Below are 47,077 nucleotides of genomic sequence, written 5' to 3' on the forward strand. Positions count from 1 at the left end.
GGTCGGCCCGCCCCCGGCCGGGAGACGTGGCCGGGCACGGCGCGGGTCGGTCGGGAGGCGCGGTGGCCGCGGTGAGCAGCGGTGGCCTGGCGCGGGACCGGAGCAGCGCGTGGCTTGTAGCCTGCGGCGGGGCGCTCGGTATTCGTACCCTATGGGGTTGGTTTTGGTTGGCAGCGTGGGCAGCTGAACGAGGAGCGGTTCATGAAGCTCTCCCGGCGCATCAGCGTGCCGCAACGTTTGCAGGGTTCGCCCTCGCGGCCGTAGGCGTTCAGGGAGCGGTCGAAATAGCCGCTGTCGCCGTTCACGTCGACGTAGAGCTCGTCGAAGCTGGTGCCGCCGGCGACGATCGCCTCGGAGAGCACGTCGCGGACGTGGCCGAGCAGGCGCTCGACGGCCGGGCGGGTCAGCTTGTCGGTGGGGCGGGCGCCGTGGAGTCTGGCCCGCCAGAGGGCCTCGTCGGCGTAGATGTTGCCGACGCCGGAGATCAGCGTCTGGTCGAGCAGGGCCCGCTTGATCTCGGTGTGCCGGGCGCGCAGGCGGGCCGAGAAGGCCGCGTCGTCGAAGAGCGGATCCATCGGGTCGCGGGCGATGTGCGCGATCTCGTCAGGCAGCTCGCCGCCGCCTTCGGAGACCGACAAGCCACCGAACGTACGTTGGTCGACGAACCGCAGCTGCGCCGCGCCGTCGGTGAAAGCGAACCGGACCCGCAGGTGTTTCTCGTCCGCCGCGGTCGCCGGCTGCATCAGCAGCTGACCGCTCATGCCCAGGTGCGCGATGAGCGCGTCGCCGGAGTCCAGCGGGAGCCAGAGGTACTTGCCGCGGCGCGACACGTCGAGGACGGTGCGGCCGGTCAGCATCGCGATGAAGTGGGAGTCGCCGGGCAGGTGCCGGCGGATCGCCCGCGGGTGGTGCACCTCGACGGCGGCGATCGTACGGCCGGCCACCCACTTGGCCAGGCCCATCCGGACGGTCTCGACTTCGGGAAGTTCAGGCAAGGCGGGTCCTCGGGGGTCGTGCTCGGTACGGCGGCGTCAACAGTACGGGACTGCGGGTCCACAGCCGGGATTCGTATGATCGACAACTCCCGACAGTCCGGAAGGGGTCATCGTGGATCTGGACGCCGCCACGGAGCGGGCACGGTTGATGCGCGAGGTGGTCACCAGCACCTCGGTCGAGCACACCAGCGACGATCACGCGGTCACCGTGGTGGCCGGACCAGGTGGGGTGCTGCGCGACCTGTCGCTGAGCTCCCGGGCGTTCCGGCTGACCGGCGCCGAGCTCGGCGCGCTCGTGGTGCGCACGATCCACGAGGCGAACACGCTGGTGACCGCCGAGGTGGCGGCGCGGATGCCGCGATGACCCGGCCGGATTTCACCGAACCGGGTGAGGTGCTGGAGTTCCTGGACGGGATCCGGGAGCGGAACCGGCAGGCGATGGCGCGCAACGCCGAGTACGCGGCCGAGGCCGGCGGGATCACCGGCGAGGGCTTCTCCGCGGACCGTACGGTGCGGGCCGAGGTGGACGCGAGCGGCGTCGTCTCCCGGGTCGACATCGGCGACTCCGCGCTGCGCCGGGGCGCCCACCTGGCCCAGATGATCCTGACCGCGATCCGGGAGGCGCAGGCCGCGCGGACCCGGCAGCTGGCCGAGCTGAGCGCGCGGCTCGGCAGCCCGGCGATCGCCGGCCTGGTCCGCGAGTCGATCCCGGACGATTATCGAAGGGAATCCGATGGGTGACGGCATCGTCGTGCCGACGGACAAACTGACCAGTACGGCGGAGGTGTTCCAGGCGCTGAGCACGAGCGCCGGGCAGATCGCGGCGGGAGTGGCGGCCGCGAACCCGCCGGAGGTGCTGTGGGGCGCGCTCGGCCTGCTGATGAAGTGGAAGTACGACGAGAAGTCCGCCGAGGCCGGTGACCACATCGCGCTGATCGCCAAGGCGCTCGAATCGCAGGGCAAGGCGATCCGGGCGGTGGTCAAGAACCACGAGGAGCTGGATCAGGCGCTGCAGGATGCCTTCCGTCGCTTCCAGGAGCGACTGGCGGGCGGCCAGTGAGCGGGACCGACGACAACGACGCGTATCTGAGCAATAACGCGCAGGACGCCAGCCAGTACGCCGGCGACCTGGGTTTCACCGACGCGGTCGACACCGACTGGGGCACGACGCTGCCGTTCGGGGAGATCACCCAGAACGCGTACAAGGGCATCACCGAAGGCGAGTGGAGCGATCTCTTCGCCGCGGCCGCCGACTTCACCGGCAACGCTGTCGCGTTCGCCATCGACCCGCTGAACTGGCTGATCTCGGCGGGCCTGACCTTCCTGATCGACTTCATCCAGCCGCTCGAGGACCTGCTGAGCCTGTTCACCGGCAACTCCGAGCGGATGGAGGGTTACGCGGAGGCCTGGCAGCGGCTCGGCGACGCCCTGGGCCCGCTCGGCGACGCGACCCGAGCTGCCGCCACCGACGGCCTTCTCGAGTGGGAAGGGCTGGACGCGACCGCGGCCAAGGAACGCCTGATCGAATTCGGCTCGGCGATCTCGGCCACCGGTGGCGAGGCGGCCTCGATCGCCGGCCTGCTCACCCTTTTTTCCAAGATCATGTCGGCCGCCCAGCAGTTGATCATCGGCATCATCGCCACACTCGTCGAGTGGATGATCATTGAGTGGCTCGCGGCCCTGGCGCTGGCCCCGGAGACCCTGGGCGGCTCGGTCGCCGCGGCCGGGGCGGCGACCGCGGTGCAGGCTTCGGTCGCGACGAGCCGCGCGGTGACCATCGTGGACCGCGTGGTCATGCTGCTGCAGAAGATCGGCGCGCTGCTCGAGAAGGTCCTCCCGGGCATGCTCAAGCAGAAGGTCGGCGAGAGCGTCGCCGACCTCGGCCGCGCCGCGACCTTCTCCAATGTCGCCAAGATCGGCGGATCGGTGCTCGGCGACGTCTTCGGCTACGCCGGCCCGGGGGCCAGCGTCACCACCGGCATCATCAAGGATCAGCAGGCAGGGCGCCCGGCCATGGAGGACGGGGAGATCGACAAGGCCTTGGATGTGGAGCGATGAACAGCTGGGAGAAGCAGTGGCCGCCGACCCCACTCCCGGGAGCCCGGGTGCTGCCCTGGCTGTTGGACCGGCCCGCGCCGGTACCGGACGCCGGGACGGCCGGCATCGCGGTGCGGATCCGTTCCAGAGGCGGGGATGTGGTGCAGTTCCCGAAACGGTTCACGGTCGGGATCGACGACCGCCCGCTGTGGTGGGGCCTGGGCCGGATGATCGCCGTCGTCGAGCCGGGTGAGCACCTCGTCGAGGTGCGGGGCCGGCTCGCGGTGGAGAGCACCCGCCGGGTCCGGGTGGCCGCCGGCGAGATCGTGGAGCTGGACTTCTGGACCCCGGCCGCGAGTTCCGGCAGCAACACGCGCGGCGTTCTGGTGCCCGCCCCCGGAAAACGGCGCCCCGGCACGGGCCGTTACCTGGTCTGGGGCTGGCTCGCCGCGATCGCCCTGATGCCGCTTCTCACGCTGCTCGGCGTCCCACTCAACGGGTTCACCCTCGCGCTGCTCGCGGTGCCGGTGGTGGCCGCGGTCCTGGCGATCTGGTGGAAGCGGCGAGGTGACCGGGAGTATCGCGTGGCCGCGTCCGCGGAAGCCGCCGCCGAGGCCGGCCGGAACGACGCCGCGGGCTGGTTCCTCGGCGACGCCGAACCTCCGGCGCACCTGCTCGAGGGCACGGCCGACGGGCTGCTCGTGGTGACCGGGACGCACGCGCTCGAGCGCACCCGCAACGGCCTGCGCGACCGCAACCACGTGGACGAGAACGGCTGGGTGCCGTGGCCGGAGCTCACCGTCGACGGCCAGCAGCGGCCGCTCTCCTGGCAGACCTGGTGCTACCGCCTGCCGCCCGGCGAGCACGACGTGACGTTCACCGTCCGGCCGCCGCGGCCGGCGGCCGAACGGTTCGCGGCGGAGCAGGTCACCCGCCGGGTGACCGTCACGGCCGGCCGGGTCACCCGGCTCGGCCTGCACGTGGCGGCTCGCGTGGTGACCCGGTCGGCGTACGCGAATCCGGAGGCCTACGCCGAGATCACCGGATTCACCGTGACTACATCGTGTACGGCCAGATCGTGATCAGGTAGGCGCCGTACCAGAGGCCGAAGACGGCCCAGGCGGTGATCGACAGGATCGCGACCCGGGGGCGGGCGCGGGCCGCCGCGAACGCCGCCGGGACCAGGGTGATCAGCACGGGCAGCAGCAGCCGCGGCTTGGAGTGATAGAAACCGGCCTGGCCGTAGACCAGGATCATCGCGACCACGCCGTAGACCATCAGCGGCGGCCACAGCTTCTGTGCCAGCGCCACCCCGGCCGCCGCCAGCGCGGCCAGCAGGATCAGGCCGACGCTGACCTGAACCCAGCCGTCCGCGCCGGTGAACGTGTCGTCGAGGAACTTCAGCGTGCTGCTGCCATAGTCGAACGACGTGCCCCACCCGGCCGTCTGGATCTTGAACCAGGCGGTCCAGTCACCGACCCGCCAGCCGACCCAGCCGAGGAACAGCGGCACCCCGGCCAGCGCGACCGCGGCGGCCGCCAGCGGCTTCACCCGGCCGGCCAGGTCGCTGCGGGGCACGTCGCGGAGCGCCAGCAGCGCGGCGACACCCAGGGCCATCGCCGCCGCCGCGCCGGTCGGGCGGGTCAGCGCGGCGCACAGGCCGAGGAAACCGGCCCATCCCCAGGCACGGCGGTGCGCTGCCGCCAGCATGCCCGCCACCAGACCGAGAAAAAGACTTTCCGAGTACGCCATGGACAGCACCACGGAGACCGGCGCCGAGCAGACGATCGCCACCAGCGCCCACCCGGCCCGCTTGTCCCGCAGCGTGGTGCCGAGCAGGTGCAGCCCGACCGCGGCCCCGATCGAGGCGAGCCAGGCCACACCGACCCCGGCGACTCCCGGCGGCAGGCCGAGCACCGTGCCGAGCCGCAGCAGCATCGGGTAGAGCGGGAAGAAGGCCAGCTCGTTCGCCTGCAGGACGTGGTTGTCGTCGTAGGTGAACCCGTGCGGGTATCCGTCCACCGCGACCCGGATGAACCAGCCGCCGTCCCAGACCAGCAGCCGATGCCAGACGCCGGTGGTCGACCCGGACGCGTTGCCCAGCCACCAGACCATCAGCAACTGGCCGACCCGGGTCAGGGCGAGCAGCCCGACGGCGACGGCGACACCACGGCCGCCGCCGGCCTTCTCCCAGAGCGTTTCCGGGGGCTCCGCGTCGTCCGCGGTCACCGGCACGGTCTCACTCGGGCTTGTCGTCGCCATCGGCCTCGTTCCGCTCGGTGAGCGTGCGCCACGCGGCAGCGGCGGCCCGCTGCTCGGCCTGCTTCTTGCTGCGGCCGTCGGAGCCGCCGTACCGCTCACCGGCCACCACCACCCAGGCGGTGAACGTCTTCGCGTGGTCCGGGCCGGAGTCCTCGATCACGTAGTCCGGGACGCCCAGCCCGAGTGCCGCGGTCAGCTCCTGCAGGCTGGTCTTCCAGTCCAGGGCGGCGCCCCGGCCGGCCGACTCGGCCATCAGCGGGTCGAACAGCCGGTGCACCACCTCGCCGGCGGTCTCCAGCCCGTGCTCCAGGTAGATCGCGCCGAGCAGCGCCTCCAGGGTGTCGGCCAGGATGCTGGCCTTGTCCCGGCCGCCGGTGGTCTCCTCGCCCTTGCCGAGCAGCAGGTGCGGGCCGAGACCGGCCGGGCCCAGGCCACGGGCCACGTCGGCGAGCGCGTGCATGTTGACCACGCTGGCCCGGAGCTTGGCGAGCTGCCCCTCGGGCAGGTCCGGGTGGTTGTGGAAGAGCGCAGACGTGATCACCACACCGAGCACCGAGTCGCCGAGGAACTCCAGGCGCTCGTTGGTGGGCAGGCCGCCGTTCTCGTACGCGTACGAGCGGTGGGTCAGGGCCCGTTCCAGCATCTCGGGGGTGAAGGGGACGTCGAACGCCTCTTCCAAGGGGGCGGTGGATGGACGGCGACGCTTGTCATTCATGCGATACCTCGTTGTACGTCAGCAGATCGACGATCGCCGCGAGTGCGGAACGGCGGTGCAGATGGGCGGTGAAGGCGATGCCACCGGCGAGATCCGCACCGGTGGCGGAACCGTGGCAGACCACCACGGTGCCGCCGACCCCGAGCAGGACGGCGGCGCGCGGCGTCGGTGCCGCGCCGTGGCCGGATCTCGCGTAGGTGGTTTCCAGCGCCTTCAAAAGGACATTTCCGGTGAATCCATCGGTCACCACGACATCGACGCCATGACCCAGCACGACGTCGCCGCCCTCGACCAGACCGGTGTACCGGGCTCCGGCGGGCAGCGGGCGGTCGGCGAGCAGTGCGGGAACGGCACGGCGCAGGCGGTCGCCCTTGCCGAGCTCGGTGCCGATGGTGAGCAGCCCGACCCGAGGGGTGGGGATGTCGTGGACGGCCGCGGCATAGGCGGCGCCGAGCCGGGCGTGGACGGCCAGGGTCTGTTCGTCGGGGTCGACGGTGGAGCCGACGTCGAGAAGGACCAGGCGGCCGGCGACGGTGGGCAGCACGGCGGCGAGCGGAGGGCGGCGTACGCCGGGCCAGCGGCCCAGGACGCGCGCGGCGGACACCACGGTGATCCCGGTGTCGCCGGCGGAGAGTGCGGCGTCGGCGAGGCCGTCGGCGACGGCCTGGACGGCGCTGCCGCCGAGTACGGCGGTGATGCGATGGCGCTGGGCCGGGTGCAGGGCAGCCAGCACCGCGTCGGAGGCCTCAGCCGGTCCGACGAGAGTCAGGTGCAGGGTCGGATCGTCCTGGACGGCACGCAGAGCGCCGTCAACCACGACGGCGGGAGCTTGGTCCCCGCCGAGGAGGTCGACGGCGATCCGCGCGGTGCCCGGCTCCCCGACAGACCGCTGTCCGGGAGCCGTGGCACCGGTGGAACGCCACTGCTCAGGTACGACCCGCCCGATGATCGGGCGCGTCACTCGGCGACGTCAGACCTCGAGGACCTGACGACCGTTGTAGGTACCGCAGACCGAGCAGGCGGCGTGCGGCAGCTTCGGGGACTTGCACTGGGGGCAGGCCACGGTCGAAACCGCGGTCGCCTTCCAGTTAGCCCGGCGCGAGCGGGTGTTGCTGCGCGACATTTTGCGCTTCGGGACGGCCACGGTTCCTACTCCTTAGAATCTTGCTTTTGGTGCGGCGAAGCCGCCCCTGGCGACTCGGCTGACAGATTGCGCAAAGCGGCCCAGCGGGCATCGACGTCCTCATGGCTGTGATCGGCCGGGAGGTCGTCGAAGTGCACCCCGCAGTCGGGGCACAGCCCTGGGCAGTCCGGTCGGCACAGCGGGTTGGTCGGCAGGGTCAGGACCACCGCGTCACGCACCGCCGGCTCGAGGTCGAGCAGGTCGCCCTGCATCCGGCCTACCTCGTCATCATCCTCGGTCTCCTCCGTGAAGCTGTCCGCGTAGGCGTACAACTCCCCGATGCGAACCGTGAACGGCCTGTTGATCTCGTTGAGGCACCTGCCGCACTCGCCCTGAATCGTGCCACGGACGAGACCGCTGACGAAGACCCCCTCGGACGCCGACGTCAGGCTCAGATCGAGCTCGAGGTCGGAACCGACGGGGACCGAGATCAACTCCACACCGAGGTCTGCCGGCGCCGCGTCCACCCGCTTCAGGGCACGCGTCGCACCAGGCTGCCGGGGGAGTTTCGTCGTGTCGACGACCAGCGGCTGCCTGGGGTTCAGGTGACTCTGCGGTGACTTGGGCATCATGTTCCTCAGCCGTGGGTAGGCCAGCCGAAAACATTACCTGAGCTTGTCCGACATCGTCGAATCGGCTCGGCTCAGAACGGCAGTGGCCGCTCCGCGTCCTCACCCTGGAAGGTTCCGATCTCGCGGAGCGCATGCATTTTGTCACGGCCCCGCTCGATCGACGCCAGCGCCCTGGTCAGGAACTGCTCGAAGTTGGCCAGCGCGGTGTCGACGTAGTCGTCGACCTCCTCCCGCAGGCGCTGTGCCTCGGTCCGCGCCTCGGCGATGATCCGGGCACCCTCGTGCTCGGCCGAGACGGTGATCTCGTTGACCGAGACCAGGCGGGAGTGTTCAGCCTCACCCTCGCTGATGATCCGGTCCGCCTCGCGGCGGCCGGCCTCGACGATCCGGTCCCGCTCGTCCAGCACAGCGGCGGACTTGCGCAGCTCGGAGGGGAGCTCGGCGCGCAGCTCCTCAAGACGCTCGATCATCTCGCCGCGGTCGAACATGAAGTTCGTCCGCGACATCGGCACCGAACGGGCGTCCTGGATGTGCTCGATGAGCTCGTCGATACGGTCGAGCGGATCCACCGGTGCCTCACTCCCGTCGTCGAACCGCCACCCAGCGTGGTGCGATCACGTTACTTGTGCCGCCGTCGCGCCGGATCCCGGCACGCCCGCGCTGGTGGCCGCTAATTCTGCTTCAGCCGGGTCACCAAGCGGGCCAGCACCGGGTCCGGAAGGTAGGACGACGCGTCGCCACCCCACTTGACCACGTCCTTGACCAGGCTGGAAGACAAGAACGAATAGAGCGGGTTGGTCGGCATGAACAACGTCTCCACACCGGAGAGACCGACGTTCATCTGCGCCATCTGCAACTCGTAATCGAAGTCGCTCACCGCGCGCAGGCCCTTGACCACCACCGCGGCGCCCTGATCCCGGCAGAAGTCCACCAGGAGCCCGCGAAATGCCATGACCCGGACATTTTCGTACGGGGCGGTCACCTCGCCCAGCATCTCGAGTCGTTCCTCGACGGTGAACAGCCCGGCCTTGGACTGGTTGATCAGAACTCCGACGATCACCTCGTCGAACAGCCGGCTGGCACGCCCGACGATGTCGAGGTGACCGTTCGTGACCGGGTCGAAGGAGCCGGGGCACACCGCTCGTCTCATGATCGGCGACCGTACCAAATTGTGGTCTCGCCGTAACGCCGGGTGCGGTCCTCCTCGAGGCCGTCCACCCAGGTCAGCTCGGTCCGCTTGGATCGTTCGAAGACCACGACGGCGTCCGGGGCCAGCCAGCCGTTGGCGAGCAGTCCCTGTTGCACACCGTCGATCTCGTCGTTACCCAGCGCGTACGGCGGGTCGGCGAAGACCACGTCGTACGGTCCGCCGGTCGGCGCCTCGCCGACCACCTGGAGCACCTTCGCGGTGACCAGGCGTGCCTGGTCGGTGACCCGCAGCGTCGCGATGTTCTCCCGGATCACCCGGGCCGCCTTGGGCTCGGCCTCGACCAGAAGCGTGTGGACCGCACCGCGGGACAACGCCTCCAAACCGACGGCACCGGACCCGGCATAAAGATCAACGAATCGCGCACCGGACAGATCCGTCATCGTGTGCAGGGAACTGAAGAAAGCCTCACGGACGCGGTCCGATGTAGGCCTCGTGAGCGCACCGGGGGGAGCGGACAGCCGCCGCCCGCCGTGCGCACCGGCGATAATCCTCGTCATCAGGTCCGACGCTACTTCACCACCGTGATCACGCCACGGGCGCGTTAACAATTCCCTCGTCGCAGGCACTGCGCGCGACGGTCCCGTCCCGTTGCAGTGATGGAAGATCACGGATTGATATCAAGAGCCTTAGCCGCCGCTGAGACGTTTCTTTGCGTGCCCGAAATGGCTAGGGTCAGGCCTCGTTGCGGATGTCCCCCTGGGACAGTCCGCAGACGACGTGGGGAGGCGTCGTCGCAGCTCCGCTTGAATCCACCGGCGGCGGCCGCGCGGTCTCTTCGCGCTCTTTTTTCATCTCCTTGACCCCCGTTCCTTGGAGTAGGCGTGAACCCGTTCAAAACCCCGTTCCGTCGGACCGGCACCGTTGTCGCCGGTGCGGCCCTCGGTCTCATCGGCGTGATGTCCACGGCCATGCCCGCTCTGGCCTGTCACCCGGAGTTCGACCAGAAGGCGACCACCGCCTGTGTCGACGCCGACGGCAACTGGCAGATCGACTGGAGCGTCGCGCCCAGCGACAACCAACTCGGCGACGGTGTCATCGAGTCGCTGAACTACACGATCCTGCCGGCGTCCGCGCCGCAGAACATCGAGGTCAGCGGCACCCTTCAGGAGAACGCCCCCTTCACGTTCGGCACCACCCTCACGGCCACCCAGAAGGTGGACAAGGCCGTCGAGTCCGTGAAGCTGAACGTGACCGGCCGCTGGGGCGGCTACGCCAAGGGCGGGTCGCTGAGCGTTCCGAAGCCGACCGAGAAGTGCGACACCCCTGAGCCGAGCGCCTCGGTCTCGACCCCCGCGTCGCCGGTGCCGTCCGCGAGCGAGTCGACCTCTGCCGAGCCGTCGCCGTCCGCGAGCGAATCCACCTCCGCCGCCCCGTCCCCGTCGGCCAGCGAGTCCACCTCGCCGTCCGCCCCGGTCTCGCCGTCGACCACCACGTCGCTCCCCCCGGAGGACACCACGGTCACCGAGCCGCAGTTCATCTACGACGCGACCTGCGACACCCTGACCGTCGGCATCGAGGTCCCGGTTGACTGGAAGGAATCCCTCACGGTGACCTTCAAGCCGACCGTCGGCGACTCCAAGACCGTCACCGCCGCCCCGGGCGAGACCAAGACCGTCGACTTCAAGGCCTCCAAGGGCCTGAAGGTCACCGCAACCCCGAAGGGTTACGAGGACGAGGCCGCCACGGTCACCTACAAGGCCCCGGCCGACTGTGACGACGACGAGCTGGCCCTGACCGGTGCCAACTCGAGCACCATCGCCGGTGGCGCCGCTCTGGCCCTGGTCCTCGGCGCCGGCCTCTTCTACATGGCCCGCCGCCGCAAGATCCGCTTCACCGCCTGATAGCCAGACCTAGCAACACCCGGGGCGCGCCGACCCACACGGGTCGGCGCGCTTCGTCATACCCCCTTTTTCCCTCGTTCCTGGAGCACCTCTTGAAGAAAGCGCGCTTCCTCCGCGCGGCCCTCGTGCTCGTCAGCGCCGTTCTCGGCGCCGGCACCGTGGCCACCACCTCCACCGCCGCCTTCGCCGACGAGGCGACGGTGTGCACGTCGGCCGACTTCGAGGCGACGGATTTCGTCTTCCAGAACGGCCTCGCCGAGACCACCGCGACCCTGAAGGCGGGCTCGAACTGCCAGGCCGAGGTCACCCTGGTGACCTACCTGGCCCCGAAGCCGAACTTCGACGTCCCGCAGTACCTGTTCGGCAGCCAGACCGAGCTGATCAGCCGCTCCGGCAACACCAGCAAGGGCTTCTCGGTCAAGGTGCCGGCCTGCAACACCCAGGCGGACCTCTTCGTCGGTGGCCAGAACGACGTCATCAACGAGCTGGTGAAGGACGGCAAGCGGTACGGCACCACCAAGATCGCTTTCTGGAACGGCAGCGCGGACAAGGACGGCAGCGCCAGCAGCTGCGTGCAGCCGGCTGTGCAGTACACCGCGGCCTGTGACGGCGTCACCACGCTGAACCTGAGCAACAACGGCGTGCTGAGCGGCTACGGCGTCGACTTCACCGTCAAGTACGGCTCGGAGACCAAGGTCGTCACGGTCGCCAAGGGCGCCAGCGAGGACCTGACCGTCCCGGCCGGCAGTGGCCCGATCACGGTGACCGCCGACAAGCTCCAGCCCACCACGATCAACTGGGCGCTCCCGGCGGCCTGCGAGCCGGCCGCCACCGCGGTGAACGACTGCAAGGTCACCACCGTCACGGTGACCAACCCCGAGGGCAACGGCGACGTCCCGGCCAAGGTCACCTACAACGGTGAGACCAAGACCGTGACCGTGCCGACCGGCAAGTCGGTCGACGTCACCTTCGATTCCGCCAAGGCCACCACCGCCACCGTGGAGTTCCCGGAGAGCAAGTTCGAGCAACTGACCGTCGAGGTCGTGCTGGGCGAGTGCGCCGAGCCGCAGCCGAGCACCAGCGCCAGCACCTCCCCGCCGGTGAGCCTCCCGCCGACCGCCGCCACCTCGCCGTCGGCGAGCGCGTCCACGTCGACCTCCCCGGCCGCCGCGACCCCGAGCGCCAGCAAAACCCCGGGCGGTGAGCTGGCCCTGACCGGCGCCGCCGGCGGCTCGATCGCCGGTGGCGCGGTCCTGCTGCTCATCGTCGGCGCCGGCCTGTTCTTCATGGCCCGTCGCCGCAAGGTGAACTTCAAGGCCTGATCCGCCTAGGCCCTGAACAAGGGGGCGTCGACCTAACGGTCGGCGCCCCCTTGCCATGGGGGGAACGACCCGTCAGCCGCGGGCTGGTACTCGTGCACCGCGGTCACCGCCGCGGCCGGCAGCGGGCCGTACACGTGGGGGAACTGGCGGCCCGAGGGGTCCGGCGGACTGCCGTCCTCCCAGACCACCGGGACGTCGACAGCGGCCTCGTCGATCTCCAGCAGCACCAGGTCGGTACGGCCGCGGTAGAACAGCGACGCCGGCACGTGCACCCACGCCGGGTCCGAGCAGTGGATGAAGCCCTCCACCCCCAGCGACGCCGGCTCGTAGTGATCAGAAACAGTCGCCCAGTCGTCTCGTGGGCACAGGTGCAGGATCAACCCTTCTCCAGGTACTCGGCGCGGTTCTCGTCGACCAGCGCGGCCACCGAGGCGGCCAGCGCAGGATGGCGGGACAGGTCGGGGTCGTCGCCGACGAGTTCGGCGGCTTCGACCCGGGCCTCCTTGATCAACTTCTCGTCCCGCAGCAGGGACAGCAGCCGCAGGTGCGAGTGTTTGCCGGACTGTGAGGCGCCCAGCACGTCACCCTCCCGCCGCTGCTCCAGGTCGATCTCGGAGAGTGTGAAGCCGTCGGTGGTGGAGGCCACCGCGTCGAGGCGCTCGCGGGCCGCGGAGCCCTCCACGGCCTCGGTGTGCAGCAGGCAGATCCCGGGCGCCGAGCCCCGGCCGACCCGGCCGCGCAGCTGATGCAATTGGGACACCCCGAACCGGTCGGCATCCATAATGATCATGACGGTGGAGTTCGGCACGTCCACGCCGACCTCGATCACCGTGGTCGCCACCAGCACGTCCACGTCGCCGGCGGCGAACCGGCGCATCACCGCGTCCTTCTCGTCGGCCGGCATCTTGCCGTGCAGCATCTCGATCCGCAGGCCCTTGAGATATTCCTGCTGGAGCGCCGGCAGCACCTCGGTGACCGCCAGCGGCGGCCGGCGGGCCGACTCGGTCTCCGGCGGCGGCTCGCCACCGTCCTCGAAAGAAGATTCGGGACCGTCGCCGATCCGGGGGCACACCACATACGCCTGATGGCCCGCCGCGACCTCCTCCTTGACCCGGCGCCAGGCGCGGTCGAGATAGGCCGGTTTCTCCAGGGCCGGGACCACGTGGGTGGCGATCGGCGAGCGGCCGCGCGGCAACTGGGACAGGATCGACGTCTCCAGGTCGCCGTAGACGGTCATCGCCACCGTGCGCGGGATCGGGGTCGCCGTCATCACCAGCACGTGCGGCGGACGGTTCGCCTTGGCGCGCAACGCGTCGCGCTGCTCCACCCCGAACCGGTGCTGCTCGTCGACCACGACCAGTCCGAGGTCGTGGAAGTCGACTCCCTCGTACAGAAGGGCGTGTGTGCCGACGACGATCCCGGCGGTCCCGTCGGCGACCTTGGCCAGCGCCGCACGCCGGGCCGCCGCGCCCAGAGAGCCGGTGACCAGGGTGAGCTGCGTGCCGGAGAGGTCACCGTCGAGCTCGCCGGCCCGGCCCAGGGCGCCGAGCTGCGCGCCGATCCCGCGGAAGTGCTGGGTGGCCAGGACCTCGGTGGGCGCCAGCAGCGCGGCCTGCCCGCCGGCGTCGACCACCTGGAGCATCGCGCGCACCGAGACCAGCGTCTTGCCGGAGCCGACCTCGCCCTGCAGCAGCCGGTGCATCGGGTGCGCCCGGGTCAGGTCCTCGGCGATCTCCTCGCCGACCGTGGCCTGGCCCTCGGTCAGCTCGTAGGGCAGGCCGGCGTCGAACTTGTCGAGCAGGCCGCCGGGGCGGCGCGGGCGGGCGGTGCCGGGCGACGCCGCGGCCCGGGCCCGGCGCTGCGCCAGGGTCAGCTGCACGGCGAACGCCTCGTCCCACTTCAGCCGGTGCTTCGCCGAGTAGAGCGCGGGCTCGGCGCTGGGCCGGTGGATCTCGCGCAGCGCGGTGCCGATGCCGATCAGGTTGCGGCCGGCCCGGACCTCGGGCGGCATCGGGTCGGCCGGCGGCTCGAACACGTCGAGCAGGGTCCGCACGCACTTGGCGATGGTCCAGGTGGGCACCGCCTGCGCGGCTGGATAGACCGGGATCAGCGCGCCGGCGAACTCCTCGATCTCCTCGGCCGCCTCGTCCTGCGTGGCGTCCGCCTTGAGCAGCTGATAGGCCGGGCCGTTCAGCTGGCGCTTGCCGCGGAAGTCGGTGACCTTGCCGGCCCACAGCCCCCAGCGGCCCCGGGTCAGCTCCCGCTCGCGCCACGCCTGGTTGAAGAACGTGCAGGTCAGGGTCGCTCCGGAGCCGTCGCCGATGGTCACCTCGAGCATGTTGCCCTTGCGCTGGCGCATCGGTTTGACGCCGATCCCCTGCACTTGGGCCAGCACGGTGACCTGCTCGCCGACCTCGAGCTGGCGCAGGTCGGTGTGCTCGCCGCGCTCGTCGTAGCGCCGGGGGAAGTGGTAGATCAGGTCGCCCGCGGTGATCAGGCCGAGGTGTTCCTCCAGAGCCTTGGCGGTCTTCGCGCCGAGCACCTTGGTCAGCGGGACCTCCGTGGTGACCTTGGTCAACGGGGTGTCGGTCGTGGTCATTCGACTCCTGCCAACAGGTGGTAACGCGGCTGGCCGCCGGCGTAGCACTGCAACTCGATGAACGGCCAGGTGCGGTGCACGTGACCGCGCAGGTCGTCTTCCATGCCCGGCGGGACGGCCGCGCCGAGCACCAGGGTGACCAGCTCGCCGCCGCCGCCGAGCATCCGGTCGAGCAACCGGTGGCTGACGTCGGTCAGGTCCGTGCCGATCACGTGCACCTCGCCGTCGACCAGGCCGAGCAGGTCACCGGCCCGGCACGGGCCGGCCACGGTCAGGGCGTCGCGCTGGGCGGTGCAGACCTCGCCGTACCGGCAGGCGCCGGCCGCCTCGGCCATCGCGATCACGTCGTCGGCGAACGGGCGGCCGTGATCGCGCACCGCGAGGGCGGCCAGGGCCTGCACCGGCGACCGGGTCGGCACCACGCTGACCCTGACCCCCGCCGCCTCGGCCTCACGGGCCGCGGAGACCGCCACCGCCTGGGTGTTGGTGTCGTTGGGCAGCAGCACCACCGCGGAGGCCCCACAGGCGTGCACAGCGGCCAGCATCTCGGCGGTGGACGGGTTGTGGTCGACCACCACCGCGCCCTCCGCCTCGAAGAGCGCGGTGAGCCCGTCGCCGTCGGCGACCACCACGGCGCCCCGCGAGTCGGCGCCCGGCCGTTTCTCGGTCAGCGGGGTGACCCGGATCTGGAACGGCCGGCCGGCCTCGACACCGGCCTCGACCGCCGGGCCGATGGCGGCGCTCTCCACGTGGACGTGCACGTTCCACGTCGGGGGGTCGCCGACCACCACCAGGGAGTCACCCAGGCCGGCCAGGGTGGCGCGGAGCCCGGGCAGCGCCTCCGGCGGGGCGTCCAGCAGGTACTGCACCTCGTAACCGAGGCCGGAGCAGTCCTCCGCCTCGTGCTCGTGGTCGTGCTCGGCGGCCGGGGTGACGACGGCCACCGGCCGGGGACGGGTCACGAACTCGTTCTCCTCCACGGTGTCGACCAGCGCGTCCAGCAGCAGGCAGAGGCCGCGCCCGCCGGCATCGACCACGCCGGCCCGGGCCAGCACCGGCAGCTGCTCCGGGGTGCGGGCCAGCGCCTCGGTGGCGGCGCGCGCGGCGGCCCGGGCGACGGCGACCAGGCTGTCGGACCTGATCCGCCCGGCACCCTCGGCGGCGGCCGCCACCACGGACAGCACGGTGCCCTCGACCGGGCGGGCGACCGCCGCGTAGGCCGCGTCGGTGGCCTCCCGCAGGGCGCTGGCCAGCTCGGAGCCCCGGACCGCGACCACGGTGGCGAACGAGTCGGCCATGCCGCGCAGGATCTGCGACACGATCACGCCGGAGTTGCCCCGGGCGCCGAGCAGGGCGCCCCGCGCCATCCGGCTCATCAGCCCGCCGATCGGGGTGCGTGGCTCCTCGTGCAGCGCGGACACGACGGCTTCCTGCGCGGCGGTGAGGGTCAGGACGAGGTTGGTCCCGGTGTCGCCGTCGGGCACCGGGTAGACGTTCAGGTCGTCGATTTCACGCTGGTGGGCCCGGAGCGCCTCCAGCCCACCGTCGCACCAGCGGTGCACGGCAGCGGCATCGAGGGTTTCCAGCACGCGAAAATCGTACTAACCACCCCCGACAATCGCTGGGTACGCACCCTGACCGGGGGCGATTGGTCGAGAACTCGTCGAGTCGGGTAAGCTCGCTGGGTTGCCTGGGCGAGTCTCGCTCCTGGGCGTCTTCTGTTCTTCGAATCAAACCCAGGAGTATCCCGTGGCTAGCGTGTGTGACGTCTGTGGCAAGGGACCGGGCTTCGGCCACAACGTGTCCTTCTCGCACCGGCGGACCAACCGCCGCTGGAACCCGAACATCCAGTCGGTGCGTACCCCGGCCGGTGGCGGGACCACCAAGAAGCTCAAGGTCTGCACCTCGTGCATCAAGGCCGGCAAGGTTGTCCGCGCCTGACCTGATCCAAGCGTGAAAGAGGCCGCCGAGTCACTGACCCGGCGGCCTTTTGCTGTCACAAAATCTTTTTTGCGTACGACAGCACGCCCTCGTGCCCCTGGTAATACCCGAAGTCCTCGATCCGCTCGTACCCCGCGGACAGGTAGAGGGCGATCGCCTCGGGCTGCTTGTCACCGGTCTCCAGGATCACCCGCGTGCATCCCGCATCCCGGGCGGACTCCTCGATCACGGCGAGCATCCGCCGGGCCACACCGTGCCCGCGCGCCGCGGACAGCGTGAACATCCGCTTCAGCTCGGCGTCGGTGCCGTGCCGCCGCCAGCCGGCGCTGCCCACCAGACGACCATCAGGGCCGTCGTCGCCGGTACGGACGGCCACGAAGAACGCGCCGTCCGGCGGGAGGAAGTCGGCGGCCGCGATCGGGGTGTCGTCGCCGGTGCCGCCGTAGCGCTCGGAGAGGTCGCGCATGTTCTCCGCGACCAGCTCCACCACGGCCGGCTCGTCGTACCGTGCTTGTCTGATCTTGATCTGAACCACGCCGCCAGATTAATTCACCTTGAAATGGTCCCAGCCCAGCGGCCCGCTCCACGGTTTGCGGTCGACCGTGACGCCGGAGCCGTCGTGCACCGAGCCGATCTCCCGCCAGTCGGCCGGCAGCCGGGTCCCGGCCGGGAACGTCGCGGCGAGCGGATGGTCGTCGCCGCCGGCCAGCACCCACTGGTACGGGTCGAGCCCGAGCGCGGTGGCGGTGTCGCGCATCTGGTCCGGCATGTCGAACGCCTCGGTCCGGATGTCGATCCCGACCAGGCTGGCGGTGGACAGGTGCCCGACGTCCTGCAGCAGCCCGTCCGACACGTCGATCATCGAGGTGGCGCCGAGCCGGGCCGCCTCCGGGCCGGCCGCGTACCGGATCTCCGGCCGCCGGTACGCCTCGACGAGCATCTTCGGCGTCCGGAAGCCCCGGGACAGGATGGTGTATCCGGCCGCGGCGTAGCCGATCCGGCCGGACAGCGCGAGGATGTCGCCCGGCTGGGCGCCGTTGCGGCGCACCGGCTCCCGCCCGCCCAGGTCACCCAGCGCGGTGACCGCGATGGTCAGGGTCGGGCTGGACGAGGTGTCCCCGCCGACCACGGCGGCGCCGCAGAGCGCGGCCTCGGCGGTCAGCCCGTCGGCCAGGCCCTCGGCCCACGCGCTGTCCAGGGTCGGCGGCACGCACAGGGCGACCAGCAGCGCGGTCGGGGTGGCGCCCATCGCCGCGATGTCGGCCAGGTTGGCGGCGGCGGCCCGGTGGCCGACGTCGATCGGTCCGCACCAGTCACGGCGGAAATGGCGGCCCTCGACGAGCACGTCGGTGGAGGCCACCACCCGCCCGTCGGCGGCGCGGACCACGGCGGCGTCGTCGCCCGGTCCCAGGATGGTGGCCGTGCCGGAGTCGAGTCGGGATACGATTCGTCCGATCAGCCCGAATTCACCGGACTCTGCGATGCTCACGTCCACGTCCTTCGATGGTGGCGGCCCGCTGCCGGGTCGCTTCGTACGGTAGTTTCACGATCGGGGATCACCGACGCGGTGGCGGATAGGAGTCGGATCGTGGTCCAGGCATACATCCTCATTCAAACGGAGGTCGGGAAGGCCCGTGACGTGGCCGCCGCGATCGAGAAAATACCGGGGGTGGTCCGGGTCGACGCGGTGACAGGGCCGTACGACGTGGTGGTACTGACCGAGGCACACACCGTTGACGAACTGGGCAGCCTGATTGTGAGCAAGGTCCAATACGTACCGGGCATCACCAGGACGCTCACCTGCTCCGTGGTAAATCTCTGAGCATGGTCGACGTAGACACCCCGAAGGACGCCCCCGAGAAGGGGGCCGCCGCGCCGGACAACGCCACGCGGATCGCCGCGATCTGGGCAACCGTGGTGGCCGTGCCGGTGGTGATCATCGTGGGTCTCGTCGCGTTCCTGCAGATCGACAAGGCACGGCCGGCGGCCGACCCGGCGCCGGCCGCGAGCGGCCCGATCGTCGTGCCCGGCACGGCGGTCGAGGTCGCCGCGCCCATACTCTCCGCGCGCGCCGCCCAGGTCTGCCTCGCGGTGACCGCGCAGCTGCCGGCCCAGGTCCGGAACCTGCCGCCCCGCAAGGTCAGCGCCGGCCCGGAGCAGAACGCCGCGTACGGCGAACCGCCGATCACGGTCTCCTGCGGCGTCCCGCAGCCGAAGATGTGCGAGACCGTCGACGACACGTCCGGCTCGTGCGTGCCGCTGGTCGCCGACCTGCTGCTGATGAACCGGGTCTGCTGGTACTACTCGGACGGCGCCGGCAAGAGCACGTTCACCACGATGGACCGCGAGATCCCGGTGCAGGTGATCGTGCCGGCGGCCTACGACAAGCGGGCGCAGTGGGCCAACGAGTTCTCCGACACGGTCGTCGAGACCGACAAGTCGATCACCGAGGGCGTGCCGAGCGGATGTTTCCCCTGACCGCGGGCTAGTGCAGGCCGGTGCCACGCCGCTGCGCGGTACGGATCAGCCGGTCCACGACCTTCGGGTACTCCAGCCCGGTGGCCGCCCACATCTGCGGGAACATCGAGGTCGGCGTCATGCCCGGCATCGTGTTGATCTCGTTGAGGTAGATCTGGTGGTCGGCCGTGACGAAGAAGTCGACCCGGGCCAGGCCGGCGCAGTCCAGCGCGGTGAAGGTGCGCAGCGCGAACTCCCGGACCTGCCGGGTGACCTCGTCCGGCAGGCCGGCCGGGATCGTGTACCGGCTGCCGACCAGGTACTTCGTCTCGAAGTCGTACCAGTCGGCGGCCTCGTCCACGTGGATCTCGGCGAGCAGCGACGACTCGGGCGCGCCACCGGCCTCGCCCTCCAGCACGCCGCACTCGATCTCGCGGCCCACGATCGCGGCCTCGACGAGCACCTTCGGGTCGATCTCCCGGGCCGTGGCGATCGCGGCGTCCAGGTCGGCCCAGTCGCTGACCTTGGTGATCCCGTGCGACGAGCCGGCCCGCGACGGCTTCACGAAGACCGGCAGCCCGAGCCGCTCCTTGTCCTCGTCGGCGAACGAGACGCCGGCCCGGAGCACCGCGTACGGCCCGACCGGAATGCCCTCGGCCACCGCCAGCTTCTTGGTGAACTCCTTGTCCATGGCGGCCGCCGAGGCGAAGACGTTCGCGCCCACGTACGGGATACCGGCCATCTCCAGCATCCCCTGGATCGTGCCGTCCTCGCCGTACGCGCCGTGCAGCACCGGGAAGACCACGTCGACACCGGCCAGCTCGGAGACGCCCTCGGCCGGGTCGCGCACGATCAACTCGGTCGTCGTCGGGTCGGCCGCGAGCACCACCGAGTTGCCGGACGCCGCGGTGATCTCGGGCAGCGTGGAGCCGGCGATGGCGAACGACGACGGGTCCCCGCCGGCGAGCACCCAGCGACCCTCCCGGGTGATTCCGACCGGGACCGCTTCGTACTGATCAGGGTCCAGCGCACCCAGGATGGCACCCGCGCTCACGCAGGAAATGGCGTGCTCAGTGCTGCGTCCGCCGAACACGATCGCGACACGGGTCTTCCGGGGGGTTGTCACTCTTCTCTGCGCCTCTCGCTAGCGGGTCAGCCGGGGGTGACCCTACTCTGCGTAGGCCAGATACGGGATTGCGGCGGCGCTGCCCTAGGCAGGGGGAGACGAACAGTAAATGGGACCAGCACTCCACGTGATCGCGGGCCCGGGACCGGGGCAATTGGCCACCATGGCACGGCCCCGTGACGAGCCGTGGTCACCGCAGGAACTGGGCGCGCTGGCCCGGGCCGGCGTCCACGTCCTGGTCTGCACCACCGCTCATCGGCCGCCGGACGCGGACAGCGCCGGCATCGAGCTGGTCGCCTACCCGGTTCCGGACACGTCGGCCCCGCGCAAGGAGGCCACCGAGATGGTCGCGCTGGCCACCCGGCTGGCGCGGGAGGTCCGTTCCGGTCGTTTCGTGGTCACCCAGTCCGCCGCCGATCTCGGCCGGACGACCCTGCTCGCGACGATGACCCTGGCGCTTCTCGGCATCCGTCCGGGCGAGGCCCTGCGCCGCATCGGCATCACCCCCGGCCAACCGGTCCCCCAGGACTGGCTGCACGACTTCGTCGCCGGATAGGCCCGCCGCCGAAACCGAAGATCAACTTCAAGTACTTCAGATACGCGCGTCCGCCGTGGTCCCGACCGTTTGCTCCCGCGCGGGCCGGGGCCGGCGATCAGGCCGCTGGCGCGTCCCGAACGATCGCCGGCCCCTTCACTGCCCGTGCGTGGTAGCGGTTCACCCAAAGATCAAAACCCGGTCTCTGGCCGGGCCTCAGGGGTGTCTCCGCAGCGCGGAGACACCCCTGAGAGCCAGCCGGGCGACGGTGACTAAGCGGCGAACCTCTGGGGCAGCACGCCGGCGTCCCAGAGCTCGTCCAGGTGGGCCAGGAAGCCCGTGAGGCTGCGTTCCAGCTCGCGGCGCTCGTCGGTGGAGAGGGTGGCCAGCGGGTCGGAGATGACCAGGCCCTCCGGGTGCTTGGCCCGGGTGCCGACGAACTTGTCGCAGCCGGCGCACCACACGTAGCTGACCAGCGTCGGCCGGCGGGCGTTCGCCGGCGCCGTGAAGTAGGCCCGCAGGCGCCGCTCCCCGCAGGACGGGCAGTCCCGCTCCCCCGGCGCCGCGAAGAAGCTCTCGCCCTGGGTCAGCGCCGCCACCTGGTCACCGTCGAAACTGCTCCAGGCGGTCACCGCGACTTGTCCAGGGCCTGACTGACGTCGGCCACCAGGTCAGCGGTGTCCTCGATGCCGCAGGAGAACCGGACGAAGCCCGGCGCGGTGTCGTCACCGAACTGGGCCCGCCGGTCGGCGCTGGTGTGCACCCCGCCGAACGAGGTGGCCGCGAAGACCAGCGACGCGGCCTCCAGGAACCGGGCCACCCGCTCCGCGCTGCCCAGGTCGAACGCCACGATCCCGGGGATCCGGCGCATCTGCCTGCTGGCCACCGGATAGGACGGATCGGACGGCAGCCCCGGCCAGCGCACCCCGGTCACATCGGAGCGTCCGGCCAGCAACTCGGCGATCGCGGCGGCGTTGGCGCTCTGCCGGGCCAGCCGCAGGTCCATGGTGGCGATCGACCGGTGCGCCAGCCAGCAGTCGAACGCGCCGGGCACCCCGCCGGTCAGCTTCCGCCAGTTCTCCACCTTGTCCAGCAGGGCGGTGTCGCGCGCCGCGACGTAGCCGAGCAGCAGGTCGGAGTGCCCGGTCAGGGCCTTGGTGCCGGACGCCACGACCAGGTCCGCGCCGAGCGCGAGCGGGGTCTGCCCGAGCGGGGTGGCCGCGGTGTTGTCCACGGCGAGCAACGCCCCGGCGGCGTGCGCGGCGTCGGCCAGCGCCCGGATGTCGGCCACGTCCAGGCCCGGGTTGGCCGGGGTCTCCAGCAGCACCAGCCGCAGCCCGGTCAGATCCGGGTACGGGCCGGCCGTCGGCACCAGCACACTCCCGACACCGAGATCGGCGAGCGCGCCACCGGCGAACGCTCGTACCGGAAAATAGCCGTCGCCCGGGAGCGCGACCCGATCGCCCGTCTTGACCAGCGACAACAGCATGGCGGTGATCGCCGCCTGACCGCTGGCGAAAGCCAGCGCCGGACCACCCTCCAGCTCGCCGATCGCGGCCTCGAGGGCTTCCCGGGTGGGGTGCTCGGTCCGGGCGTAACCGTTCTCGCCGGGCCCGGTGACCGGGTCCAGGTGGTACGGCGCGGCGAAGACCGGGCCGCGCAGGAACGGCTCGCCCACGACCGGCTCGGGCAGGCCGGCATGGACCGATCGGGTCCCGTCGGAGTAACTCACTCGGGTTTCATCTCTCGTGTCATCAGCAGTTTGACCGCGACCCGCGGGTCGGCGCCCTCGTGGCAGACCTTCTCGACCTGCTCCACGATCGGCATCTCGACGCCGTGCGCGCGGGCCAGGTCCCGGATGGACAGGCAGCTCTTCACGCCCTCGGCGGTCTGCCGGGTGGCCACCTGCGCCTGTTCCAGGCTCTCGCCGCGGCCCAGGTGCTCACCGAACGTACGGTTCCGGGACAGCCGCGAGGAGCAGGACGCGACCAGGTCACCCAGACCGGCCAGCCCGGCGAAGGTGAGCGGGTCGGCGCCGAGCGCCACCCCGAGCCGGGACGTCTCGGCCAGACCGCGAGTGATCAGTGACGCCTTGGTGTTGTCACCGAGCCCGATCGCCGAGGCCATCCCGTACGCCAGCGCGATCACGTTCTTCACCGCGCCGCCCAGCTCACAGCCGAGCACGTCGTCGCTGGTGTACGGCCGGAAGTACGGCGTGGCCAGGGCGTGCTGCACCTGCCGGGCGCGGTCCTCGTCGAGGCAGGCCACCACGGTCGCGGTGGGCTGCTCGGCGGCGATCTCGGGGGCCAGGTTCGGGCCGGAGACCACCACCACCCGGTCGGCCGCCACGCCGGCGGTGTCCACGATCACCTCGCTCATCCGCTTGAGCGTGCCCAGCTCGATGCCCTTCATCAGGGAGACGACCGTGGCGTCCTTCGGGAAGAACCCGGCCCAGTCGGCCAGGTTGGCGCGCAGCGTCTGCGACGGCACCGCGATCGCGATCAGCTCGGCGCCGTCCACCGCCTCGGCCAGGTCGGTGGTGGCGGTGATCCGCTTCGACAGCCGGATGCCGGGCAGCGAGCCCTCGTTGCCGTGCTGGTCGCGGATCTCCGCGGCCACCTGCTCGCGCCGGGCCCGCATGGTCACCTCCGAACCCGCGTCGCCGAGCACCTTGGCGAACGCCGTGCCCCAGGCACCGGATCCGATGACGGCCGCCTTCATGACGCGTCCTCCGCAGTCGTGGCCCGCCGAGCGGGCCGGTCGTAGAGCGCCGGCGGTTCGCCGTCGCGGATCGTGCCGAGCAGGTCGCGGATGTCCAGCATGATCTTCTCGGTCATCGCCTCGAGCACCGCGCGGGACGGTTCGGCGCCGGCCCACCGGCTCAGGTCGACCGGGTCGCCGGTGGTGACCGTGACGGCCGCCCGGGTGAACTTGAACTTGTTGGTCCGCGGGTCGAACACGTCCTGGGCGCCCCAGTTCGCGATCGGGACCACCGGGGCGCCGGTGAGCAGGGCCAGCCGGGCCGCGCCGGTCTTGCCGCGCATCGGCCACAGGTCGGGGTGCCGGGTGGTGGTGCCCTCCGGGTAGACCACCACGACGCCGCCCTCGCGCAACGCCTCGACCAGTGCCTCCAGCGACTTCACCGCCTCAACACTGCCCCGCTCGACCGGGACCTGCCGGGTCTTGCGCAACAGTGGCCCGATGATCGGCACCCGCCAGAGGCTGGCCTTGCCGAGGAACCGGGGCCAGCGGCCGGCCTTGTAGATGTAGTGCGCCACGACCAGCGGGTCGAAGTGCGAGACGTGGTTGGGGACCAGGATCACACCGCCGGGTGGGATCTTGTCCATGCCGTGCCAGCTGCGCTTGGACCAGAGGGTCATGGTCGGGACGACCAGCGCCACCGCGAAACGCTGCCAGAATCCCAGCCTCTGCTGCGCCACGGTTTCCCCCGTCCCTCGTCGGCGACCACGTCGCCCGTCGTCTGCGACGAAATCATGCCCCCTCACCGCCCCGCGTACCAGGTAGGGGTGTTGCCGGTTACCCCGCAAGCCGCCGCCGGCGCAGCGAAGCGGAGCCATGGATACGGCAGACTTGCCGGGTGGCAAGGAAGTGGATGGCCGTAATCCCGGTCAAGGGGCTTGAGGCGGCCAAGAGCCGGCTGCGGGGCGCGGTGCCGGAGGACCGGCATCCCGATCTCGTGCTCGCCATGGTGCGCGACACGGCCGTGGCGGTGCTGGGTGCCGGCTCGGTGGCCGGCCTCATCGTGGTGACCGGCGACCCGGTGGTGGCCGCGGTCGTGCGGGAGCTGGGTGGCGAGGTCGCGCCGGATCCCGGCGCCGGGCTCAACGCGGCCCTGCGCTTCGGCGCCGACGAGGTGGCCGGCCCGGCCGCGCACCGCGTGGTGCTGACCGGCGACCTGCCGGCCCTGCGGCCCGGGCAGCTGGACGCCGCCCTCGGCGCGGCCCGGTCCCGCAGCTTCGTCCCGGACGCGGCCGGCACCGGCACCGTCCTGCTGGCCGTGCCGCCCGGCGAGCTGCTCGACCCGCGCTTCGGACCGGGTTCGGCGGCCGCGCACCGGGCCTCCGGCGCGACCCCGCTGCCCGGTGACTGGCCGGGCTTCCGGCAGGACGTGGACACCGCCGCGGACCTGGCGGCGGTGCTCGATCTGGGCGCCGGGGAGTGGACCCGGGCGCTGCTGGGTGATCTCGGACTCAGCCGGGCCTGCACACCGGCCGCATGCTCCGGGTAGCGTCAACCTCATGCAGGGCACCATCGCCACCTTCGACGCCGGCACCCGCAGCGGCACCCTCCTCCTCGACGACGGCTCTGAGCTGGCCTTCGGGTCGGAGGCCTTCGGCCGCTCCGGACTCCGGCTGTTGCGACTCGGGCAGCGGGTCTCGATCGAGGCCGAACCGGGCGGGCAGGTACACCGGGTGTTAATTCCTGGAATCGTCTAAGTTGATCATTAGCTAGTTCGTTTCACGTTCCGCTCGAACCGGCAATGATGGACCCATGCAAACCCCGCCCCGGACCCCCGAGACCCGCCGGCGTGGCCCGAACGGCCGCTTTCTCCCCCCTGCCACGCCCGGCGAGGCCGTCGACGTAACCGAGCCGATCGCCGAACCAGTGGTGGAGGTCGAAGTGGAAAGCACCGAGGTGGTTGAGATCTCCGCAGATGTCGAGGACGAATCCGTCGTGGCCGAGGACGGCTACTACCTTCCGGATGATCGTTTCCTGAACCGGGAGATGTCCTGGCTCGATTTCAACGCGCGGGTGCTGGCACTCGCCGAGGATCCGGGCACCCCGCTGCTGGAACGCGCAAAATTCCTGGCGATCTTCGCCAGCAATCTCGACGAGTTCTACATGGTCCGGGTCGCCGGGCTGAAACGACGGCTGAGCGCCGGTCTTCCGGTCCGTGGCGGTGACCGTTCCCCGCTGCGCCACCAGATCGAGATGATCACCGCGCGCACCGCCGACCTGGTCACCCGGCACGCCGCCTGTTTCGCCGACGAGGTCCGGCCGAAGCTCGCCGCCGAGGGCATCGAGCTGGTCGGCTGGAAGGAGCTGGACGCGCCGGAGCAGAGCCGGCTGCGCGCCTTCTTCCGGGAGAAGGTGTTCCCGGTGCTGACCCCGCTCGCGGTGGACCCGGCGCACCCGTTCCCCTACATCTCGAGCCGGTCGCTGAACCTGGCCGTGGCGCTGCGCTACCCGGACGGCGACAACCCGGAGCTGTTCGCGCGGATCAAGGTGCCGAACAACGTGCCCCGCTTCGTGACCGTGCAGAACGACAGTCGCGGGGTGCGCTTCCTGCCGATCGAGGACCTGATCGCGAACCACCTGGACCAGCTCTTCCCGGGGATGCAGATCCTCGAGGTGCACGCGTTCCGGGTGACCCGCAACGCCGAGCTCGAGGTCGACGAGGACCGCGACGAGGACCTGCTGCAGGCCCTCGAGCGGGAGCTGGCGCAGCGCCGGTTCGGTCCGCCGGTCCGGCTCGAGGTCGCCGCCTCGATCAGCGACCACGTGCTCGACCTGCTGGTCCGCGAGCTCGACATGGACAGTCACGACGTGCTGCGGGTGCCCGGCCTGCTCGACCTGTCCGCGCTGTGGCAGGTCTTCGGCGAGTGCGACCGCGACGATCTGAAGGACCGCCCTTTCGTACCGGCGACCCATCCGCAGCTGGCGGACGGGGAGGTGCCGCGCAGCGTCTTCAACCGGCTGCGCGAGTCGGACATCCTGGTGCACCACCCGTACCACTCGTTCTCGACGAGTGTGCAGCGGTTCATCGAGCAGGCGGCCGCCGACCCGAACGTGCTGGCCATCAAGCAGACGCTGTACCGCACGTCGGGTGACTCACCGATCGTGGACGCGCTCGTCGACGCGGCCGCCGCCGGCAAGCAGGTGGTGGTGCTGGTCGAGGTGAAGGCCCGGTTCGACGAGGTCGCCAACATCGCCTGGGCACGCACCCTGGAGCGGGCCGGCTGCCACGTGGTCTACGGCCTGGTCGGGCTCAAGACGCACTGCAAGACCTCGCTGGTGGTCCGGCAGGAGGGCAACCAGCTGCGGCGGTACTGCCACATCGGCACCGGCAACTACCACCCGAAGACCGCCCGGCTCTACGAGGACTTCGGCATGCTGACCGCCGATCCCGAGGTCGGCGCGGACGTCACCGACCTGTTCAACGTGCTCACCGGGTACAGCCGGCAGACCACGTACCGGCGGCTGCTGGTGGCGCCGCACGGCGTGCGCCGGGGCCTGCTGGAGCGACTGGAGCAGCAGGCCGAGATCGCCCGGGCGGGCGGCCAGGGCCTGGTCCAGTTCAAGGTGAACTCGCTCGTCGACGAGGAGACCGCGGACGCGTTGTACCGCGCCTCGCAGGACGGCGTGAAGATCGACCTGATCATCCGCGGGATGTGCGCGCTGCGCCCGGGTGTGCCCGGCCTGTCGGAGAACATCCGGGTCCGCTCGATCGTCGGCCGGTTCCTGGAGCACTCCCGGGTCTTCCGGTTCGGTGCCGGCGACGACGCGGAGTACTGGATGGGCTCGGCCGACCTGATGCACCGCAACCTGGACCGCCGGGTCGAGGCACTGGTCCGGGTCACCCTGCCGTCGGCCCGCGCCGAGATGCGCAACGTCCTGGAGCTGTCCATGGCGGAGGGCACCGAGGGCTGGGACCTGGACGCCGACGGCATCTGGCACCGCAACAACGGCACCCCCGGCAAGCCGCAGGTCCATCTGCAGGCGGCTCTGCTCAAGCGGGTCATCAAGGGGAGCTGATGCTCGAACCGGAACGCGCCGCGGGTGGCGTCCTCTACCGCCCGGGCGCGAACGGCGTGCGCGAGATCTGCCTCGTGCACCGCCCGCGCTACAACGACTGGAGTCTGCCCAAGGGCACCTTCAAACCCGACGAGCCGGCCCTGGCCGCCGCGATCCGGGAGGTGGCCGAGGAGACCGGTTCGCCGGGCCTGCCGGAGTTCGGGCTGCCCGAGGTGGCGTACCGGCTGCCGGACGGGCGGCCGAAGACCGTGCGGTTCTGGCTGATGCGTGCCGGCGGCGACGGCCCGGTGCAGGACACCGCCGAGGTGGACGCGACCGCCTGGCTGCCGCTGCCGGAGGCCGCCGAACGGCTCACCTATCCGGACGAGCGCACGCTGCTCGCCCTGGTGGCGGGTCTGCCGCCGATCACGTCGGTGACCGCGTTCGTCCGGCACGCGCACGCCGGCGAGCGCAAGACCTGGTCCGGGCCGGACGCGCTGCGCCCGGTCAGCGCGAAGGGCCGTCGGCAGTCCGAACAGGTCGCCGAACGGCTCGCCACGTTCCGGCCGCAGCGGCTGGTCGCGGCCACCCCGCTGCGCTGCTCGCAGACCCTGCAGCCGCTGGCCGCCGCGACCCGGCTGCCGATCGTGGTGGACAACGCGTTCGCCGAGCCGGAGGACGCGGCCGGGCTGCCCGCCCGGCTGGCCGCCGCCCGGAACCGGCTGGCCGAGCTGCGCTCCACCGAGCGTGTGGTGGTGTGCAGCCAGGGCAAGGTGATGCCGCCGCTGCTGGCCTTGCTGAACGCGGACGACGACGCCGAGCCGTACACCACCCGCAAGGGCGACGGCTGGCTGCTCACCTGGTCCGGCGAGCGCCTGCTGGGGATGTCGCCCTGGTGACCGGGCGGGCCGGCGCGTGGTCGGCCCGCCAGTACCCGACCAGGTCGCCGCTGAGCCAGCGGGCGCGCCACAGCTCGTCCCGGCGCGGCTCCCAGTCCCGATAGGGCAGCAGGGCGAACCGCCAGCTCAGCACGCCGGCCAGATACCAGCCGTAGAGCGGGACGGCGCCGGCCAGGCCGTCCCGGGCGCGGTGTGAGGTCCGCGGGGCGACGGCGGCCACCACCAGGCCGGACCAGCCACAGGTGAGCAGCCAGTCCAGCGCCGGCCAGTCGGTCGCCTGCTCGGCCAGGTCGCCGAGCGTCCAGCCCGGCACGACCGCCACCGCGAACAGGCCGGCGGCGATGCTCGCGCGGGCGACCAGGCCCCGCGGTCTGCGTTCCATGCCCGCACGGTAGGCCCGGCAGGCGCTTCGCTCCCGGGGAACGAAAAGGCGTCCACCCGTACGATGGACGCCTTTTCTCCGGAGAACCTGGTGCTCAGCGGGCCTTGCGGGTCGAAGCGGCCTTGGCCGTCGCGGCGCCCTTGGCCCGGGCCGGAGCCGCCGCCGGTGTCGCGGTCTTGCGGGTGGTGGTCTTCTTCGCCGGAGCAGCGGCCTTGGTCGCCGCGGCCTTGGTGGCCGTGCTCTTGGCCGCCGTGGTCTTCGCCGGTGCCGTCTTCGTCGCCGTGGTCTTCTTCGCCGCGGCCGGCGCGCTCTTCTTCGACGCCGGAGCCGTGGCCTTGGTCGCCGTCGCCTTGGTGGCGGTGGCGGTCTTGGTAGCCTTGGCCGGCGTCGCCTTGCTGGCGGAGGTCGCGGTCTTCTTCGCCGCGGTGGTCTTCACCGGTGCCGTCTTGGCCGCCGCGGTCTTGGTGGCCGCGGTCTTCTTGGCCGCCGTGGCGGACGTCGTTTTCGCCGGTGCGGTCGCCGTGGTCTTCTTCGCCGCCGGTGTGGCGGCCGCCTTCTTGACCGTGGCCGCCTTGGCCACCTTTGCCGGCTTGCCCGCGGCGACGAGTTCGCGGAAGGTGTTGCCGGCCCGGAATGCGGCGACCGACGTCTTCTTCACCTTCACGGCCTCGCCGGTGCGCGGATTCCGCGCCGTCCGCGCATTGCGAGTCCGCTTCTCCCACGATCCGAAGCCGGTGAGGGAGACCTTGTCTCCCTTGGCGACCGCGTTCTGCACCTCACTGATGAACGCGTCCAGCGCAATCGTCGCCGTCTTCTTGTCGCCCAGCTTGACGGCGAGCGCCTCAATGAGTTCGGCCTTGTTCACGGTTTCCTCCCGGACGTGAGAACTGGCCCACGCAGGCCATTCTGCGCGCACGGTATGCCCTGTGACCTGGTTACACAAACATTCGCGGCAAAAATCCGTTGTGTCCCAACGAAATTCGCCCCCACCAGTTACCCGGCGGGGGCGAAATCAACGTCGCGGACTAAAGGACGACGACCGGCTTGAAAGCCGGGCGGTCCTTCTCGTACGCGCTAATCGCGTCCTCGTGGCGCAACGTGAGTCCGATGTCGTCGAGCCCCTCCAACAGGCGCCAGCGACTGAAATCGTCGATCGCGAACGGGTACGCGGCGTCATCCACGCGCACCACCCGCTCGGCCAGGTCAACGGTGATCAGCTTTTCCGGCTCGCTCTCGGCCAGGTCCCACAGGCTCTCCACGATCTTCTGGTCGAGCTGGACCGGCAGCAGGCCCTCCTTGAGCGCGTTGCCCCGGAAGATGTCACCGAACCGGGCCGCGATCACCGCCTTGAAACCCCAGTCGCGCAGCGCCCAGACGGCGTGCTGCCGGGACGAGCCGGTGCCGAAGTTCGGCCCGGCCACCAGGATCGTGGCGCCCGCGTGGGCCGGGTTGTGCAGCACGAAGCCCGGGTCCTCGCGCCACGCGCTGAACAGGCCGTCCTCGAAGCCGGTACGGGTGACCCGCTTCAGGTAGACCGCCGGGATGATCTGGTCGGTGTCCACGTCGGAACGGCGCAGCGGCATGACCTTGCCGCTGTGGGTGACGAACTTGTCCATGTCTGATCCCCTAACTCAGAGGTCGGCGGGGGCGGCCAGCTTGCCGACCACGGCGGTGGCGGCGGCGACCTGCGGCGAGACCAGGTGGGTACGCCCACCCTTGCCCTGCCGGCCCTCGAAGTTGCGGTTGGAGGTGGACGCTGCGCGCTGCCCGGGGCTCAGCGTGTCCGGGTTCATGCCGAGGCACATCGAACAACCGGCGAACCGCCACTCGGCGCCGGCATCCGTGAAGATCTTGTCCAGGCCCTCGGCCTCGGCCTGCTCGCGCACCACGTAGGAGCCGGGGACGATCATCATCCGGACGTTGTCGGCGACCTTGTGGCCACGGATCACGTCGGCGGCGGCCCGCAGGTCCTCGAGCCGGCCGTTGGTGCACGAGCCGACGAACACCACGTCCACCGGGACGTCCCGGAACGGCGTGCCCGGGGTGAGGTCCATGTACGCCAGCGCGCGCTCGGCGGCGCCACGCTCCTGCTCGTCCACGAAGTCGTCCGGGCTCGGCACCACGCCGTCCAGCGCGGCACCCTGACCCGGGTTGGTGCCCCAGGTGATGAACGGGCTGATCGCCGACGCGTCCAGGATGATCTCGGTGTCGTACTCGGCGCCCTCATCGGTGGCGAGGGTGTTCCAGTACGCCAGCGCGGTGTCCCACTGCGCGCCCTGCGGGGCGTGCGCGCGGCCCTTGAGGTACGCGTACGTGGTCTCGTCCGGCGCGATCATGCCGGCCTTGGCGCCCCACTCGATCGACATGTTGCAGATCGTCATCCGGCCCTCCATGGAGAGCTCCCGGATCGCCGCGCCGCGGTACTCCACGATGTGGCCGTTGCCGCCGCCGGTGCCGGTCTGCGTGATCAGGGCGAGGATCAGGTCCTTCGCGCTCACGCCCGGACGCAGCTCGCCGACGACCGTGACGGCCATCGTCTTCGGCTTCGACTGCGGCAGCGTCTGCGTGGCGAGCACGTGCTCGACCTCACTGGTGCCGATGCCGAAGGCCAGCGCGCCGAACGCGCCGTGCGTCGCGGTGTGCGAGTCACCACAGACGATCGTGGTGCCCGGCTGGGTGAGGCCCAGCTGCGGGCCGATCACGTGCACGATGCCCTGGTTCACGTCACCGAGCGGGCGGATCTCGACGCCGAACTCGGCGCAGTTCTTCCGCAGCGTCTCGATCTGGGTGCGCGAGACGGTGTCGGTGATGGTCAGCAGGTCGCCGCGGCGGGTGTTGAAGGCCGGATCCGCATACCCGGTCGGGGTGTTGTGGTCCTCCGTCGCGAGCGTGAGGTCGGTCCGGCGGACCGGGCGGCCGGCCATCCGGAGACCGTCGAACGCCTGCGGGCTGGTGACCTCATGCAGCAGGTGCAGGTCGATGTAGAGCAGGTCGGGCTCGCCGTCGGCCGTGCGCACCACGTGGTCATCCCAGACCTTCTCGGCCAGGGTCCTGGGTTTCCCGCCCTGGGGAGTGACTCCCACCATCTGGACATCCTAAATTCTGGAATGTATGTTTCGGCTTGTGGGACACAGTATGAGCGGTGTAGGCGTTCTCGACAAGGCGGTTGTCATCCTCGCCGCATGTGTTGACGGCGCCAGTCTGGCCGAATTGGTAGAGCGCACGAAGCTTCCGCGGGCAACCGCACATCGCCTGGCCCAGGCCTTGGAGATCCATCGGATGCTGGTCCGGGACACCCAGGGAAGGTGGCGCCCCGGGCCTCGTCTGGGCGAGCTGGCGAACGCGGCACCGGACGTTCTGCTGACCGCCGCGGAGCCCCTGCTTTCCGCATTGCGGGACGCGACCGGAGAGAGCGCGCAGCTTTACTTGCGTCGGGCCGATGAACGGATCTGCGTCGCCGCGGCCGAGCGCGCCAGTGGTCTGCGGGACACCGTGCCGGTCGGTTCGGTGCTGCCGATGGTCGCCGGGTCCGCCGCGCAGATCCTGCTCGCCTGGGAGCCGCCGGAGGCCGTGATGCCGCTGCTGCCGCGCTGCAAGTTCACCGGCCGCACGCTGGCCGAGGTGCGCCGGCGCGGCTGGGCGCAGAGCGTTGCCGAGCGCGAGCCCGGTGTGGCGAGCGTCTCGGCGCCGATCCGGGACCGGACCGGACGCGTGATCGCGTCGATTTCGATAAGCGGTCCGATCGAACGGCTCGGCCGCCGTCCCGGTGAGCGTCACGCGATGGCCGTCGTTCGCGCCGGTCAGCGCCTGTCCGGCCTGTAGTAGAACCCTCCCCCGCCTTCCCCGCCCGGTCCGGCCCACCCGCCGACCGGGCGGTTCCACGCCCAGCCCGTGTGAAGTTTCGGCGCGCTCCGCACCCCAACTTCACACGCACACGGGGTCAGCACGCTGCGTGGGGACTTTCGGCGCGGTTCGCACGGTCACGGGGTCCAGATGGCGTTGTCGTGGGCGAAGAGGACCTGGCGGGGGTCCAGGGCCAGCAACCGGTCCAGCCAGGCCGGCGGGAGGCCGACCCCGGCCCGGCGCCCCAGGACGTCACTCGTGAACGCGGTCGCGTGGTCGTGGCTCTGACCGGCGACGATCACCGTGCCGTCGCCGGTGGTGACCACCACCGACTGGTGACCGGGCGTGTGGCCGGGAGTCGGCACGATCAGCACCCCGGGGCAGATCTCCGCGTCGCCGTCCAGCTCCTGCAGCACCGCGCCGGGATGGTCGACCAGTCCGGGCAGGTACTGCTCCGAGCTCCGGGCCACCGCCAGCTCGGCGCGCTGGGCGAAGACCGGCACACCCGGCAGCTCGGCGTTGCCACCGCAGTGGTCGAAGTGCAGGTGGCAGTTCACCACGTACGAAATCTCGTTGGTCCTGGTCCCCGCGGCCGTGAGGGCCGCCTGCAGTGGGACCCGCCGCGGCCGGTAATGGGCGTCGACGCCGGGGTCGTGTCCCATCCCGGTGTCGACCAGGATCATGCCGCCGGGATGGTCGATCAGATAGCCGAGTGCCGGCTCGACGCGGGGCGCTCCGGTCCCGGTCTCCTCGGCCGGCCGCACGAAGTACCCGTAGTCGACGCGCCGGACAGTGATGTCGGTCATCGTCGCAGTATCCGCACGCCGGCTCGGCCCGGCGGCGGAAATCTGCGGGCAGCAGAAACGACACCGGCCCGCACCGTGATCGGTGCGGGCCGGTGTTTCCGGGTAGTCCCAGCGGGATTCGAACCCGCGCTACCGCCGTGAGAGGGCGGCGTCCTAGGCCACTAGACGATGGGACCTCATGTCACCGCGATCTTGCTCGGCGACGGATGAACTCTATCAGCCGCCCGCCGGATTCCTCGAATCGGCTGCGCGGCACGGGCAGTCCGTGATCCACCCCACACGGATCGGGACCCACCACGCAAAACGGCCCACATCCGGAGATGCGGGCCGTTTCAAGAGCGTAGTCCCAGCGGGATTCGAACCCGCGCTACCGCCGTGAGAGGGCGGCGTCCTAGGCCACTAGACGATGGGACCAGAACTGCTGTCACGCTGAACTTCACGTTCCAGCGAAACCAACCCGAGGATTGGTAACGCTGGGGTACCAGGACTCGAACCTAGACTAACTGGACCAGAACCAGTTGGGCTGCCAATTACCCCATACCCCATTCGGCCCTGTTTGCCGGGCCGTGGAGAACTTTACCTGAGCCCTCCCGTCCCACCAAATCGGGTTACCCAAAGTCGTCTGCGTGACTCCGCGACAACTCCGGGTAACCCGATGTCAGCGCCTGCGAGACCCGCTCAGTCCAGGGCCACCACGGTGTTGCGCAGCTCCCCGATGCCCTGCACGCTCACCGACACGGTGTCGCCGGGGACGATCTGACTCACCCCGGCCGGCGTGCCGGTCAGGATCACGTCGCCGGGCAGCAGGGTCATCACGTGCGAGACGTACGAGACCAGGGTCGGGATGTCGAACACCATGTCCTTGGTCCGGCCGATCTGCCGCACCTCCATGTTGTTCGGGTCGCGGCCGACCTCGCAGCGCACCTCCAGGTCGCTGACGTCCAGCTCGGTCTCGATCCACGGGCCGAGCGGGCAGAACGAGTCGAACCCCTTGGCCCGGGTCCACTGCGGGTCCTTGCGCTGCAGGTCGCGCGCGGTGACGTCGTTGGCGACGGTGTAGCCGAAGATCGCCTTCTCGGCGCCGGCCCGGTCCACCCGGCGGGCGCCGGTGGCGCCGATCACGACGGCGAGCTCGGCCTCCTCCTCGACCTGGGTGGTGACCGAGGGAATCCGGATCGCGTCGTTCGGGCCGATCACCGAGGTGGAGGGCTTGATGAAGATCAGCGGCTCCTTGGGCACCTCGTTGCCCATCTCGGCGGCGTGCTCGGCGTAGTTGCGGCCGACTCCGATCACCTTGCTGGAGAAGATCGGCGCGAGCAGGCGGACGTCCGGCAGCGCCCACCGCTGGCCGGTGCGCACCACCTTCTCGAACGGCAGGCTGCTGATCTCGGCCACCGTGAGGCCGGAGGCGCCGTCACCCTCGACGACGCCGAACGACACCCCAGCGGCATGAACAAAACGGGCGAAACGCACGGGTAACCCCAACTTCCACAAGGACGGATTCCCCTGGAATCTACGCCGGGCGGGACTCCGCGCCGAGTCGCGGGAACGGCTCCAGGGCGAACACCACCTCGACCGGCACCTCGAAGTACGCGCAGATCCGCAACGCGAGGTGCAGGCTGGGACTGAACTCACTGCGTTCCAGATAGCCGACTGTCTGATAGTGCACACCGAGCGCGTCGGCCAGCTGGCGCCGGGAGATGCCCCGCTCGGCGCGCAGCATCGCGATCCGGTTGTACGTGATCTCACTCGCCATGACCGGCTCAGCGCCCGATCCGGGACAGGGCCCGCTCGCGCCGGGCGGCCACCGCCGAGCCGGACTCGCGGGCGGCCATCCGGCGCAGCAGCATCGGCGCCAGCAGCAGCCCGACGATCGCCCAGGCGGTCAGCACCCCGAACGTCTCCAGGTGCCGCCAGGAGTGCGTGATCTCCACCGCTGCCAGGGAATCGGGCAGGAAGACCGAACGCATGCCCAACCCTAGCCAGTACATCGGGAAGGCCTGCGCCAGGCCCTGCAGCCAGCCGGGGAAGCCGGTGATCGGGTAGAAGATGCCGGAGGCCGCGATCAGCCCGAAGATCGGCAGGTTCACCAGGGCGACGTTCCGCGGGTCGTCGAAGATCGAGCCGATCGCCGCACCGAGTGGCAGGGTGGCCGCGAAGCCGACCGGCACCAGCCAGAGCAGGGTGAGCCAGCCGGTCAGGCCGACGTGCAGCCCGCTCACCAGGAACAGGCCGGGGACCAACTGGAGCAGGAACGCGACCAGCGACATCCCGCCGACCAGCACCACCTTGCCGATCAGATAGCTGCTCATCCCGCGCGGCAGGGCCTTGGCGCGCAGCAGCGTGCCGTCCTCCCGATCCATGATCAGCAGCTGGGCCGTGGTCATCAGGCCGCCCAGCGCGAAGTTCATCCCGAAGACGCTGGGCAGCGTCCGGGCGCCGAGCGAGAACGACGTGCCGGGCACCTGCGCGTCCCGCATGAAGAAGATCGTGCCGAGCAGCAGCAGCGCGGGGAACAGATAGGACCACAGGTCCATCGGCGTGGTGACGGTGTGCCGCAGCTCGATCCAGCCGCGGCGCAGGCCCGCCGTGATCGGGGTCATCGGTCCCGCTCCGAGTCCTGGACCAGCTTCATGTAGGTGTCCTCCAGACTGGACCGGCGCACCTCGAGGTCGCCGATCGCCGCACCGTGCTGCCGGAAGAGGTCGTGCACATACGCCGTGGCGTCCGCGGTGGAGTGCACGAACCGCTGCCCGTCCCGGGTCCAGCGGATCTCGGTCTCGCCGGCCACCCGCCGGGACAGCTCGTCGGCCGAGCCGCTCGCGATGATCTGCCCGCCGGACAGGATCAGGATCCGGTCGGCGAGCTTCTCCGCCTCGTCCAGGTCGTGCGTGGTGAGCAGCACCGTGGTGTCGGCCAGGTCGGTCAGCTCGTGGATCAGGTCGTGGAACTCACGCCGGGCGGCCGGGTCGAACCCGACCGTCGGCTCGTCCAGGAACAGCAACTCGGGGCGGCCGACGATGCCGATCGCCACGTCCAGCCGGCGGCGCTGGCCGCCGGAGAGCCGGTTCACCCGGGTCTTGCCGGCGGCGGTCAGGCCGACCGCCTCGAGCAGGTCGTCGACCGGCCAGGGCCGGGGCGTCCGCTCGGTGCCGAACGCCGCGTAGTGCAACCCGATGTGCTCCAGCAGCTCACGGACCCGCCACTTGCCGTGGTCGCGCCAGGACTGCAGGACCACGCCGAGCCGGGCCCGCCACCGCTCGTCGCCGTGCTCCGGGTCGACGCCGAGCACCCGGACGTGGCCGGCCGACCGGCGCCGGAAGCCCTCCAGGATCTCGATCGTGGTGGTCTTGCCCGCACCGTTCGGCCCGAGCAGTGCGATCACCTCGCCGGGACGCGCGGTGAACCCGATGCCGCCGAGAACCTCTTTCGGCCCGTAACTCATCCGCAGGTCGCGGACCTCGAGGACCGGATCGCCGACCGGAAGCTCCTGGCCCGCGCTCGTCAGTGCGGTCTCCGTCATGTCCGTCAAGCTATCAAAGTCGTAGTAGATGTACTACATTGCTGAGCATGCCTTCTGTAGTCGCCCTGTCTCTGGGACTCGGTCCCCGGTGGGGCTTCGCACTGCCCGGCGCGCCCGGGTTCGGCTGGCCGGCGCGACCCCGGCCCGCTGCGGCAAATCCGGCCATATCCGAAGAAAACCGAAACATCGCCGCGGCCACATCCCAAGAACCTGCCGTGGCGGACCTCATTCGCGCCTAACGGTGATCGTGTTGATCGCTTCGGCTAGATACATTGGTGCCATGGGGATCAAGCAGGTGAGGGCACTCACCACCACGCTGCCCTCGGTCACCTGGATTTCCCTGGCCCGGGCGCACGCCGAGCGCGCCGATCAGATGACCGCGGACCACCGCGCCCGCCGGGCGGCCGGCGAGAAACATCCGATCGAAGATTTTCTGTACGACTACTACAGCACCCGGCCCTCGATGCTGCGGCGATGGCACCCGGGCGTCGGCGCCGGCCTGGCCTCGGCGCCCGACGGCCTGGCCGAGCACGCCGGGTGGAAGTTCTACGCCACCCACGAGGACGGCATCGTCGCGCTCGACGAGGAAGCCCTGATGCAGGCCCGCGGCGAGAGCGTGCGGTACATCCACGGCCTGCTCACCGCGACCGCGTCCCGCCCGGTCTTCTCCGGCTGCTTCGGCCTGCACGAGTGGGCCATGGTCTACCGCGACCCGGAGCACCGGCACGCGCTGCCGCTGCGCCTGGGTCAGTCCGAGACCGACAAGGTGGTCGAGGGGCACACCATCCGCTGCACGCACTTCGACGCGTTCCGCTTCTTCACCCCGGAGGCGGTCGGCCTCAACCGTCTCCAGCCGACCCGCGCCACCCAGGTCGACCTGGACCAGCCGGGCTGCCTGCACGCCGCGATGGACGTGCACAAGTGGGCGCAGAAGCTCGGCCCGGCCGTCCCCGGCGCGCTGGCTCTGGACTGTTTCGCCCTGGCCGGCGAGATCCGCCTGCTGGACATGCAGGCCAGCCCGTACGACCTGGCCTCCTACGGCCACCCGCCGGTGAAGATCGAGACACCGGAGGGCAAGGCGGAGTACGTCGCCCGCCAGCGGGAGCTGGCCCGCCGCGCGGCCGGCCTGCGCAGCCGCCTGATCCGGGTCTGCGACGCCCTGCTCGGCCCGGAGGACGCCGCCCGCAACCGCGAAGCCGTCGCCCCGCACAACCACCGCTGACCGCGGCAACGCGGCGGCTGGTTCTCCGGGGTGCCTCGCGGCATCGGAAGCACCTCTGAGAACCAGCTCAAAGGGGTGACCGGCGGTCAGTCGCCGGGGTCGACCCGGCGGTTGTTCTTGGTCTGGGCGCGGCGCTTCTTGGCGCCGATGCGCCGCTCCACCGAGCCCTTCGTCGGGCGGGTCGCCCGGCGGGCCCGTGGCGGCGCGGCGACCGCCGAGGCGATCAGGGCGCCCAGCCGGGCCGCCGCCGCCTCACGGTTGCGCAGCTGGGAGCGGTGCTCCGAGGCGGTCACGGTGAGGACGCCGGAGAGCAGGCGGGCACCGAGGCGCTCGACCGCACGGTCCTTCAGGGACGCGGGCAGCAGGTCGGAGCCGAGCATGTCCCAGGACAGCTCGACGCGGGAATCGGTCGTGTTGACGCCCTGACCACCGGGACCGCTGGAACGGGAGAATCGCCAGGAGAGCTCCGCCGCGGGGATGGTCAGGCGGTCGTTCACCCGTACGTCCTCAAGCACGCCGACCAGCATCCCACCCGGAACCGGCGGACCGCCATGGGGTTATCGATCGAACGGACCCGCGCAGCGGGGCCGAAATGAAAAGCGGACAGGGCATAGTGGGTGGGGTGACGTCCCCAACCGCACCGGTCGCCACGACCGGGTATCCGTGGCCCATCGAAACCACGCGGCTGGCGAACGGCCTGCGTGTCGTCGTCAGCGAGGACCGGACCGCTCCGGTCGTCTGCGTCAATCTCTGGTACGACGTCGGCTCCCGCCACGAACCGCCCGGTCAGACCGGTTTCGCGCACCTCTTCGAGCACCTGATGTTCGAGGGCTCGCAGCACGTCAAGAAGACCGAACACATGAAACTGGTGCAGGGCAACGGCGGCTCGCTGAACGCCACCACCAACCCGGACCGGACGAACTACTTCGAGAGCATGCCGTCCGAGCACCTGGAGCTGGCGCTCTGGCTGGAAGCCGACCGGATGGGCGGGCTGGTCCCGGCGCTCACCCAGGAGACCCTGGACAACCAGCGCGAGGTGGTGAAGAACGAGCGCCGCCAGCGGTACGACAACGTGCCGTACGGGGATGCCTGGCTGCGTCTGCTCCCGCTGCTCTACCCGGAGGGCCACCCCTACCACCACTCCACGATCGGGTCGATGGAAGACCTGAACGGGGCGGCGCTGGACACCTTCAAGGCCTTCCACCAGCAGTACTACGCGCCGAACAACTGTGTGCTGACGGTCGCCGGGGACGCGTCGCCGGCCGAGGTGTTCGCGCTGGCCGAGAAGTACTTCGGCGTGATCGACCCGGTGGCGGACATCCCGCCGGCGCCGGTGGGGCACCTCGCCGGGCCGGCCACCAGCGCGGTCCGCGAGACGGTCACCGCCGCCGTGCCGGCACCGCGGCTCTACCTGTCCCACCGGACGTTCCCGTTCGGCACGGCCGCGTACGACGCGATCACCGTGCTCGCCACCGTGCTGGGCAGCGGCCGGGGCAGCCGGCTCTACCAGCGGCTGGCCGACGGCAAGCGGATCGCCCAGCCGGACTACATCGGGTCGTACGGTGTCGATCTGGCACACGCGCCGGCCCCGCTGATCATCACGGCGACCGCGAAGGACGGCGTGCCGGTGGAGCAGCTGGAGCAGGGGCTGGTCGAGGTGGTGCAGAGCCTGGTCGACGAGCCGGTCACCGACGACGAGCTGAACCGGGCCAAGGCGCTGCTGACCACCAGCTGGTGGCGGCAGGTGTCCACGGTCGGCGGGCGGGCCGACACGCTGGGGCGGTACACCACCCAGTTCGGTGACCCGGCCACCGCCGGGTACCGCCTTCCGGCGTGGCAGGCGGTCACCGCCGACGACGTCACCGAGGCGGCCACCCGCACGCTGCAGCCGGACTCCCGCGTCACCCTGACCTACCTGCCCGAGGAGGAGAAGGCATGAGCCTCGTCACCAGCCGTCCCGAGCCGGGCACCGCCCGGCCGTACGCCTTCCCCGCGGTCCGCCGGGTCACCGCGCACGGCGGCACCGTGATCGCCGCGCACCTGCCGGGCCAGGTGCTGGCCACTGCGGTGCTGCTGCTGGACGCGAGCGCGGCCCGGGAGTCGCAGGGCCGCGAGGGCACCGCCACGGTGCTGGCCAAGTCGCTGGAGGAGGGGACGAAGCAGCGGGACTCGGCGGCGTACGCGCTGGCACTCGAGGGTCTCGGCGCCGAGCTGGTCCCGTCGGTGGACTGGGACGCGTTCCGGATCGGTGTCTCCGCGCCGGCCCCGCAACTGGCCGACGCGGTGCGGCTGGCCGCCGAGGCGGCACGCACCCCGAAGCTGGACGCGGCGGACGTCGCCCGGGTCCGCGACGACGAGGTGACCGCGCTGCGGATGGACTGGGCGCAGCCCGGCCCGCGGGCCGACGCCGCGCTGCGCGCCGACCTGTTCGCCGCGGACGGCCGGTACAGCCGGCCGCTGCACGGCGACCCGGCCTCGGTGGCCGCGGTGACCGTCGACGACGTGCTCGCGTTCCACCAGGAGTGGATGCTCCGGCCCGGCGTGCTGCTGGTCGCCGGTGACCTGGACGGGCTGGACCTGGCCGTGCTGGCCGAGGCCGCGTTCGCCGGCACCACCGGGCAGGGGCTGGCCGCCGACGGGCCGCTCGGGCTGGCCGTGCCGGCACGACCGCACGTGATCCTGGTGGACCGGCCCGGTTCGGTGCAGTCCACGCTGCGGATCGGGCATCGGGCGCCGGAGCGGGCCACCACCGACTACGTGCCGATGACGCTGGCCGCGACGGTGCTCGGCGGGGCGTTCACGTCCCGGCTGAACCACCTGATCCGCGAGGTGAAGGGCTATACGTACGGCATCCGGGGGTCGTACGCGATGACCCGCCGGGCCGGGCGCTTCGAGGTGGCCGCCGGGGTGCAGACCGCGGTGACCGGGCCGGCGATCCGGGACACGCTCGGGGAGATCCGGCGTACCCAGCAGGAGGGTGTCACCGAGGCGGAGCTGGCGGTGGCGCGGTCGTGGCGGGCCGGTCAGCTGTCGGTGGAGATGCAGACGCCGGGCGCGATCGCCGGGGCGCTGGCCACCCTGGTGGTGCACGGCCTGCCCGACGACTACTACGAGTCGCTGCGCCGGGAGTATCTCGAGGCCACCGTCGAGCAGGTGTCCGCGGCTGCCGAGCGGCACCTCGCCGTCGACGGCCTGACCCTGGTCGTCGAGGGCGACGGCGACGCCGTCCGCAAGGAACTGGCCGAGTTCGGCGACTTTTCCGAACCCGCCGTCTAGCCCCGCAAAAACGCCGCTGACGTGTCGGCAGCTGATTTTCCGCCGCCCGCGGGGTGTGCGGGCGGCGGAAAATCAACTACCGACACGTCAGCTCCAAAGGCGTTTTTGCCGCGGAGCGAAGCGAAGCCAAGCTAGCAATGTGACCTCAACCGCGTTATCGGTCTGCTGGTAGCCACCGCCGGATAACCTCGCCGCCATGACGATCACCGAGGCGCCGGCGAGGACAAACACCAAGGTCACAGTCCTGCTGTGGCTCATGGTGCTGCCGGGGCTCTGCTGGTCCGTGTTCCGGCTCAGTGGCTGGGAGCCCGGCCGGGTGATCCAGCTGCTGGCCTTCACCCCGTACGTCGCAGCGGCGGCCTGGATCCCCGCCCTCCTCGCGCTGATCCTGCGACGCTGGACCGTCGGCGCGACAGCGACCCTGATCGCCGCCGCCCTCGCCGCGTGCGTCCTGCCTCGGGCCCTCCCGGACCTGGACCGCGGCGCCACCGAAGGCGTCAAGATCCAGATCATGACGGCGAACCTGTTGTTCGGCGGCGCCGACGCGAGCGAGATCGTCCGCCTGGTCCGGGAGAACGACGTGGCCGTGCTGGCCGTGCAGGAGTTCGCCCCGCGTGCGGAGAGTTCACTGGCCGCGGCCGGTCTCGGTGACCTGCTCCCCTATCACCAGCTCGCACCGGAGGAGTGGGCCAGCGGCACCGGGCTCTACTCGCGGTATCCGCTGACCGAGCCGGGCACCAAGCGCAACGACGGCGGGTTCCAGCAGACCTACGGCACGGTCCAGCCGCCCGGCAGCGTCCCGGTCTTCATCGAGTCGGTCCACCCGCTCGCGCCGTCCGCGCCGGACACCTTCGACGGCTGGCGCACCGACCTGGCGAACGAGCCGAAGTCCGACGGCGACAATCCGCGCAGAATTCTGCTCGGCGACTTCAACTCCACGCTCGACCACGGTGCGCTGCGGAAACTCATCTCGCACGGCTACCGGGACTCCGCCGACGCGGTCGGCAAGGGGCTGATCGGCACGTGGGGACCGTACGACGGGGACCCGATCCCGCCGGTCACCATCGATCATGTACTGGTCGACGAAGAGATCGGAGTACGAGACGTGTCCGTGCACGACGTGACGAACTCGGATCACCGCGCGGTGATCGCCGAGCTGACCTTCCCGGCGGCCTCATGACCGCCACCATCCGCCCGCTGACCCTGAACGACGTCCCGGAGCTGACCGCCGTCCTGGCCGCCAGCCGGGCCCACCTCGCCCCGTGGGACCCGGTCCGCGAGGACAGCTTCTACACCGAGGCGGGGCAGCGGACCATGATCGCCGGCGCGCTGGCCTCGACCGGTTCGCTGCCGCACGTGATCCTCGACGACGGGGCGATCGCCGGCCGGGTCAACCTGAACAACATCGTCCGCGGGCCGTTCCAGTCCAGCAGCCTGGGCTACTGGGTGGCCGCCGACCGGGCCGGGCGGGGGCTGGCGACCGCCGCGGTCGCGCAGGTCCTGCGGCTCGCGTTCACCGAGTACGCCCTGCACCGGGTCGAGGCCGGCACCATCCTCAGCAACGTGCGCTCGCAGCGGGTGCTGGAGAAGAACGGTTTCCAGCGGTTCGGCCTGGCCCCGCGCTACCTGCAGATCGCCGGTGAGTGGCAGGACCACTACCTGTTCCAGATCACCGCGGAAAACTGGGTGGAGGACGCGCCGCCGCCGTCCTAACCTCAGTGGCATGCAGATCAGCGCGTACACGACCACGCCGGCAAGTCCCGGCGTCGTGTCGCACTGACCACCGACCCCCGGGCGATCCGCCCGGGGGTGTGGGGTGGACGTCCGGGCTCGCCAAGGAGACCCCGATGATCGACCACCGCAGGCTCGGCCGTGAGCTGGACCTCTTCGACTCCGACCCGCTGATCGGCGCGGGACTGCCGTTCTGGCTGCCGGCCGGCGCGGCCGCCCGCCACGAGGTCGAGTCGTACCTGTACGACCTCGAGCGCCGCAACGGCTACCAGCACGTCTACTCGCCCGCGCTGGGCAAACGGCAGATGTACGAGATCTCCGGCCATCTCGCGAACTTCGCCGACGACATGTTCCCGCCGATGGCCGTCGGCGAGGACGAGCTGATGCTGCGCCCCAGCATGTGCCCGCACCACGCACTGATCTTCAAGGCCCGGCAGCGGTCGTACCGGGACCTGCCGCTGCGGGTCGCCGAGCTGGGCCAGATGTACCGGCAGGAGCGCTCCGGCGTGCTCGGCGGGCTGTCCCGGGTACGGTCCATCGCGCTCAACGACTCGCACATCTTCTGCCCGGTCGAGCAGGCCGCCGGCGAGGTGGCCGGGGTGCTGCGGCTGATGCGGGAGTCGCACGCGGCGCTCGGGTTGCGGCCGGCGTCGTACCAGCTGTCGCTGCGCGGGCCGGGCAAGAAGTACGGCGGCCGGGACGCCGACTGGCTGAGATCCGAGGCGTTGCTGCGCGGTGCGCTCGATGCCCAGGAGATTTCGTACGACGAGGTGGCCGGCGAGGCCGCGTTCTACGGCCCGAAGATCGACGTGCAGGTGGTGGACGCGGCCGGCCGGGAGTGGACCATCGCCACCGTCCAGATCGATCATCACCAGCCGGAGCGGTTCGACCTCTCCTACGTCGACGCGTCCGGCGCCAAGGCCCGGCCGGTGATGGTGCACCGCAGCCTGGCCGGGTCGATGGAGCGGCTGTTCGGACTGCTGATCGAGGAGCACGGCGGGGCGTTCCCGGTCTGGTACGCCCCGGTCCAGGTGGCCGTGTTGCCGCTCGCTTCTCTTCCAGCGCCGTTCGCGGCTGACGCGCTCGCCGCCGGGCTGCGGGTGTCGGTGCACCACGAGGGATCACTCGGCGCGCGGATCCGGGCCAACACCAAGGTCCCGTACGTCGCGGTGATCGGCGAGCGGGAGGCGGCGGCCGGCCTGGTGTCACTGCGCCTGCGGGACGGCCGCCGGCTCGAACCGATGCCCGGGGCGGCGGCGATCGCGCTGATCAGCGAGGTCGCCGCCGCCCGCCGGCCCGGTCAGCTCTTGCCCAGCCCGTAGGTCAGCGCGTCCACGAGGGCGGTCCAGCTCGCCTCGACGACGTTCTCGTGGACGCCGACCGTGGTCCACCGGCGGTTGTGGTCGCTCGTGCCGACGAGCACCCGGGTGACCGCGTTGGTGCCGTGGCTGCCCTCCAGGATGCGCACCTTGAAGTCGGCCAGCTCGAACGTCTTCAGCTGCGGGTAGTGGTTGGCGAGCGCGGTGCGCAGCGCCTCGTCGAGGGCGTTGACCGGGCCGTTGCCCTCGGCGGTGGCGATCACCCGCTCGCCGTGCACCCGTACCTTCACGGTCGCCTCGCACAGCACGGTGTCGTCCTCGCGGTGCTCGACCTGCACCCGGTAGGACTCCAGGGCGAACGGGCGGGCGTACTCGGCGCCCGGCAGCTCGCTGCGCACCAGCAGCTCGAACGAGGCGTCGGCGGCCTCGAAGGACCAGCCGACCGCTTCGAGGTCCTTCACCCGCCGGGTGACCGTGGACAGCGTGTCCGGATGGCCGGCCAGGTCGATCCCGAGCTCGCGGCTCTTGAGCTCGATACTGGCCCGGCCGGCCATCTCGGTCACCAGGATCCGCATGTCGTTGCCGACAACCGCCGGGTCGACGTGGTTGTACAGCAGCGGATCCACCTTGATCGCGCTCGCGTGCAGCCCGGCCTTGTGGGCGAAGGCGGCGGCCCCGACGTAGGCCTGGTGGGTGTCGGGGGCGATGTTCGCGATCTCGGCGAGCGCGGTGGAGACCCGCGTCGCCTTCTCCAGGCATCCGTCCGGTAGGACCTTCCGCCCGAGCTTGAGTTGCAGGTTGCTGACCACGGCGAACAGGTCGGCGTTGCCGGGGCGCTCGCCGTACCCGTTCGCGGTGCACTGGAAGTGCTGGACGCCGGCCTCGACCGCGGCGACCGTGTTGGCGACCGCGCAGGCGGTGTCGTTCTGGCAGTGGATGCCGAGCAGCTCCGGGCTCACCCCGGTGCGCTCGACGACCTCGGTGATCGCCTTGGTGATCATCGAGGGGAGCATGCCGCCGTTGGTGTCGCACATGACCACGCGTTCGGCGCCGGCGTCGATCGCGGTCTTGACCACACTCGCCGTGTAGGCCGGGTCGTGCCGGAACCCGTCGAAGAAGTGCTCGCAGTCGACGAACGCGCGGCGGCCGTTGGCGACCAGGTGCCGCACGGTGTCCCGGACCATCGCCAGGTTCTCGTCGCCGGTGGTGCGCAGCGCTCGTTCCACGTGCCGGATGTCCGACTTGGCCACCACGCAGACCACCGGGGTGCCGGCGTCCAGCAGTGCCTGCACCTGCGGATCCGTCGCGACGTCCACACCGGCCTTGCGGGTCGCGCCGAACGCGACGAGGACCGCGTGCTTGAGGTCCAGCTCGGTCTTCGCGCGCTCGAAGAACTCGGTGTCCTTCGGCATCGCGCCCGGCCAGCCGCCCTCGATGAACCCCACGCCGAACTCGTCGAGCAGCCGTGCGACGGCGAGCTTGTCGGCGACCGTGTAGCTGATTCCCTCGCGCTGCGCGCCGTCGCGCAGCGTCGTGTCGAACACCTGGTAGTCCATCGGGGAGGTCCTTTCAGTCGTTCACCCACACAACAAAAAGACCCCCCGCGGTTGCGGGAGGTCTGCGCGTCGGCGGAAGTCAGCCGGCGCGCTAGGTGCGAATAATCAGCACGAGGTGGGTCACGAGATGAAGCATGCCACTATCCGGGTTCGCGGGAGGCGGTGTTCCACCTATCGAGACTAGGTTCTACATCGTGGTTGCCGAATCGTACTCACGAAACCTGGGCTTCTCCGCGACCTACAACTTCCGCGACGTCGGGGGTTATCTCGGGTCCGACGGGCGGACGGTGCGCTGGCGGCGGCTGTTCCGCGCCGACTCACTGCACCGGATCGGCGAGGCCGACACCGCCGCGTTCACCGCGCTGGGCATCCGCACCGTGATCGACCTGCGCCGCCCGTTCGAGGTGGAGAAGTTCGGCCGGGTGCACGAACGCTACGGCCTCGACTACCGCAACCTGGTGATCAACCATGTGGACTGGGAGCAGATCGCGCACCCGGAGGGCACGGTGCACGAGCGCTGGCTCGCCGACCGCTACCTGAACTTCGCCGAGGACGGCCGCGAGGGCATCCTCGACTCGCTGCGCCTGATCGCCGACCCGGCCGCCGGACCGGTCGTCGTGCACTGCATGGCCGGAAAGGATCGCACCGGCACGATCTGCGCGCTGACCTTGTCCCTGCTCGGTGTCTCCGACGAGGACATCGCCACCGACTACGCGCTGACCACTGCGGCGATGGCGCCGCTGACCGCGTCCCTGCTCGCGTCGAACCCGGAGACGATCCGCGGCAACGAGCACATGTTCGACTCGCCGCCGGCCGCGATGCTGCTGTTCCTCGACGACCTGCGCGCGCTGCACGGCTCGGTCGAGGGTTATGTCCGCGAGCTCGGCCTGACCGAAACCGAACTCGCGTCCCTGCGCCGCCACCTGCTCACCTGACCGGTCCCGCGCGAAGATCAAGATCAAACTCTTG

53 protein-coding genes and 3 tRNA genes are annotated in these 47,077 nt (G+C 70.8%); 23 read left to right on the top strand and 33 right to left on the bottom strand.

Features of this window, described 5'->3' with window-relative positions; genetic code table 11:
* Window positions 1–149: 149 nt before the first annotated feature.
* The gene (mutM, locus tag Apa02nite_RS35590; RefSeq protein WP_203828973.1) at window positions 150–995 is read right to left on the bottom strand and encodes a bifunctional DNA-formamidopyrimidine glycosylase/DNA-(apurinic or apyrimidinic site) lyase; all 846 of its coding nucleotides are present in this window, start codon (window positions 993–995) and stop codon (window positions 150–152) included.
* Between the two features lie 112 nt (window positions 996–1,107).
* On the opposite strand from mutM, the gene Apa02nite_RS35595 reads away from it, so the two are divergent.
* The 5 genes from Apa02nite_RS35595 to Apa02nite_RS35615 are packed head-to-tail and all read left to right on the top strand — an operon-like array spanning window position 1,108 to window position 4,114.
* The gene (locus Apa02nite_RS35595; RefSeq protein ID WP_067685622.1) at window positions 1,108–1,359 is read left to right on the top strand and encodes a YbaB/EbfC family nucleoid-associated protein; all 252 of its coding nucleotides are present in this window, start codon (window positions 1,108–1,110) and stop codon (window positions 1,357–1,359) included.
* Complete coding sequence (locus tag Apa02nite_RS35600; protein ID WP_067685623.1) at window positions 1,356–1,736, top strand: YbaB/EbfC family nucleoid-associated protein; 381 nt, start codon at window positions 1,356–1,358, stop codon at window positions 1,734–1,736. Before Apa02nite_RS35595 ends, Apa02nite_RS35600 begins: the two co-directional genes overlap by 4 nt.
* A complete protein-coding gene (locus Apa02nite_RS35605; protein WP_203828974.1) occupies window positions 1,729–2,055 on the top strand; it encodes a hypothetical protein in 327 nt (108 codons plus the stop codon). The genes Apa02nite_RS35600 and Apa02nite_RS35605 overlap by 8 nt, the downstream gene beginning before the upstream one ends.
* Window positions 2,052–3,053, top strand: a complete 1,002-nt coding sequence (locus tag Apa02nite_RS35610; RefSeq protein WP_203828975.1) for a hypothetical protein — start codon at window positions 2,052–2,054, stop codon at window positions 3,051–3,053. The genes Apa02nite_RS35605 and Apa02nite_RS35610 overlap by 4 nt, the downstream gene beginning before the upstream one ends.
* Window positions 3,050–4,114 (top strand): hypothetical protein, encoded by a 1,065-nt coding sequence (locus tag Apa02nite_RS35615; RefSeq protein ID WP_203828976.1) that lies wholly within the window; start codon window positions 3,050–3,052, stop codon window positions 4,112–4,114. The genes Apa02nite_RS35610 and Apa02nite_RS35615 overlap by 4 nt, the downstream gene beginning before the upstream one ends.
* Here the strand turns inward: Apa02nite_RS35615 and Apa02nite_RS35620 are convergent.
* The 8 genes from Apa02nite_RS35620 to rsmD all read right to left on the bottom strand — a co-directional run bounded on the left by Apa02nite_RS35620 (window position 4,089) and on the right by rsmD (window position 9,471).
* Window positions 4,089–5,294, bottom strand: a complete 1,206-nt coding sequence (locus Apa02nite_RS35620; protein ID WP_203828977.1) for a putative hexosyltransferase — start codon at window positions 5,292–5,294, stop codon at window positions 4,089–4,091. The two genes, Apa02nite_RS35615 and Apa02nite_RS35620, sit on opposite strands and share 26 nt — an antisense overlap.
* On the bottom strand, window positions 5,272–6,009 hold the full coding sequence (rnc, locus tag Apa02nite_RS35625) for a ribonuclease III (RefSeq protein WP_067685629.1): 738 nt from the start codon (window positions 6,007–6,009) through the stop codon (window positions 5,272–5,274). The genes Apa02nite_RS35620 and rnc overlap by 23 nt, the downstream gene beginning before the upstream one ends.
* Window positions 6,002–6,868 carry a phosphate acyltransferase PlsX gene (locus Apa02nite_RS35630; RefSeq protein WP_239164774.1) on the bottom strand — a complete coding sequence of 289 codons (867 nt, stop codon included), beginning with the start codon at window positions 6,866–6,868 and terminating at the stop codon, window positions 6,002–6,004. Before Apa02nite_RS35630 ends, rnc begins: the two co-directional genes overlap by 8 nt.
* Window positions 6,869–6,979: 111 nt before the next feature.
* Window positions 6,980–7,153 (bottom strand): 50S ribosomal protein L32, encoded by a 174-nt coding sequence (gene rpmF / locus Apa02nite_RS35635; protein ID WP_067685631.1) that lies wholly within the window; start codon window positions 7,151–7,153, stop codon window positions 6,980–6,982.
* Window positions 7,154–7,158: 5 nt separating this feature from the next.
* Window positions 7,159–7,761: a YceD family protein gene (locus Apa02nite_RS35640; RefSeq protein WP_203829010.1), complete on the bottom strand. Its 603-nt coding sequence runs from the start codon at window positions 7,759–7,761 to the stop codon at window positions 7,159–7,161.
* Window positions 7,762–7,835: 74 nt separating this feature from the next.
* A complete protein-coding gene (locus tag Apa02nite_RS35645; RefSeq protein WP_067685632.1) occupies window positions 7,836–8,333 on the bottom strand; it encodes an SPFH domain-containing protein in 498 nt (165 codons plus the stop codon).
* A gap of 101 nt (window positions 8,334–8,434) precedes the next feature.
* On the bottom strand, window positions 8,435–8,914 hold the full coding sequence (gene coaD, locus Apa02nite_RS35650) for a pantetheine-phosphate adenylyltransferase (RefSeq protein ID WP_067685633.1): 480 nt from the start codon (window positions 8,912–8,914) through the stop codon (window positions 8,435–8,437).
* Window positions 8,911–9,471 carry a 16S rRNA (guanine(966)-N(2))-methyltransferase RsmD gene (gene rsmD / locus Apa02nite_RS35655; protein WP_067685634.1) on the bottom strand — a complete coding sequence of 187 codons (561 nt, stop codon included), beginning with the start codon at window positions 9,469–9,471 and terminating at the stop codon, window positions 8,911–8,913. Before rsmD ends, coaD begins: the two co-directional genes overlap by 4 nt.
* 324 nt (window positions 9,472–9,795) lie before the next feature.
* Between rsmD and Apa02nite_RS35660 the strand changes: the two genes are divergently transcribed.
* Both Apa02nite_RS35660 and Apa02nite_RS35665 read left to right on the top strand, forming a co-directional pair.
* A complete protein-coding gene (locus Apa02nite_RS35660; RefSeq protein ID WP_203828979.1) occupies window positions 9,796–10,815 on the top strand; it encodes an LPXTG cell wall anchor domain-containing protein in 1,020 nt (339 codons plus the stop codon).
* 92 nt (window positions 10,816–10,907) lie between these two features.
* Window positions 10,908–12,137, top strand: a complete 1,230-nt coding sequence (locus Apa02nite_RS35665) for a hypothetical protein (RefSeq protein WP_203828980.1) — start codon at window positions 10,908–10,910, stop codon at window positions 12,135–12,137.
* A 32-nt stretch (window positions 12,138–12,169) separates the two neighbouring features.
* On the opposite strand, the gene Apa02nite_RS35670 is transcribed toward Apa02nite_RS35665, so the two are convergent.
* Genes Apa02nite_RS35670 through fakA form a run of 3 tightly spaced genes read right to left on the bottom strand, consistent with a single transcriptional unit; the run spans window position 12,170 to window position 16,325 of the window.
* Window positions 12,170–12,517, bottom strand: coding sequence for a DUF952 domain-containing protein (locus Apa02nite_RS35670; protein WP_203828981.1), 348 nt, complete (start codon window positions 12,515–12,517; stop codon window positions 12,170–12,172).
* On the bottom strand, window positions 12,514–14,736 hold the full coding sequence (gene recG, locus Apa02nite_RS35675; RefSeq protein ID WP_203828982.1) for an ATP-dependent DNA helicase RecG: 2,223 nt from the start codon (window positions 14,734–14,736) through the stop codon (window positions 12,514–12,516). The genes Apa02nite_RS35670 and recG overlap by 4 nt, the downstream gene beginning before the upstream one ends.
* Entirely contained in the window at window positions 14,733–16,325 is a 1,593-nt protein-coding gene (fakA, locus tag Apa02nite_RS35680; RefSeq protein ID WP_203828983.1) for a DAK2 domain-containing protein, read from the bottom strand. The genes recG and fakA overlap by 4 nt, the downstream gene beginning before the upstream one ends.
* A 160-nt stretch (window positions 16,326–16,485) precedes the next feature.
* Here fakA and rpmB point away from each other — a divergent pair, with 160 nt between their 5' ends.
* On the top strand, window positions 16,486–16,677 hold the full coding sequence (gene rpmB, locus Apa02nite_RS35685; protein WP_067685640.1) for a 50S ribosomal protein L28: 192 nt from the start codon (window positions 16,486–16,488) through the stop codon (window positions 16,675–16,677).
* 55 nt (window positions 16,678–16,732) lie between these two features.
* Here the strand turns inward: rpmB and Apa02nite_RS35690 are convergent, their stop codons facing one another.
* Both Apa02nite_RS35690 and Apa02nite_RS35695 read right to left on the bottom strand, forming a co-directional pair.
* A complete protein-coding gene (locus Apa02nite_RS35690) occupies window positions 16,733–17,212 on the bottom strand; it encodes a GNAT family N-acetyltransferase (protein ID WP_203828984.1) in 480 nt (159 codons plus the stop codon).
* Between the two features lie 9 nt (window positions 17,213–17,221).
* Complete coding sequence (locus Apa02nite_RS35695; RefSeq protein ID WP_203828985.1) at window positions 17,222–18,166, bottom strand: thiamine-phosphate kinase; 945 nt, start codon at window positions 18,164–18,166, stop codon at window positions 17,222–17,224.
* A 99-nt stretch (window positions 18,167–18,265) separates the two neighbouring features.
* Between Apa02nite_RS35695 and Apa02nite_RS35700 the strand changes: the two genes are divergently transcribed.
* Together Apa02nite_RS35700 and Apa02nite_RS35705 are read left to right on the top strand one after the other, a co-directional pair.
* Window positions 18,266–18,499: an Lrp/AsnC family transcriptional regulator gene (locus Apa02nite_RS35700; protein ID WP_067685920.1), complete on the top strand. Its 234-nt coding sequence runs from the start codon at window positions 18,266–18,268 to the stop codon at window positions 18,497–18,499.
* A 2-nt stretch (window positions 18,500–18,501) separates the two neighbouring features.
* Entirely contained in the window at window positions 18,502–19,155 is a 654-nt protein-coding gene (locus Apa02nite_RS35705) for a DUF3515 family protein (RefSeq protein ID WP_203828986.1), read from the top strand.
* A gap of 7 nt (window positions 19,156–19,162) precedes the next feature.
* Here Apa02nite_RS35705 and Apa02nite_RS35710 read toward each other — a convergent pair whose 3' ends face one another.
* Window positions 19,163–20,260, bottom strand: a complete 1,098-nt coding sequence (locus Apa02nite_RS35710; RefSeq protein ID WP_203828987.1) for a D-alanine--D-alanine ligase family protein — start codon at window positions 20,258–20,260, stop codon at window positions 19,163–19,165.
* Window positions 20,261–20,423: 163 nt separating this feature from the next.
* On the opposite strand from Apa02nite_RS35710, the gene Apa02nite_RS35715 reads away from it, so the two are divergent.
* Window positions 20,424–20,816: a hypothetical protein gene (locus tag Apa02nite_RS35715; protein ID WP_239164772.1), complete on the top strand. Its 393-nt coding sequence runs from the start codon at window positions 20,424–20,426 to the stop codon at window positions 20,814–20,816.
* Window positions 20,817–21,067: 251 nt separating this feature from the next.
* On the opposite strand, the gene Apa02nite_RS35720 is transcribed toward Apa02nite_RS35715, so the two are convergent.
* Genes Apa02nite_RS35720 through Apa02nite_RS35735 form a run of 4 tightly spaced genes read right to left on the bottom strand, consistent with a single transcriptional unit; the run spans window position 21,068 to window position 24,235 of the window.
* Entirely contained in the window at window positions 21,068–21,427 is a 360-nt protein-coding gene (locus Apa02nite_RS35720; protein WP_203828989.1) for a hypothetical protein, read from the bottom strand.
* A complete protein-coding gene (locus tag Apa02nite_RS35725) occupies window positions 21,424–22,527 on the bottom strand; it encodes a cystathionine gamma-lyase (protein ID WP_203828990.1) in 1,104 nt (367 codons plus the stop codon). Before Apa02nite_RS35725 ends, Apa02nite_RS35720 begins: the two co-directional genes overlap by 4 nt.
* Window positions 22,524–23,516 (bottom strand): NAD(P)H-dependent glycerol-3-phosphate dehydrogenase, encoded by a 993-nt coding sequence (locus Apa02nite_RS35730; protein WP_067685647.1) that lies wholly within the window; start codon window positions 23,514–23,516, stop codon window positions 22,524–22,526. Before Apa02nite_RS35730 ends, Apa02nite_RS35725 begins: the two co-directional genes overlap by 4 nt.
* Window positions 23,513–24,235 carry a lysophospholipid acyltransferase family protein gene (locus tag Apa02nite_RS35735; protein ID WP_203828991.1) on the bottom strand — a complete coding sequence of 241 codons (723 nt, stop codon included), beginning with the start codon at window positions 24,233–24,235 and terminating at the stop codon, window positions 23,513–23,515. The genes Apa02nite_RS35730 and Apa02nite_RS35735 overlap by 4 nt, the downstream gene beginning before the upstream one ends.
* 158 nt (window positions 24,236–24,393) lie before the next feature.
* On the opposite strand from Apa02nite_RS35735, the gene cofC reads away from it, so the two are divergent.
* Genes cofC through Apa02nite_RS35755 form a run of 4 tightly spaced genes read left to right on the top strand, consistent with a single transcriptional unit; the run spans window position 24,394 to window position 28,450 of the window.
* Window positions 24,394–25,044: a 2-phospho-L-lactate guanylyltransferase gene (cofC, locus tag Apa02nite_RS35740; protein WP_373873080.1), complete on the top strand. Its 651-nt coding sequence runs from the start codon at window positions 24,394–24,396 to the stop codon at window positions 25,042–25,044.
* Window positions 25,045–25,054: 10 nt separating this feature from the next.
* Window positions 25,055–25,252, top strand: coding sequence for a cold-shock protein (locus Apa02nite_RS35745; protein WP_067685650.1), 198 nt, complete (start codon window positions 25,055–25,057; stop codon window positions 25,250–25,252).
* A 55-nt stretch (window positions 25,253–25,307) separates the two neighbouring features.
* A complete protein-coding gene (locus Apa02nite_RS35750) occupies window positions 25,308–27,572 on the top strand; it encodes an RNA degradosome polyphosphate kinase (protein WP_067685651.1) in 2,265 nt (754 codons plus the stop codon).
* Window positions 27,572–28,450, top strand: a complete 879-nt coding sequence (locus Apa02nite_RS35755; protein ID WP_203828993.1) for an NUDIX hydrolase — start codon at window positions 27,572–27,574, stop codon at window positions 28,448–28,450. Before Apa02nite_RS35750 ends, Apa02nite_RS35755 begins: the two co-directional genes overlap by 1 nt.
* On the opposite strand, the gene Apa02nite_RS35760 is transcribed toward Apa02nite_RS35755, so the two are convergent.
* From Apa02nite_RS35760 to leuC, 4 genes are all read right to left on the bottom strand, one after another.
* Window positions 28,407–28,832 carry a hypothetical protein gene (locus tag Apa02nite_RS35760; protein ID WP_203828994.1) on the bottom strand — a complete coding sequence of 142 codons (426 nt, stop codon included), beginning with the start codon at window positions 28,830–28,832 and terminating at the stop codon, window positions 28,407–28,409. The two genes, Apa02nite_RS35755 and Apa02nite_RS35760, sit on opposite strands and share 44 nt — an antisense overlap.
* 94 nt (window positions 28,833–28,926) lie before the next feature.
* Complete coding sequence (locus Apa02nite_RS35765; RefSeq protein ID WP_203828995.1) at window positions 28,927–29,697, bottom strand: HU family DNA-binding protein; 771 nt, start codon at window positions 29,695–29,697, stop codon at window positions 28,927–28,929.
* A gap of 160 nt (window positions 29,698–29,857) precedes the next feature.
* Window positions 29,858–30,448 (bottom strand): 3-isopropylmalate dehydratase small subunit, encoded by a 591-nt coding sequence (leuD, locus tag Apa02nite_RS35770; RefSeq protein ID WP_203828996.1) that lies wholly within the window; start codon window positions 30,446–30,448, stop codon window positions 29,858–29,860.
* 15 nt (window positions 30,449–30,463) lie between these two features.
* A complete protein-coding gene (gene leuC / locus Apa02nite_RS35775) occupies window positions 30,464–31,918 on the bottom strand; it encodes a 3-isopropylmalate dehydratase large subunit (protein WP_203828997.1) in 1,455 nt (484 codons plus the stop codon).
* Window positions 31,919–31,967: 49 nt separating this feature from the next.
* On the opposite strand from leuC, the gene Apa02nite_RS35780 reads away from it, so the two are divergent.
* Window positions 31,968–32,654: an IclR family transcriptional regulator gene (locus Apa02nite_RS35780; RefSeq protein ID WP_014447202.1), complete on the top strand. Its 687-nt coding sequence runs from the start codon at window positions 31,968–31,970 to the stop codon at window positions 32,652–32,654.
* A 158-nt stretch (window positions 32,655–32,812) separates the two neighbouring features.
* Here the strand turns inward: Apa02nite_RS35780 and Apa02nite_RS35785 are convergent, their stop codons facing one another.
* From Apa02nite_RS35785 to Apa02nite_RS35820, 8 genes are all read right to left on the bottom strand, one after another.
* Window positions 32,813–33,481, bottom strand: coding sequence for an N-acyl homoserine lactonase family protein (locus Apa02nite_RS35785; protein ID WP_203828998.1), 669 nt, complete (start codon window positions 33,479–33,481; stop codon window positions 32,813–32,815).
* A gap of 103 nt (window positions 33,482–33,584) precedes the next feature.
* Window positions 33,585–33,657 (bottom strand) — tRNA-Glu (locus Apa02nite_RS35790).
* A gap of 165 nt (window positions 33,658–33,822) precedes the next feature.
* Window positions 33,823–33,895, bottom strand: a tRNA-Glu gene (locus Apa02nite_RS35795).
* Window positions 33,896–33,954: 59 nt separating this feature from the next.
* Window positions 33,955–34,026: transfer RNA gene (locus Apa02nite_RS35800), tRNA-Gln, on the bottom strand.
* A 133-nt stretch (window positions 34,027–34,159) separates the two neighbouring features.
* Window positions 34,160–34,954, bottom strand: a complete 795-nt coding sequence (locus Apa02nite_RS35805; RefSeq protein ID WP_203828999.1) for a fumarylacetoacetate hydrolase family protein — start codon at window positions 34,952–34,954, stop codon at window positions 34,160–34,162.
* A gap of 40 nt (window positions 34,955–34,994) precedes the next feature.
* A complete protein-coding gene (locus Apa02nite_RS35810; protein ID WP_067685659.1) occupies window positions 34,995–35,237 on the bottom strand; it encodes a helix-turn-helix transcriptional regulator in 243 nt (80 codons plus the stop codon).
* A 7-nt stretch (window positions 35,238–35,244) separates the two neighbouring features.
* Window positions 35,245–36,084 carry an ABC transporter permease gene (locus Apa02nite_RS35815; RefSeq protein WP_203829000.1) on the bottom strand — a complete coding sequence of 280 codons (840 nt, stop codon included), beginning with the start codon at window positions 36,082–36,084 and terminating at the stop codon, window positions 35,245–35,247.
* Window positions 36,081–37,004 carry an ABC transporter ATP-binding protein gene (locus tag Apa02nite_RS35820; protein ID WP_373873081.1) on the bottom strand — a complete coding sequence of 308 codons (924 nt, stop codon included), beginning with the start codon at window positions 37,002–37,004 and terminating at the stop codon, window positions 36,081–36,083. Before Apa02nite_RS35820 ends, Apa02nite_RS35815 begins: the two co-directional genes overlap by 4 nt.
* A gap of 280 nt (window positions 37,005–37,284) precedes the next feature.
* Between Apa02nite_RS35820 and Apa02nite_RS35825 the strand changes: the two genes are divergently transcribed.
* Window positions 37,285–38,226, top strand: a complete 942-nt coding sequence (locus tag Apa02nite_RS35825) for a 3-methyladenine DNA glycosylase (RefSeq protein WP_203829001.1) — start codon at window positions 37,285–37,287, stop codon at window positions 38,224–38,226.
* Window positions 38,227–38,312: 86 nt separating this feature from the next.
* Here the strand turns inward: Apa02nite_RS35825 and arfB are convergent, their stop codons facing one another.
* The gene (gene arfB, locus Apa02nite_RS35830; protein WP_203829002.1) at window positions 38,313–38,753 is read right to left on the bottom strand and encodes an alternative ribosome rescue aminoacyl-tRNA hydrolase ArfB; all 441 of its coding nucleotides are present in this window, start codon (window positions 38,751–38,753) and stop codon (window positions 38,313–38,315) included.
* A gap of 65 nt (window positions 38,754–38,818) precedes the next feature.
* On the opposite strand from arfB, the gene Apa02nite_RS35835 reads away from it, so the two are divergent.
* The 5 genes from Apa02nite_RS35835 (at window position 38,819) to thrS (ending at window position 44,555) form a co-directional block, all read left to right on the top strand.
* On the top strand, window positions 38,819–40,165 hold the full coding sequence (locus Apa02nite_RS35835; protein WP_203829003.1) for a M16 family metallopeptidase: 1,347 nt from the start codon (window positions 38,819–38,821) through the stop codon (window positions 40,163–40,165).
* Window positions 40,162–41,502 (top strand): M16 family metallopeptidase, encoded by a 1,341-nt coding sequence (locus Apa02nite_RS35840; RefSeq protein ID WP_203829004.1) that lies wholly within the window; start codon window positions 40,162–40,164, stop codon window positions 41,500–41,502. The genes Apa02nite_RS35835 and Apa02nite_RS35840 overlap by 4 nt, the downstream gene beginning before the upstream one ends.
* A gap of 196 nt (window positions 41,503–41,698) precedes the next feature.
* On the top strand, window positions 41,699–42,682 hold the full coding sequence (locus Apa02nite_RS35845) for an endonuclease/exonuclease/phosphatase family protein (protein ID WP_203829005.1): 984 nt from the start codon (window positions 41,699–41,701) through the stop codon (window positions 42,680–42,682).
* The gene (locus Apa02nite_RS35850) at window positions 42,679–43,215 is read left to right on the top strand and encodes a GNAT family N-acetyltransferase (protein ID WP_203829006.1); all 537 of its coding nucleotides are present in this window, start codon (window positions 42,679–42,681) and stop codon (window positions 43,213–43,215) included. Before Apa02nite_RS35845 ends, Apa02nite_RS35850 begins: the two co-directional genes overlap by 4 nt.
* A 134-nt stretch (window positions 43,216–43,349) precedes the next feature.
* Window positions 43,350–44,555, top strand: coding sequence for a threonine--tRNA ligase (thrS, locus tag Apa02nite_RS35855; protein ID WP_203829007.1), 1,206 nt, complete (start codon window positions 43,350–43,352; stop codon window positions 44,553–44,555).
* Here the strand turns inward: thrS and cimA are convergent.
* Window positions 44,534–46,108, bottom strand: coding sequence for a citramalate synthase (gene cimA / locus Apa02nite_RS35860; RefSeq protein ID WP_203829008.1), 1,575 nt, complete (start codon window positions 46,106–46,108; stop codon window positions 44,534–44,536). The two genes, thrS and cimA, sit on opposite strands and share 22 nt — an antisense overlap.
* A gap of 194 nt (window positions 46,109–46,302) precedes the next feature.
* Between cimA and Apa02nite_RS35865 the strand changes: the two genes are divergently transcribed.
* On the top strand, window positions 46,303–47,043 hold the full coding sequence (locus tag Apa02nite_RS35865) for a tyrosine-protein phosphatase (protein ID WP_239164773.1): 741 nt from the start codon (window positions 46,303–46,305) through the stop codon (window positions 47,041–47,043).
* Window positions 47,044–47,077: the final 34 nt, after the last annotated feature.

It is taken from the genome of Actinoplanes palleronii, assembly GCF_016862315.1.
Lineage (GTDB): Bacteria > Actinomycetota > Actinomycetes > Mycobacteriales > Micromonosporaceae > Actinoplanes > Actinoplanes palleronii.

Excerpts from the sequence above, each read along its gene's own strand:
- Apa02nite_RS35600 (WP_067685623.1), top strand. The coding sequence starts at position 1,356 with ATGACCCGGCCGGATTTCACCGAACCGGGTGAGGTGCTGGAGTTCCTG.
- Apa02nite_RS35605 (WP_203828974.1), top strand. The coding sequence starts at position 1,729 with ATGGGTGACGGCATCGTCGTGCCGACGGACAAACTGACCAGTACGGCG.
- Apa02nite_RS35615 (WP_203828976.1), top strand. The coding sequence starts at position 3,050 with ATGAACAGCTGGGAGAAGCAGTGGCCGCCGACCCCACTCCCGGGAGCC.
- Apa02nite_RS35620 (WP_203828977.1), bottom strand. The coding sequence starts at position 5,294 with ATGGCGACGACAAGCCCGAGTGAGACCGTGCCGGTGACCGCGGACGAC.
- rnc (WP_067685629.1), bottom strand. The coding sequence starts at position 6,009 with ATGAATGACAAGCGTCGCCGTCCATCCACCGCCCCCTTGGAAGAGGCG.
- Apa02nite_RS35640 (WP_203829010.1), bottom strand. The coding sequence starts at position 7,761 with ATGCCCAAGTCACCGCAGAGTCACCTGAACCCCAGGCAGCCGCTGGTC.
- coaD (WP_067685633.1), bottom strand. The coding sequence starts at position 8,914 with ATGAGACGAGCGGTGTGCCCCGGCTCCTTCGACCCGGTCACGAACGGT.
- rsmD (WP_067685634.1), bottom strand. The coding sequence starts at position 9,471 with ATGACGAGGATTATCGCCGGTGCGCACGGCGGGCGGCGGCTGTCCGCT.
- recG (WP_203828982.1), bottom strand. The coding sequence starts at position 14,736 with ATGACCACGACCGACACCCCGTTGACCAAGGTCACCACGGAGGTCCCG.
- Apa02nite_RS35705 (WP_203828986.1), top strand. The coding sequence starts at position 18,502 with ATGGTCGACGTAGACACCCCGAAGGACGCCCCCGAGAAGGGGGCCGCC.
- Apa02nite_RS35715 (WP_239164772.1), top strand. The coding sequence starts at position 20,424 with ATGGCACGGCCCCGTGACGAGCCGTGGTCACCGCAGGAACTGGGCGCG.
- Apa02nite_RS35730 (WP_067685647.1), bottom strand. The coding sequence starts at position 23,516 with ATGAAGGCGGCCGTCATCGGATCCGGTGCCTGGGGCACGGCGTTCGCC.
- Apa02nite_RS35745 (WP_067685650.1), top strand. The coding sequence starts at position 25,055 with ATGCAGGGCACCATCGCCACCTTCGACGCCGGCACCCGCAGCGGCACC.
- Apa02nite_RS35750 (WP_067685651.1), top strand. The coding sequence starts at position 25,308 with ATGCAAACCCCGCCCCGGACCCCCGAGACCCGCCGGCGTGGCCCGAAC.
- Apa02nite_RS35755 (WP_203828993.1), top strand. The coding sequence starts at position 27,572 with ATGCTCGAACCGGAACGCGCCGCGGGTGGCGTCCTCTACCGCCCGGGC.
- Apa02nite_RS35760 (WP_203828994.1), bottom strand. The coding sequence starts at position 28,832 with ATGGAACGCAGACCGCGGGGCCTGGTCGCCCGCGCGAGCATCGCCGCC.
- leuD (WP_203828996.1), bottom strand. The coding sequence starts at position 30,448 with ATGGACAAGTTCGTCACCCACAGCGGCAAGGTCATGCCGCTGCGCCGT.
- leuC (WP_203828997.1), bottom strand. The coding sequence starts at position 31,918 with ATGGTGGGAGTCACTCCCCAGGGCGGGAAACCCAGGACCCTGGCCGAG.
- Apa02nite_RS35780 (WP_014447202.1), top strand. The coding sequence starts at position 31,968 with ATGAGCGGTGTAGGCGTTCTCGACAAGGCGGTTGTCATCCTCGCCGCA.
- Apa02nite_RS35785 (WP_203828998.1), bottom strand. The coding sequence starts at position 33,481 with ATGACCGACATCACTGTCCGGCGCGTCGACTACGGGTACTTCGTGCGG.
- Apa02nite_RS35810 (WP_067685659.1), bottom strand. The coding sequence starts at position 35,237 with ATGGCGAGTGAGATCACGTACAACCGGATCGCGATGCTGCGCGCCGAG.
- Apa02nite_RS35815 (WP_203829000.1), bottom strand. The coding sequence starts at position 36,084 with ATGACCCCGATCACGGCGGGCCTGCGCCGCGGCTGGATCGAGCTGCGG.
- Apa02nite_RS35820 (WP_373873081.1), bottom strand. The coding sequence starts at position 37,004 with ATGACGGAGACCGCACTGACGAGCGCGGGCCAGGAGCTTCCGGTCGGC.
- Apa02nite_RS35825 (WP_203829001.1), top strand. The coding sequence starts at position 37,285 with ATGGGGATCAAGCAGGTGAGGGCACTCACCACCACGCTGCCCTCGGTC.
- arfB (WP_203829002.1), bottom strand. The coding sequence starts at position 38,753 with ATGCTGGTCGGCGTGCTTGAGGACGTACGGGTGAACGACCGCCTGACC.
- Apa02nite_RS35835 (WP_203829003.1), top strand. The coding sequence starts at position 38,819 with ATGAAAAGCGGACAGGGCATAGTGGGTGGGGTGACGTCCCCAACCGCA.
- Apa02nite_RS35840 (WP_203829004.1), top strand. The coding sequence starts at position 40,162 with ATGAGCCTCGTCACCAGCCGTCCCGAGCCGGGCACCGCCCGGCCGTAC.
- Apa02nite_RS35845 (WP_203829005.1), top strand. The coding sequence starts at position 41,699 with ATGACGATCACCGAGGCGCCGGCGAGGACAAACACCAAGGTCACAGTC.
- Apa02nite_RS35850 (WP_203829006.1), top strand. The coding sequence starts at position 42,679 with ATGACCGCCACCATCCGCCCGCTGACCCTGAACGACGTCCCGGAGCTG.
- thrS (WP_203829007.1), top strand. The coding sequence starts at position 43,350 with ATGATCGACCACCGCAGGCTCGGCCGTGAGCTGGACCTCTTCGACTCC.
- cimA (WP_203829008.1), bottom strand. The coding sequence starts at position 46,108 with ATGGACTACCAGGTGTTCGACACGACGCTGCGCGACGGCGCGCAGCGC.